Consider the following 56,035-nt stretch of genomic DNA (forward strand, 5'->3'; position numbering starts at 1 on the left):
ACTGAACGCCTTCGACATCACCTTCGACGGCCGACTCTCCGCAGCCCGACAGTAACCCTCAACAACCCGAGTTACACCGTTCTTTTGACAGACCCTCAAATCCTGAGGACACCACCCACAACTCTTGACGATTGCTCGCCGATGGCGGGGGCAGGTGCGACGCTGAGGGGGGCGGAAGCCGGTATGGAGCGGGGCGGTGTCATTCAGCCTCGGACGATTCCGGTCCAGCGCTCCGTCGGGCCCGGTTGCCGAACCAGCCGGAGAGCACTTGGCGGCCGGGGCTTTGAGGCGTCTTGTGAACGGTGGGAGGACAGCCCATGAAATACACATCGGGAAGCAGCGTGACCAAGGCCTCGTCCGTCTTGCTAGTAGCGGGTGCTTTGGTTGGATGCCTGCTGGCACGCACCGGTTCCGGGGCATCGGCAGATGGGGTCGCGCTTGGGCGGGCCCCGGTTGCCCCATGCACGAACACCCAACTCGTCGCGAACAGCGCGCAGCGGATGGAGCCCAGCCAGGTACGGATCACCGTCATCAACCAGGGTCCGGAGCCGTGCGTGCTGAGCGGCTTTCCCACCGTGGCTCTCGCGGGTCAGGGCTCGCCGGACAGGAACAAACCCCTCAATGTCGTCCGGCAGGGCAAGGCGGGGCCAGTGCAACTGGCGGTCGGCGGCCGGGCCTCTACGCAACTCTCCTTTACGCCGGCTCTTGGTGAGGCGGGCGGCTACTGTGTCTCCGGCGCCGCGCCTTCCGTCGCGCCCTCGATCGTGGTGGGTGTCGCGGGCGGGAAGCAGCAGCTGGCGTCGGATGACGGTGGCGACTTCGCGCTCTGCGGCAGCACTGTCCGTGCTACTGCCTTCCGCGCTGCTGGTTTCTGACGGTCAGAAGGTGTCGTATGGGGCACCGCGCTCGGTCCGGAGGTGCCCAGCGCTACTCCGGCAGCCTCGCCACGCCTGTGCCGCAGGCGTTCGACGTGGCCTCCCTACCCGGAGCAGGGAAACGTGCGTGCACTGTCTCCCAGCCCAGTGCGGATGCGCCGCCATCGTCCACACTGTTGGCCGCGCGCAGAGCGGCACGGTCGTCAGGGGCAGCGTGCTCAGTGTCCATGCGGCTCGTGTGTACCACCCACCTCGGACAGCGACTCCACCGCCTGACCAGCTCGCCGGGCCGCCGGTCCCTGGTAGCAGTCGTCGTGATCCGGCTCGTTCATCCCCGGCGCTGCGCCGCCGGCACCCGCGCCTGGCATGCCGACCGGCAGCCGGTTCCCGAACCGGGCTGCCACCGCGGCGCCACAACCCGAACGGAGACAACACCTCATGACCCAAGCAACGGACGGCCTGCTCGTCTACGGCTATGACCTCGGCGGACTCGGCGAATGGAAGATCCAGGAAGGCGGCGAGCAGGACGAGCTCGCGCTGCTGGACCGGTACGACGAAGACGAGGACAGAAACTTCACGAGCGCGGCCGAGAGACGCGTCCTGGCGACCGTCGCAGTGTTCACCGAACTTTGGACGCGTGGAGTCGGATCGGCCGGCTACTTCGAGCGAGGCAAGCCCGCCGAGGCCCGCGTGGTCGTCGAGATCTAAACGCATTGCCCAAACACCGGGCCACAATGCACTCTTGCTGCGCACGTCATCACCGTGGCCAGCGGCCACGTACCAAGGCTTGACATGGCCGAGCTCGCCGAACGGGTGGTCAGCGAGGGTGGGATGCCGAGCTCGCTGTCGCCCTCAGCTGCCTTTGCCTGAGCCCGCTGCAGGACGTCCGATGCTGGCCCCTGCTGTCGTGCGGCTAGTTCTGACTACAGACCTGTTCCGCATTCCGCCCCGGCGTTCACAACACTCCCCGAATCAGGAAGGACAGCACACCGTGATCCGCACCATCGACCTCGCTGCCCTCAACACGGCGACCAAGTATCCGTCAATCCCGACCTACCATGTGCTCGATCCGAAGAACGGCGGCCTCATCGAGGAGGCGACCGCGTTCAACGGCGATGTGTATCTCACCGAGAAGGTCGACGGCACCAACGGCCGGATCGTCAGCTTCCCCGGCGGTGACTACGTCCTCGGTAGCAGAGAGGAACTCCTCTACGCCCGGGGCGATCTGATCGGGAACCCCGCCCTCGGTATCGCCGACGTACTGCGTCCCCTCGCCGACCGCATCAACCCGCCCACCAGCGGCATCCGGGTCCTGTACCTGGAGGTGTACGGCGGCAAGGTCACCGCGGCCAGCCGCGAATACACCAGTAACCGCTCCGTCGACTACCGCATGTTCGATGCGGCCGACGTCCCGCTCGACGTCCTGGAGTGGTCGCGGGCCCAGATCTCCAGCTGGCGTGAGGACGGCGGGCAACGGTTCCTCTCCGAATGCGAACTGACCCAGGCCGCCAAGACCGAAGACATCGAGCTCGTCCCGCGGCTGGCCGTGGTGGACGCGGGCGACCTGCCGACTGGCATTGCTGAGATGCAGACGTTTCTCGCCGATCATCTGCCGACGACCCGCGTGGCCCTGGACGAGGGCGCGGGCGGCCACCCCGAGGGCATCGTGCTCCGCAGCGGCGACCGCTCGGTGATCGCCAAGGCCCGGTTCCAGGACTATCGGCGCACCCTCAAGCGCCGCAACCAGAACACGCGTAGCGGCTGACCTCTTTTCGCGGCCGGGCCCGCGACGCCGCCGACCGGTGGATTGCAGAGGCGGTGGCGCAGGCTCCGGCAGGCCGAGAAGCCCGCCGGAGCCTGACTCATGCGGACGCGGCCGACAGGTCGTCGGTGCCCGAGGTACGGGCGCAGAAGAGCACCGAGCGGCCTGCCCGTACTTGGCCGCCTGACTGTTCACCCAGCCGGAACGCATCGGCAAGGTCATCGGCGTGAGCCCCTGCGCATAGTGGCTCTATCGAGCGCAGTGAGTCACTCATTGATGTGTTTGGGAGGCGCCGAGCGAGAACCCGTGCGCAGCACTCCACTCCTGTCCGGGGGCCCCGAGAACCGCCTCGGGTGCATGGGCGTCGTGGGGAGCTCGGGCACATCCCGCCAGGCCGACCCAGTGCGGAACTCCCACGCGATCCCGTTGGTCACCCGCCGGTCGTCCGACTTCATTCGCCCCCACGAAGACTCAGGCGACAGCGGCCGGGCCGCGTGATGGCTTCGGTGGCCGCCCGGCGCAGGCGCTCCCGGGCTTCTTCGGGGCGCAGCGTGACAGCGGCAGTCTGACCGAGGGCTTGTCTGACCGCGACGGCGACCGCAGAGGGGACGAGATCAAGCAGTTCGGCGCAGGTGGTGTCGTCGCCACTGAGCAGCACGACCGGCACGCCCAAGTGCCCGGCCAGAGCGGCGTTGAGACCTATCTCGCCCATGGGACGTCCGGCCACGCGCACGTCGAGGATGTCGCCGCTCATGGTGCGCGCCAGTACGGCCGGCCCGCCACCGGCGCGGGCGTGGTGGCAAACAAAAATACCAGCGTCACCTGACCGGTGCGACGCCCTCGCATCCACCGGCAACCTGGGGGTCCTTTGCGGTCGCAGCACTGGCCTTCCGCGACGGCCGGGGGCCGAGCCATCCGCCGCAGAGATGAGGCCCGCAGACATCAACTGCCTGAATGCGATCGGCTGAACGTGTTCAATCCTGGGGGCAGATGTGGAAGGTACACGGATCCGTACGCGGTAGTCGGTGCCCGCTGTGGTGACTGTGCTGCCCGCGCTGCGGTCGGGTTGTCCGGCGGGCTCGCTGGGTGCTTCGTCCTGACCGCCCCGCCAGTTGCCTTACCGCTGTTTCTTGCGGCCTGAGCCGCAGCGCTTCGTCTGAGCCTGCGTCATCTTCGGGACCGTATGCCAACCTGGTTGGTGGCGGGGTACGTCTGGGGATGCTCCTGTACATCCCGGCGGCGATGCTGCTGGTAGCTGCTTTTGTGGCCCCCACATTCGACCGGGCCGGTGGCGGGGCCCGGGCGTGTCGGGAGCGCCGCTGGTATTGGGCGTCATGCTTACCGACACGCGTGTCCCGTCGTGACTATGGCGATGTGGCCATGAGGGTGCTTCTGCCGCTGGGGGTCCGATGGTTACGGTTTTGTGTCCGACTCCGGGCCGGTAGGCGGGAGCGGGGGTCTCTACCCCAGGAATGCCGCAGTGGTCGCCACGAACTGGTCGGCGTCGTCGAGCCAGGGGTAGTGGCCCGCTCCCGGCTGCACCACGAGTGTGGCATCGGGGAACAGTGCCGCGAACTCGGCCGCCGACTGAGGGGGGCTGTTCAAGTCGAACTCTCCCGTGAGGAGCAGGACTGGTGCCTCGCAGCCGGCGAGCGCCGCACGAGTGGTCTCCGGGTCGAACGCGCCCTCGGCCGCGAAGAGGGCGACAGCTTCCTTGTTGCTCGGCTGGCTGGCCGCATGGTGCTTCTGTGCCGCGGCGTCCCAACGGCCCCAGAAGAAGGGTGCGATGGCCTCCCAGTCACTGCCCGTGCCCTCGGTGATCGCTTCCAGGGTGGCGAACGCCGTTGGGAACCAGGGCTCATTCCTCCGAAGCTGCGCGTGCTTGCGTCGCATCTCCCCAGTGATCGCTATACCAACAGCTCGGGGACCGGGACCGATCAAGGCGAGCTTGCTGACGTTCTCCGGGTGCCGGGCCACGTATTGCGTCGCAATATTCGTGCCGGCGGAGTGGCCGAGCAGGTCCATCCGGGGGAGTCCGAGGTGCTCACGCAGCGCCTCGACATCGTCGACCAGGCGATCGCAGCGGTAGGAAGAGGTGTCTTCGGGAATCGCGGACCGGCCGGTGCCACGAAGATCCAAGACGATCAGCTGACGGTGCGTGGACAGGCCGCCGAGGTCGCCGAGGTAGAGAGAGTCCGTGGGACCTCCCGGGACGCAGACGACTGGGTCGCCGTCTCCGATCACGCGGTAGGCGAGCTGGGTTCCGTCAGGTGCAGAGAAGGCCGGCATGGCCTGGATCCTGTCAGTCATAACCAGGTTGTACAACCTGGTTATGACTGACAGGGCGCTCGGGTATATAACCGAGCCATGGCAGCCGAAGAGGACACGCACCAGAACCCCGAGGCACTGACGGAGGAACAGGCCGAGCGCATGCTTGCAGGCATGAACGAGGTCATCCGAGCGGGCGAGGAGATGCGGAAGCTGCGCGCCGAAATGATCAAACTCTTCGCTGGTTTCGGCTGGACCCAGGAAAGAATTGCCCAGCTCACCGACATGAGTCAGCCCGCAGTGTCCAAGCAGGTGACGAAGTGCGAGGTGGGCGAGCCACCGTCCTCAATGGGGTTCTCTCTCGACCAGCACGATGTCCCATGGCTCGAAGGGCGTCTTTGGGGTCTTGCCGAGGAAATCTCCGAGACCTTCGACACCGCCCGCTGCACCCGCTACGTCAACGCCATCGCCCGGGGGAAGAAGCGATTCACTCCTCAGAACGTCGACGAGCTGCGGCGCCTCCTCGAAGAGGACCTGATGCTGCACCAGGCTGAAATGCCCGGCAGCTACCGGGACGCGTATGACGAGATCAGCCGTGGTCTCGACATTCCCGCGAAGGTCATCACCACCATCACCGCATCAGCCTCCGTGCGTCGCACCCTTGCTCACCAGATCCAACGCGACCAGCTCAGGAGCGACGCCTGAGAGCCTGTCGGGTGGCCGGTCAAGCGTGAAGCGTGACGGTCGCGATCTGCCCTCCGGGCATGGTGACGGCCCCGGAATGATCACGTGGTGTGTGCCAGCGCGAAAACTCCGAGGCCGCCAGCGGCCCAAGCTATCCGTCCAGCCTGACCGATGAGATGTGGGAGATCATCCAGCCGCTTCGTCCCGTGCGTGACCTGCGAAGAGGCGGCGGCGTGCGCAAGTACGGGGACCGGTTGGTGCTCGACTCGCTTTTCTACGTGCTGCGCTCGGGCTACCAGTGGCGGATGCTCCCGCGCGACCTGATGCCCTGGGATGCGGCACACCGCTGGTGCACCGAGTGGCGGCGGGACGGCGCCTGGGACCGCGTCCACGACGAGCTCCGCCGCCAGGTCCGGATCGGGGCCGGACGCGATCCCGAGCCGTCGGCCGCCGTGATCGACGCTCAGTCGATCAAGACCAGCGAGGGCGGCGAGGCACGTGGGTTCGATGCGGGCAAGCGAACGACAGGGCGGAAGAGACACGTGAGTTGAACGATGGGCCTGCCGCTGGTCGTTGCCGTCACCTCCGCTTCCGTGCAGGACCGGGCCGGAGGCCGCGCCATCCTGGCCCGGCTCGCCGCCGGCTTCCGCACGGTCAGCCTGGTGTGGGCCGACGGCGGGTACGCCAACTGTGTTGATTCCACGCTGCTTTCATGGGCCTGCGGCGCGTTGAACATCATTGTGGTGATCGTGTGTGGCCCGCCCATGTCACCGTCGCTGGGTGGACGCGCACGCCGGGGCGCCTGCGGTGCAGGCGCCCCGGCATAGGTCAGCGGCGGATCTGGTAGGCGCGGGTCACCGTCTGCTCGATGGTGTTGCCATCGGCATCGGTGGCCTGCACGCGCAGCGACACGAAGCCCGCGTTCGCGGGGTTGCCGATCGTGCCGTTGAGGCCGCCGTCGAGACGGACCTGCCGCCAGTTGGTGCCGTCGTCGTACGAGGCCCACAGCTTCGCCCCGGCGAGCTTCAGACCGTTCAGGCCCTTGGGGTAGCGCACACCCAGTCCGATGCGGGTGGTGGAGTGCGGCCGGGCGCTGTTGGCCTGGTCGACGTCGAGTCGGTAGTCGACCGACAGGACGGGGAGCAGGGTCGGTCCTTCCTTCCGCTCGGAGTGGAAGGACCAGTCGGTGTGCACCTTGGTGGAGGTCGTCCAGCCGGGGGCGTCCCGCTGCACGTCGGTGACCACGCGGTATTCGGCGCGCTGTGCCGTCATCGGGAAGGCGACGGGCGCCGAACGGATGCTGCCGAGGAGCTCGCCGTCCCGGTAGACGGTGGACAGCGCCTTGTCGCTGCCGGCTTCGGAGGAGAAGGACTGGTCCGGTGCGGTGTCGAGCAGACCGCTCGACATGACCACACCGACATCGCCCTGCCGGACGGCCGAGTTGGACTGTGCGTCCAGCAGCGCGGTGCGGACCACGGCCTTGTTCCAGTCGCGGTGCACGCGCTGTCCGGCCTTGAGCGTCGAGGTGTTCGTCACCTTCCAGGAGCCGTCCGACGTCCACACGGGACCTGCCTTCACCGCTTCCCAGGTGGGCACGTCCGCGGAGACGTACTCGGTCCGGGAGCGCGGCAGGACCACCCGGTCGAAGCCGAAGTACGCCGTCGGCTGCATCGGCGAGCGCGTCAGCCGGGCGTATCCGCCTTCGGTGGCCGGCGTCGAGGCGTGGAACGAGGAGTCCACGGTGGCCAGTTCCCCATCGCGTACCCGGTAGCGCTGGTCGGCGGGGATGCCGCCCTTGCGGTACTTCAGCAGCTCGTAGGAGTACGGGCTCACCGCCGTACCGGAGATCCTGATCCTGGCGTTGTCCAGGGCCGCCAGCTCCTCGCCCTGGGTGCCGGAGAGGGTCATCGCCGGGATCTTGGTGGCCGTCTTGCCCCAGTTTCCTGCGAGCCAGTTCTCGGGGATGTCGTTGTAGATGAGGATGGCGAGCGCACCGGCGCTCGCGGCGTCGTCGACCTGCTCTCCCACCGTGCGCTCGGCGCTCCGCTTCACCAGGGCGAGCTTGCCCCGGACGTCCTCGCCGGCCTTCGCCACGCGCAGGACGCGGGTGCCGTCGATACGTGCGGAGCCCGTCCAGCCCTCGAGGTAGGCCGCGTCCAGGGTCCGGTTGCCGTGCCCGACGAGGCGGGCGTCGAGTGCGGGTGCGCCGAGCGACCAGCCGGCGCGCGATTCGAAGCGCTCGTTCGCGGTCTGCGACGGGACGGAGTACACGGCCGTCTCGCCGTCCAGCCACGTCTCGCGGTCGTAGACGAGGTCGCTGTCCGCGGCCTGGAAGTTCAGACCGATGCGGGCGCGGTTGGTCTCCGTCGGCCGGGAGGTGGTCATGGTGACCGGGCCGGCCTTGGCGCCGTCCAGGGTGAAGGTCCGATCGGAGTCGATCATCGTGCCCGGCTGGGCGGCGTAGGTGTACTCCTCCAGCCGGCTCCAGTCGGAGGTGTAGTGGAAGATCTCCGAGATGAAGGCGTGCTCGCCGCGCGGTACCCGCACCACGACGGTCCCGTCCGCTGCGACCGGGTACGTCTCGGGCAGTCCGAAGCGGCCCAGCTGCCAGGCGGTGACCGCGGCGATGCCGCTCGTCGGCTTGCCGTCGCGGTCGAGCACCTTCAGCGTGACGTCGAAGCGCTGTACGTCCCGGCCGAAGCCGACCGCCGTCACTGCCGCCGTCCGCCCGTCGGCGGAGACCGCGGTGACGTGCGCGCCGTGGGATCCGGTCGTCACGCCGGCGGTGTTGAGGGTGAGGTCGACCTCGGCGGTGCCGTGCGCCGGCACGGTCACCGAGTCGGCTCCCAGGCTGAGCACTCCGGCCGGCAGTTCCTCGCCCGCGTTCTCGACCTTCAGGGTGAGGGTGACCGGCTGGTCGCCGTCGTTGACGTACTCGATCTTCTTCCCGACCGGGGCGGTGGCGTCCCAGTCCCGCAGGCCGAAGTCGGCCGTGCCGCTGGCCGATACGGTCTGCCGGAGTGCGCGTGCCACGTCCACGCGGCCGGCGCCCTGGGCGTAGACGGAGGTGGCGGCGGTGGTCTTGGCCGTACTGATCAGCTGGCTCTTCAAACGGGCCGCCGTCCAGTCGGGGTGGCGCTGCGCGAGGATCGCGGCGGCGCCGGCCACGTGCGGCGTGGCCATGGAGGTGCCACTCGCGGTGGTGTACGAGCCGTCCACCGGTGTGCCCATCGTCGTGCCTGCGGCCCGGGCGGCGGCGATCCGCGAGCCCGGCGCGGTGATCTCCGGCTTGAGCCCGCCGTTACCGCCTCGCGGGCCCCGGCTGGAGAAGTCGGTGACCGCGTCGGTGGAGTCCACGGCGCCGACCGTCAGGGCCGCGTCGGCGGCTCCGGGTGTGCCGACGGACGTCGCCGCGGGGCCACTGTTGCCCGCCGCGATGGTGAACAGCACGCCGGTTTCTGCCGTCAGTTCGTTGACCGCCATCGACATGGGGTCGGTGCCGTCGGCGCCTTCCCCGCCGCCCAGGCTCATGGAGATGACCTTCGCCCCCGAGTGCGCGGCCCAGTCCATCCCTTCGATGATCGAGGATTCCGGGCCGCTGCCGCCGTCGTCGAGCACCTTGCCCACGATCAGCCCGGCGCCCGGTGCCACGCCCCGGTACTTCCCGCCGGAGGCGGCTCCGCTTCCCACGATGGTGGAGGCGACGTGGGTGCCGTGGCCGTGGCCGTCGCGCACCGTCTCGCCGGGGACGAAGCTGCGGCTTTCCACGATGCGGTCGGCGAGGTCGGGGTGGGTGGTGTCGACACCGGTGTCCAGCACCGCGACCTTCACGCCGGTGCCGTCGAAACCGTCCTTCCACGCCTCCGGGGCGCCGATCTGCGGGACGCTCTTGTCGAGGAGCGCCTTGACCTGCCCGTCCAGCCAGAGGCGCTGGACGCCGCCCGACAGGCGGGCCTTGGGGGTACCTGCGCGGGCGCTGTCGTCGTCGATGGCCTCCCAGAACGTGGCGCCCTTGCGCTTGTCGGCGCTGACGGCGGCTCCGCGTACGCCGGGGAGCTTCCGTGTGAGGCGGGATCCGCCGGGTGCGGTGTCCTTGGCGCCGGACGCGTAGCGCACGATCATCGGGGTCGACGCGTGGTGGGCATCGTCGTACCCCTGGGCGATGAGCTGGGTGACGTTGAACAGCCGGGCGTCCACCTGGCCGTTGTGCACGAGCGCTTCGACGTCGCGCGGGATCACGTACACATCGGTGCCGACGGTGTACGTCCGCAGCTCGGCCGCACTGCGGTGGTACGGGGTGATGTTGACGGCGAGGGTCTTGCCCGCCCTCGTGGCCACCGTCACCTGGTCTCCGGTGACGAGGGTGACCTTCGAGGTGCGGACTTCTGCTTGGGACGGGGTGGTTACCGCGTCCTGCCCGGTCTTCGATGCGGGGGTGGCACCGTACACCAGGCCGCCGCCGGCCATGGTGGTGGCCATGGTGGTCGCCAAGGTGAAGCTGAGCAGTGCGGCTCTTCGCCTGAAACGCATGCTGAACGCTCTCCTTCCGCCGGCAGGGAGGGTTCCGCGACCGGCGGGTCAAGCCTCGGCAGGTAGGGGCACCGACGCTACGGCCGCGCCTGACGAAGAAGTGACATGTCCGCTCGCCGCCACTTTGCGCGTATCGAAGTCGGATGGTCGTCGTGCGTGATAGCGCGGGCATCGTCCCGGTGTGCGGGTGTGGTTAGATCACGCTGTTTCCGGTGGGTGGTACATCGGTTGGGGTGGGTGGGGGCGTCGTGAGAGGCGGACACATGCTGGAGGCCGCGGGGATCGGGGCGGGGGAGGAGCGGGTGTATCGCTTCCTCGTCGGGGTGCGTGAGGCTGATGCCGTGGTGATCGCGGAGCAGCTGGGGCTCGAAGTGGCGCAGGCAAACAGGCTGTTGGCCTCGCTCCACGACAAGGGGCTGGTGGGGCGGGTGGCCGTTTCGCCGACGGGGGGCGCGGTGCGCTATGTGCCGGTGGCGCCCGATGCGGCGCTGCGTCCGCTGCTGCTGCGTGGGCACGAGGCGCTGGAGTCGGCGCGGCGGGGGGTGGAGCAGCTCACCGAGGAGTACCGGGCCGCAGGGCGGCGGCATGACGCGGGGCAGCTTGTCGAGGTGATCACGGGGGCGAGTGTGATCCGGCAGCGGCTGCGTCATATGGCGTACGGGGCCAGTGAGATGCGGTGGCTCTGCAAGGCCGGCCATGTGGCCATGCCTGCGGCGGAGAACGACGAGGAGTGGGAGCTGCTCGCCCGTGGGGTGCGGTACGAGGCTGTCTACGAGCGCGCGCTGCTGGAGGAGCCCGGCATGGTCGACAACGTTGCCCGGAGCATCCGCGCGGGTGAGCAGGCGCGGGCCACCGGGACGCTGCCGGTGCGGATGGTGATCGCGGACAGCTCGATCGCCATCTGCCCGCTGATGCATGGCGGTTCGGGTGGTTCGCTGGGTGAGCCGACGGCCGCGGTGGTACACGGCAGCAGCCTGCTCGACGCGCTGATCGCGCTGTTCGAGAGCCAGTGGGCGGCGGCTTCGCCGCTGCACGTCACGGACTCCGGTGAGCTGGCCGACTTCGGCGGCAGTCCGCGGCCCGGTGCGAACGTCGCCGACGACGAGCGGTATCTGCTGTCCCTGGTCGTCGCCGGGGTAGCGGACAAGGCGATCGCCTCGCAGCTACGGGTCAGCCAGCGCACGGTGCAGCGCCGGATCCAGGTGCTGATGCAGCGCGCCGGCGCCGCGACGCGGACGCAGTTGGTGTGGCAGGCGGCGCGGCGGGGGTGGCTGTCGTGAGAAGGGTGGCTGTCATGAGATACGAGCCGCTGTTCCCGTACCGCAGCGAACGTCGGTGAGTCCGTCAGGTCGGTTGTCGGTTGACCTGACGGACTCACCGGGCCGGCGGCAGGGGGGCCGCTCAGTTCGTGGCGAACGCGCGGCGTACTTCCTGTGTCACCTCGTTGCCCCGGTCGTCCCAGGCGCGTACGCGCAGGGGCACGTAGCCGTCGGTCCGGGAGACGGCCGGGCGGCGGGCCCGTACGTCGTAACTCCCGTTGCCCTCGGGGGTGGTCGTCGCCGGGCTGCAGTGGGCGCCGTCGTCGTAGGAGACGGAGACCTCCATGCCCGCCACCTTCGGGCCGGTGAGGCCGTCCCGGTGGCGTGCCTTCACCCCGACGTCGATGGTGCGGGCGCGTCGCGGTGCGGTGCCGGTGAGGTCGGTGTGGATGTCGTAGTCGAGTTGCAGCCAGGTGCACCCGGTCTCCGGTCACGAGGGTGACGGTGGAGGCCCGGGAGCCGGGGGCCGCCGGGCGGGCGGTGGCGGCAGCCGCGTGGGAGGAGGGGGCCAGGGCGGCGATGAGGGCACCTGCCGCTATGAGCGCGTCGGGGCGGAGCCGTGGGTGCATCGGAGGCCTCTTCGGGAAGGCGCGGGCGTGGAGCGCGCGGTTCGGATCAAGACTCCGGCTTCCGAGGCCCGTGTGTCACCTGTTGCGGGTGCCGTGACTGCGACATGTCGTCTCTACGACACGGGGAGCTGGGCTGGCCTTTGGGGGATCGCGGCCGGAACGGTGCGCATAACTTCTGATTGGTCCCCGGATGGGGCTTGAGTTCTAGTGGTCGGATCAGTGGAGTGGCTGAACTGCCGCTGATCGTCATCGATCTGGTGGCGCTCGGGATCGATGGCCAGGTGGCCTGTGGGTTCCGTAGCGCGATCTGCGAAGTCACCGGAAGTGTGTGCCCCGCACCCGACGGCGGCGAGGTGGTGGCCCGTGACGGGGGAAAGGCCGACGGAGCGGATACCGGCGGTGGTACGGACTTCGGCGGGGCGACCGTGACCGGCGGGAGCGACGCGGGGGCTCGGCGACGACCGGCGGATCGGATGCGGGTGGGCCGGACTCCGGCGGTACGGGCGGTGGGCCGAGCGCTTCCGCTGGGTCCGGCGTGTCAGATGGGTCCGGAGAGGCATCCGCCTCCGGCGGATCCTGCGGCGACGACACCGTCGTCCAGGTCGACGAAGGCGGCGGCGACGTGGACGCCTCCGAGGGGGGCGGACGGCGGCGATCCGGGCGAGGACGAGGGTGGCGACGGCGGCGGGGACGACGACGGCGAGAGCTGCACCCCCGGCTTCGGAGCGTTCCTGTCCTGTGCCGGGCATCAGACGGGCGGCTTCTTCAGGGGGTGTCCGGCGACGGACTGTGGGGCGATGTCACCGGCACCTTCGACACGATCCTGCACCCCATCAAGGCGTGGGAGGGCATCGAGGAGTACGGCCAGGGCCTCGGCGACCAGTGGGTCGCGGACTCGAAGGACGCATCCGACAAGTGGTCCAAGGGCGATTGCCTGGGTGCGGTCTGGGACTGGACCAAGGCGTAAGGCAGCACCGGGCTGACGGTCCTGGACGACGTGTTCATCGGCGACGAAGTCCGCGACATGTGGAAGAACGGCAACGAGGGCCAGTCCATCGGTACCGGCCTGTGGAACAGCGGATCGCTCTTCATCACTGGTTACCGCGCAGACAAGATCATCGGCAAGTTCGGATAGCTGGGCAAGTTCGGGAAACCCGGCAAGATTGGCGAATTCACTCAGAAGGTCATGGAGGCCGCAGGCGAGGACAAGAAGGTTGCCAAGAAGGGAGACGTCGGCGGTGCGCAAGCGGCCGCCGACGAAGCCCAGAAGCACGCGGACGACGCGGCGGACGCGGCAGGGCTCACCGGCTGCACCGTCGGCCTCGGTGCCCACCTGCGCGTCCCGTAAAGGGGAATTTCTGACGTAGAAGACCGCCTCGGCCTCAGCCGTTCTTGGGATCCGGCCCGCCGCGACGCGGACTGTGCGCCGACACAAGCCCCGTGTGCCGCCGAGCAGCACACTGGGCACGTTCTTTCCCGTCCAGCGCGGCTGGATCGCGTCCTACCGCACCTGACGGCCCGTCCGGACCCTGAAGAGCATGGGGGAAACCGAGAACACCACACCCGTCCCGGGCCGCCCCGACGACGCAGCCGCCCTCGAAGGCGCGACCGCCCCACCACCACCCGCCGCACCCGACTGCCCCTTCTGTGATCTCCCACAAGACCGCTACCCCACCCTCCACGAAGGCCACTGGGTCCTCCTTGAACCGAGGATCGTCGTTCCCGCCCACACCGTGCCCCCGCGCCGGCGCTGGATCATTACCTCGGACGGGGCCGCGACGAACCTGTGGGACGCCGAACCACTCCCCGGCGCCCAGTGCCGCATCGCGCACCGCATGGTCTGCCCCTATCTCCCGCGCGAAGACCCCCCGCTGTGGGCCACCGTGCTCCGGCAGGAGAACGAACGCCGGGCACAGCGCCTGTTCAACCTGCCCGACGACTGGGGCCTCCCCGACACGGGCTGACCACGGCCTGACCGGCCCGGTACCGTGTCCACCGGCGGGTTCACCACCCGGTGATCAGTTCTTCACCCCGGCCCCCTGTACCCCGGATCAGCGCTCTGGCCCGGGGTACAGCCGTGTCCTCACGTGGACTTCCGGTGTGGTCCTGCATCCTGTGCCCATGGCCGACACCTTTGACCACGCCCCGCAGGTATGGAACGCCGCACAGCTCCGCGAAGCCATCAAAGACCTGCCCGATGACACACCCATCCACATCGGTGTTGCCGAAGACCCCGGCGACTTCGACGGATACCGCGACTTCGTGCTCGTGAACGCCGAACACGTTGAGAACTGGTGGCCGGCCACCTCCACCTCGCCCGAGCGCGCGGAGACCGAGAAGGCGCTGACCCTGTTTGCCGACTGGAAGGCCGACGAGTACGACGTCCTCGACTGAACCCGCCGCGGTCGCTCCCCGGCCGAGGTGTCTTCCGGCTCCGTGCGTCATTGCCAGGCCGCGGATTCCTGCGGTTCCACTCTTGACGGGTCAGCAGCATCGCCGCGGCGGACGCCGGCGACGGACGGACAGTACGCTCACTCCCACGGGACTGGACATCAGCGTGGTGATCGCCGACTGGTCATGGCTGGGCGAGGCACCTCCCCGGGAGCGGCCGGCACGGCTGAGGGATGCCTGGTACGCCGAGGAGACGGGACTGTGGTGCCGCGAAGAGTCCGCCGTAGAGGGCGAATGGGAGCGGCCGGGAGGACCCGACGGTGCGTACTTCGACATCTACGAGTTCCGTGGCACCTGTGGCTCGTTCAAGGCACACTTCTGGGCGGGGCACCGCTGGGAACGGGTCCGCGACCATGCCGACCCGGAGCTCCGGACGGGGCTGGACACCTTGCTGTGCGGGCTGATCTGGGATGGGGCGGACGGTGAGGCACCGCACACGGATCCGGGCTTCTTCACCGACGACCCCGCCCTCTTCTACGGCGTGCTGCTCGCGCGGTCGCCTGACAGCGTGCGGGAGCCGGCCGCGACCTGGGAACAGATACGGCCCCGGCTCGGCGGGTTGCGCGGGGCCTTCACGGAGCACGCAGCCGTATCCGGTGCGCGGGTCGGGCACTTCGACGCGTTCACCGACCTGCTGGAGGACTGGGGGCGTGTTTTGACCGAGGCCACCCGGAGGGGCTGGGGTGTCGTGGGGCTGAGCGAGTAACGCAAATCCCGCGTCGAGTGCTGCCACCAGCGCGATCCGGAAACCCGCAGCATCAGCGTCCGCGGCGTGTGGGACCGCGCCGTCGACGCCTGGATCGACGGCGACAAACGAGAACTCGAAGCCGTCTGGGACGACATCATGAGCGGCGGCCTCGGCACCGACTGGGACGCGTACGCCCACGTCTCCTCCGTCGGCTGGGCAACCTGATCCCTCACACTCAACGGGCCCGGAGTCACTCGAACTGACTCCGGGCCCGTCCTCACTACCGTATCGATGTTCCGGAAACGATGTCGAACGGCACCGGACGGCGGCGCCGTAGCGGATGTCACGGCGGAACTCCGGGGGTTGCCTTCGTAGAGCGCGGCGATGATGTGTCCTGGCTCGGGCCCCGCGGGTCAACGCCCAGGAGCGGTGCACCGCCTCCCTGGGCGAGAGCCCGTCGAGTCGCGCACGGGCGGGTACACCTCGGGGCGCAACCCGAACATCCAGGCGCCCCTCCCCGGCCTGCCGGGTCGCCGGAGAGTGGGAGTTGGCGGTGCGGACGCCGGGGGCGACACGCTGCCGCTCGGCAAGGACAAGGTGCTGGCGCTGCTGACCAGCCTCGAAGAGCTCTGACAGCTCTGGCCGGAGCAGCCGTCACGCTGCTCCGGCCGCTGGTGGCGGGGAGTGGCACCCTGCCGCGCCGAGAACGCAACTTCGAGAAAGGTCCCTCGCGACGAGCGCGATCCGCAACGCCGAGACCGTCAGCCAGTCCGGCGGTTCAGGCTGAACAGCGTGTTGGTACTGGCGGAACTGACAATGGACGTGAGCCCTGCGGGCGGCCGTCCGCAGGGCGTCGCCTACGGTCGCCTTACCTCGAACTGGAAGCAGCCGTACTCCAGGGCCCGCACGTGCACCAGCGCCACCTCCGGCTCGGCAAACGCTTCCCCGAAGACCCGGTCGAACCCGGCCTCGGCGTTGTCCGGGATCTCGAAGAAGAGGCCCCCGACGATGTGTCCCTCGGCGTTGTAGCGGCGGATGGTGCGCAGCGCCCCCGGTCGCGCGAAGGGGTAGTCCTGGGCTCCCCGTGGCTCTCCGCATTCGTCGGCGTGGATGAATACCGGCCCCGCTTCGTCGTAGGCTCCGGGGTCGGCCCCAGTTGCCGTCGCCCAGCGGCGCAGTGGCGCGTATGAGACGAGGGCGACCCGCTCGCCGGGGTCGATGGCCCGCAGGCAGCAGCGCAGCGGGCTGCCCACGCAATCGAGGGGAACGCCGTCCTCGCGCGCGGTGTACGGCCGCAGTGGCCGCCCGGCGTCATCGATGTCGCGGAGTTCCTTGAGCGCGGCGGGAGGGATGGGAAGAGGCGTGTACGCGGTCATGGGGCCAGTGTCGGCGGCTGGCCCTTGGGGCGCTGGCGGGATTCAGACGCGAAGGTCTGCGGCATTGCTGCGGTGTATTCGGCGGGTCACGAGCGGAGACGGAGCCGGATGGCTGCGACGGTGACGGTGCCGTGGGTTCCTCATGGCTTTGTCAAGCCGTGAGCGTGACGGGCGGCGTTGCTTGGCAGCTACGTTGGTCGCGCAGGAGGGCCCGTAGGACGTTGACGCGTCGTCGTGCCAGAGCCATGACTGCTTGGGTGTGTCGCTTGCCCTCAGCGTGCTTGCGATCTTAAAAGCGGCGAGATTCGTCGGAGTAGCGGATGCTCATCAACGCAGACATGTAGAAGACGCGCTGCAGTCCTCGGTTGTATCGCTGAGGGCGGCGGAGGTTTCCGCTGATCTTGCCGGAGTCGCGGGGCGTGGGCGCGACGCCGCCGAAGCCGGCGAGGCGATCGGGGGTCCCGAATACGGTCATGTCACCGCCCGTGGCTGCGACGAACTCGGCGCAGAGGATGGGGCCCGAGCCGGGCATGCTGACGATCACTTCAGCATGGGGGTGCTCCCGGAACCGGGCCGCAATGAGCTTTTCGATCTCAGTGACCTGGTGGTGGAGGGCAAGCGCCTCGTTCGCCACTCTCTGCTGAGGCGACGCTCCAGGCAAGAAACGGGATGCCTCGCCGCTGCCAAAACATCGTGCAGGGGGATGGCAGCATCTCAAGCTCGTATGCGACGAAGCCCGGGGATGTCACAAGGCTGGTGACCATCGTGCGGCCGATCAGTGCGGCCGCCCAGCTCGCAGAGCGCAATGCCCCGGAGATCTGCCCGACAGGTCTGTCACTGATCAGACGACGTAGTCGGTACACGGCTAGTGGATCGAAGGACTGCAGAGCGACAGGACTGCCGGGCGCCGGCCGATACCGTACTCGGGGGCATCGAAGGCAAGGGATTCCCGCAGATGACGAAGGGACTGGAGACCGGACGTCTCCAGGTCGCAGCTCGCGCAGTCGACGTCGGCCGGGCGGCGTTCGAGGATGCTCTCGCCTACGCGCAGGAGCGCGGGTCCTTCGGCGAGCCGATCCGGAAGCACCAGTCGATCAGCAGCCACCTCGCGGACATGGCCACGTCGCTGACCGCTGCCCGTCAGCTCACCCTCTATGCGGCCCGGGAGGCCGAAGCAGGGCGTCGCGTGGACATGGAGGCTCTTCGCCTCCGAGACCGCCATGCAGGTTGCCCTCAACGCCGTCCGCATCCATGGCGGTTACGGCAACTCCACCGAGTTCGACGTCGAGCGCTACTGCCGCGACGCCCCCTTGCTGATCGTGGGCGAAGATACCAACGAAATCCAGCGCAACGTCATCGCCAGCCAGCTTGTCAAGCGTGGAGGTCTCGACGCATGAACGTCGTTGTCTGTGTGGAAGCCGGACGGTGAAGCCGATCTCCGAGTCCATGGTTGAGCCGTCCGACCGCGGCAACCTGCTCAACCACTTCCTCCGCCCCGGCGTCAACTGCTGACGCCGTGCGCCGCTTCCTGTGGCTCGGTGCCACGTGCCACCGTCGCGCAGACCCCGTGATCAGGCGGCGCAGATGGTCGGGCGAGGTGGGCTGCCGGTGTATCAGGTCGCGCTCCTCGGTGAGCCTCTGCCCGTGTGGTGAGAACAGTCAGTCGCAGGACGGCTGGTGGTCCAGGTGTGGGAGCAGTGCCTTCCACTGCTTCTTCTCGACGCTGAGGGGGTGGATGGTGCACAGCCGGTGGTAGATCCGGTCGGTGTCGAAGTCGATCAGGTAGGTGAGTTCTCTCGAGTACCGTCCTTCCAGATCGCCGTCCGGAACCACGGCCATGAAAGGGCTGCCGTCGGGCAGCAGCCTCAGGTCCTTCACGCCTTCCACGGTGGCCATCGCCGGCGTGCGCCATCTGCCGTCCTTCTCTGCCGCCCAGATGCGGTAGGGGGCGCCCGTCAGGACCCACTTCCCGTCCGGCGACGGCCTGATGTCCGTGAGGGCCCGGTCGAAGCGCATCTCGTCCATCTCCCGGGGCTTGTACGGGTCGCTCACATCCCAGAACTTCACGGTTCCGTCGGTGAGCGTCGTCGCCAGGACGTCTTTCCCGACCGGCTGATACCCGCCGGACGTGGCGGGCAGCAGTGCCGCCTCCCCGGGGTTGCGGATGTCTCGCATGTCCCAGAGCTGGGTCCGCTGGGCGGAAGCGTCGTGCATCAGCAGCCGTGTCGAGGGCACGTAACCTGCCTGCCCCACGGCCGCGTCCTTGAGGAGGCGGCCCTTGACCGGCTCGGCGGGGTCGGTGAGGTCCCAGACGCGCAGGTCCACCGGCCTGCCCCGCCCCGACTCGTCCCGGTCCACGACCGCGAGCCCCCGGTCGCCCAGGAAGAACAGGCTCTCCCACCCCGCGACCGGCACCGCGGGGAGCGTTGCGCGCCGCACCGGGCGGCGGACGTCCCGTATGTCCCACACCTGCACCGTGCCGGTGGCCCAGCTGCCGACGACCAGGAGCCTGCCGTCCGCGGACACCGCCGTGCGCACGTCCGAGGCCTTCACCGGGATCTCTGCTCCCGGCACCGGAGGTCTCTTCGCGTCCCCGCCGAAGTCCCACAGCCGGAACGCGTGGTCCTCCGTGCCCTCCGTCCACCGGTGCGCCATCAGCACCGGACGATCGGTCCCTGGAAGGAAGTAACGGGCCTCCCACGGTTTGGGCAGCGCGAACCGCAGACGCGGATCGGCCCCCTCGGCCGTGTCCGCGCTGCGGAGGTCCCAGACCTGGGTGGTCTCCGTGCCCTTGGCGACCATGAGCGTTCCGTCGCCGCTGATCGGGCTGGTCCCCGGGTCCCCATTGGTCATGGCCCCGAGGAGCCGGGGCGCGGGAGCACGCTGTGGCCAGATGCGTACCCTGCCCTCCATGTCGCCCACGGCGAGTTGGCGTCCGTCGGGGCTGTAGGCGACCGACTGGGCCGGTCCGCCTGCGCGTGCCGTTCCGAGTTCGGCCTGGGAGCCGAGCAGTTGCGCACCGGTCTCGACCGTCTCCCGGAGCCTGGCGCCCCCGTCGGCCCTGTTGTTCGCGGCGGCGAGCCTTTCCCCGTCCGGGCGGAAGCTCAGCGAAGGCAGGTCACCGCCGTCTCCCCATGCGCGGCCCCATTCGTCCTCGGGCTCGACGCCCTTGAGCCGGCGGCCGCCCTCCACCGTCCACCAGGCCATCTTCCCTTCCGCGCCGGTCGCGACCAGCAGATCCCGTGTCGGGTGGGCGGCGACCGCCATCACCGAGGGGGTCGTGGCGGTGTCCAGCAACCGTGCCCGCGCCCGGTCGCGCACGTTCCACAACCGCACTTCCCCCGGCCGTGCCGCCGCGCCGTTCCCGCTGATGCCGTTGCCCGTGACCAGCAGGCCGTCGCGGCGGAACGCCAGCGAGATCAGTGCGGCAGAAGCCACCGCACGGTCCGTCCGCAGCAGCGGCGCCGAGGGCTTCGAAACGTCCCACAGCCGCAGGCGCCCCTCGGCGCTCCCCGCCGCCAGTGTCCGGCCGTCCGGAGCGAACCCCAGGGTGTACGTGATGCCTTCGGGGATGCCCCGTGCGGCGAGCCTCTCGGGCCGCCGGGGGTCGGTGACGTCCCACAGGGCGAGTTCCGTGGCCGTCTGCGCCGCCAGCAGACGGGTGCGCGGGTGGAAGGCGATGGCCGCGCTGCCCTTCAGCTTCAATGTCCCCGCCTTCACGGGCACGTTCCGGCGCGAGATGTCCCACAGCTGGACCCGCCCGCGGCGCTGGCTGGTCGCCAGCACATCTCCGTCCTTGCTGAACGCCAGGTTGAGCACCGGCTCACGGTGCCCTGCCGAGACCTCGACCGGCGTCTCCGTCAGATAGGCCGCGTAGAGGCTCGACCGGGTTGCGGGCGTCCGTGCCGCGCGGTACGCCGCCAGGGTGAGCCGCAGCGCGGTCTGCGGGTCGCGTTCGCGCATGGCGTCCGCCCGCGCTGCCACCTGATCGGCGAGCAGGATGGTCGCACGGCTTTCCGCGTCCCGTTGTGCGCCGCGCGCCAATACGGCGAGCGTCGTTGCGAGCAGGGCCAGCACGGTCACGACGGAGACCGCGGCCCGGCGCAGGTTTCTCGTGCGGTGCTCCGCGCGACCGCTCGCGCGGAGGAAGTCCCGGTCGACGGGCCGCATGGGCAGGGTGCCGCCGCTACCGGCGAGCTGGGTGCGCGCCGATGCCAACTGATCGCCCCGGTACAGGCCGCTCTCCGGACGACCCGCCTCGTGCCAGCCGTCGGCCGTGTCACCGAGCCTTCGGCGTGCGAGCAGTCCGGCCCGGTCGTCCGCGATCCAGTCCCGCAGGTGTGGCCAGGCGTTGAGCAGGGAGTCGTGGCACAGCTGTGCCTCGTCCTGGTCGACGACGACGAGCCGGGCCGCGGCCAGCCGTCCGAGCAGATCGGCGACCCGGTCGAGTTCCCGCACGGGGACGCGGCGGCGCACCGTACGGCCGCCGTCGTCGACCACCAGGACCATGCGCAACAGCAGTTCCCGCAGTCGGGTTCGGTCGTCGGCGCCGAGCGCGTCGTGGACCTCGTCGGCGGTCCGGGCGACGGAGGTGCGGATCCCGCCCGCCGCCTGGTACGCGGCGAAGGTCAGCGTGGTGCCGCGGCGCCCGGCCCAGGTCTGCCGCAGGGCGTGGGCGAGGAAAGGCAGCGCGACCGCGTTGCCTTCGGCGGCCCGCTCCTGGCGCAGTTCGCGCAGGATGTGGTCGGACAGCCCGTCCTCCAGGCGCAGCCCGGCGTGTTCCGCGGGCTGTTCGACGGCCGCGCGCAGTTCGTCGTCGGACATGGCGGAGACGGTGAACTGCCCGGACCTGATGATCCGGGCCAGCCGTGCGTCGTTCAGGCCCTGGTCGTAGAAGTCGGCGCGCAGACCGAGCACGATGCGTGGGCCGTCGGAGCCCGCCCCGGCCAGGGCGCGGACGAACAGTTCACGCTCCTCCACGTCCCGGCACTGGGTGAAGATCTCCTCCAACTGGTCGATCACCAGCACGCCCGGTCCGGCGCCGCCGAACCGTCCAGCGCCGAGCTCGCTCTCCACCTCGGCGAACGGCCGCCCCACCGCCGTTGCCCAGCTCTCCACGAGCGTGCGGAACGGCCTGGTGCCGGGCCCCGGCACCAGCAGCACCCTCTCACCTTCCAGACCGGCCACGAGTCCGGCCCTGAGCAGGGAGGACTTGCCGGCCCCCGATGCGCCCACCAGGACCACCGGCCCCGCGTACGGTTCAGCGGTCACCCGGTTCACCAGGCTGCGCGTCAACTCCTCGCGGCCGAAGAAGAGATGGTGCTGCTCCGACAGGAACGGCCGCATTCCGGGGTAAGGACACGGGCCGCCACCCTGCTCGGGCACCGGTTCCAACGCGGCGTCACGGACGAGCCTGCCGGGGTTGCGGGCGAGGACCAGGTCGGAGGCTCGGCCGACACCGTCCGAGTGCGGGCGTGCGGCACTGCCCTGGAAACGGTGGTCGAGTATGCGGTAGAGATCGAGGAGGGAGAACCAGGCGGGCCCGCCCGGATCGCCTTCCGTCAGCAGCCGCAGCAACTCCCCGCTGAAGAGCGTGTGTTCCGCACCTGCGGGCGCGAACGAGGCTGCGTAGTGCGTCGCCGAGGCCAGCAGAAAGCTGCCCTCGGGGCGGGCCGAGGTGATGACTTCGCGGTACGACTCCTGCGGCGCGGCCTGCGCGAGGCCCGAGAAGCAGCAGTCCAGGACGACCACCGTGCTTGCCGCGGCCTCACCGAGCCGCTTGCCCACCTGGTCGTAGGGGACGGCGTGGACGGTGTCGTCGGCCGAGGAAGTGCCCGATGTGGCGAGGTACAACTGCCGCCCGGGGCCGACCAGACCGTGGCCGATGAAGTAGAAGAGGACGACTCCGCCCTCGGAGGCGTCGATGGCGGCCTGCACGGCGGCGAGCACCTCGGTCGGCCCCTCGGGGTCGGTGATCTCGGTGACCCTGCTGTCCATGCCGCAGTTCTCCTGCAGCATCGCGGCGACGGCCTGAGCCGAGCGTGCGGCGCCGGGCAGATCCGACAGTGCCACACGGCCGCCGCTGCCGTACCGGCCCGTTCCGACCACGATCGCATGGCAGTTGGCGCCGCTTAAGTCACCCCGCTGATTCCCCATGGTCAGTTCTTTTCCGCCGTGTCCGGCTGCCGGTCTTCCGGCCCGTTCGCGGGGGGGCCGGGCTGCGGCGGCTGCTGGAGCGCCTCGGCCACCCGCTGCGCGAGATCGCCGGTCCCCTCGGCCGTCAGCCCGCGCACCCGCTCGGACGTGACCGTGACCTGGGGACCGTCCGGCCGGGTGATCGTCACGGTCTGGTTCCCCCGTCTGCTCTGCAACCAGGCGACGACGGCCGCGGCCATGGCGGCGGTCAGCCCGCCCGGAGTCAGCAGTACGGGTATGAGCTCGGCCACGCCCCCGTTCATGCTGCCTGGGACGGGCGTCCCGGGCGGCGCCTGACCGACGGCGCTCCGCAGACCGGGGTCGTGTCGGAGCCACTGCCGCAGATCGTCCGTCTCGGCGGGGCCGCCGACCTCAAGGGTGATCCTCATGTCCCCTCCGGGACACGGGTGTTCCAGACGAGTCCGCTGAGGATAGCTTGCCCTCGCCGAAGGCGACCAGGCGTTACCGCGTCATTCCCACAGCGTGATCGCGCCGCCGTTCGGCGGGACCAGGGCCTCGTCGGTCAGCGGGCTGCGGCCGTCTCCAACTGCTCCCGGTGTGCCCGGGCTGTGGCCATCAGCCCGTCGAGTGCGTCGGCCGCCCTCGCGACGCCGAAACCGAGGACCTGTCCGGACGACCTTCCACCCCAGGTACGTCGCCGGCGGGCCGATCCGGCTCAGTCAGCGTCCCTCACCTCGGCGTCGAGAACCTGGTGCAGATCGACGGAGGCCCCAGTCGCTGCTCTGCGCCCTGGGGCAGGGATAGGAGACCGGGTTGTCCTGTCGCACCGACCGGCGGGCACCTGGTCCTCCACGTCTTCGCGGTCCTGGCGGAGTCCCTGGTGGGGGCGGCCTCGGAGGAGCACGTACGGCATCAGGCTCTGAGGAACGCCAGCACTGCCAGGACCCGGCGATGCCCGTCCGTGCAGACCGGCAGATCGAGTTTGTTGAAGATGCTGCCGATGTGTTTGTTGATGGCGGCTTCGCTGATGAACAGGTGCGCCGCCAGGTTCGCGTTGGTCCGTCCTTCCGCCATCAGGCTCAGCACCTCCTTCTCGCGGGCGCTGAGCCGCCCCAGAGGATCGGGGTGGAGCTTGACGAGCTGGTGGATCACCTCAGGGTCCACCACGGTCCCGCCGGCGGCGACGCGGTCGAGCGCCGCCATGAAGTCGGCGACCGCACCGACCCGTTCCTTCAGCAGATAGCCCACCGCGGCGCCGTTGCACGAATCGAGCAGCTGCAGGGCGTACGACCGCTCGACGTACTGACTGAGCACGAGCACCGGCAGCCCGGCGTACGTCTCCCGCAGGGCGACGGCCGCACGCAGCCCGTCGTCCGCATTCGAGGGTGGCATCCGTACGTCCGTGATCACCAGGTCCGGCCGGTCCCGGCGAACGGCCTCGACGAGTGCGTCCGCGTCGCCGACCACGGCGAGTGTCTCGTGGCCGAAGCGCTGCAACAGGCCGACCAGCCCTTCGCGCAACAGGACCGCGTCTTCTGCGAGGATCACGCGAAGTGACATGGGATCTCCACGTGGAGAAGAGTCGGACCACCGGTTGGGCTCGACACGCGCATGCGGCCATCCAAGGCGATGAGCCGGTCGGCAAGACCGGTCAGACCGGTTCCGGCGGCCGGATCAGCGCCGCCGTGTCCGTCGTCCGCGATCTCGAGGACCAACATGTCGGAGTGGTAGCGGCCGTGCACTTTTGCGCTCCGGGCGCCGCTGTGTCGCGCGATATTCGTCATGGCCTCGTTGATCAGGTAGTACACGTTGGTTTCCAGCTGCCGGGGAAGTCTTCCCGGCAGCCGGAGATCGACGGTGACCGGGACGGGGAAGCGACTCGCATGGTCCTCGACCGCGGCGACCAGACCGTGGTCCGCCAGCACCGGGGGATTGAGCCCCCGGATCAGACTGCGCAACTCCTGGTGGATGGCGGAGAGTTGGCTCTCGGCCTCGGTGAGCTGGGCGGCGAGCGGGGCCCCCTCGGGGATGTCCAGACGCATCAGACCGAGCGTCATCCCGAGCGAGACCAGCCGTTGCTGCGCGCCGTCGTGCAGGTCGCGCTCGATGCGTACGCGCTCTGCGTCGAAGGAGTCGATGAGCCGCACCCGCGACGCGTGCACCTCCTTCAGCGACTCCCCGAGCTCGCCGTCGCGCGGGGCGAGGAAGGTCCGGGCGAGCGCGGCGCGCGCACCGGCCCACGACGTCACGGTGTACGGCGAGGCCAGCAGGACAATGGCGCCGAAGACCGCCCATGGCCAGGTGGCGCTGTCGACCGCCTGGAAGGTCAGTGCGGGCAGACCGAAGGAGAAGGCGAGCACCAGCAGGTCCAGCCACCACAACGCCGCCGCAGAGATGAGCGTGAAAAGCAGTTCCCGCCAGGTGACCTGTTCGGTCAGGCGGGTCGACAACCAGGCCCGGAAACCGGGCTCCTCCGGCCGTCGGTGCGGGTCCGACATCCCGTCGAGGTCGACGAGACGCAGTCGGAACCGCTCGACTGTCGCCACGGTGATCGAGGACAGGACGACGCCGACGAGGGGGGCCACGCCGACCAGAACCACCAGCAGGATCAGCCCGGCCACGAGCCCGGTCACGAACACCGCCACGGCGGCCGCGCCGACCACGACACCGGTGGCCAAGTACGCCAGTGACCGCCACGGCCAAGTGGAGGTCAAGAAGCTCAGTGGCCGCTGAGTCATCGCCTGCCAAGCCGTTCTGGGACGCATGGGGCAACGGTATGTCAGGCGACTGCTTCACCGCGGTAGAGCTAGCTCTACTTGCGAAGTAGAGCGCAGATCAATGTGATGCACCGGGTCGCTCCGCTGAAATCGACCCCATGACCACTACAAGGCAGGCACCCGCATCGGATGCGGTTCAGTTGCACACCGTCCGGAAGATCTACAGGGCCGGCGACGGCTCGGTCGCCGCGCTGGACGGCGTTTCCATCGGTTTTCCGCGCGGGACGTTCACCGCCATCATGGGGCCGTCCGGCTCCGGGAAATCCACGCTGCTGCAGTGTGCGGCCGGCCTGGACCGGACCACCGAGGGGCGGGTGATGCTGGCCGGCGTCGACATCGGCCAGGAGAGCGAGAAGGAGCGCACCAAGCTGCGGCGCGACCACATCGGCTTCGTGTTCCAGGCCTTCAACCTGGTCGAATCGCTGACCGCGGCGCAGAACGTGGAGCTTCCGTCCCGTTTCGCCGGGCGCCGAGTCAGCCGGGAGCAGGTCGACGCCGGGCTCGCCGCGGTCGGGCTGGCCGAGCGGGCCGGCCATCGGCCCAGTGAGCTGTCCGGTGGTCAGCAGCAGCGCGTTGCGCTCGCCCGCGCCCTGGTGACCCGGCCGGACGTGCTGTTCGCGGACGAGCCCACCGGTGCCTTGGACACCGCCACCTCGCGAGAGGTGCTGCAGATGATGCGCCTGCTGGTCGACAAGGAGGGACAGACCACCCTCATGGTCACACACGACCCGGTGGCCGCTGCGGTCGCCGATGTGGTCGTGTTTCTCAAGGATGGCCGCATCGCGGGCCGGATCAGCCTCAGCCGCGACTCCGACGGCCGCAACGCGGCCTCGATCGCGGCGCAGATGGCGAGCCTGGAGGCGTGATGCTGGTCTTCGCGAACGTCCGTGAACGCTGGGCCGGCTTTCTTGCGGCCCTCGTCGCGATACTGGTCGGTGTGGCGCTCATCACCACCACCTTGATCATCTACGACTCCTCCCGCCCCAAGGTCCAGTCCCGCCTGTCGGCCGCCTCCGCGATCGCCATCCCCGACCAGGCGGTCAACCAGGACAAGACCCCGGAAGACCGGGTGCCGTGGAGCCGCGACGAGGCCCAGCCGCTGATCGACAAGTTGGGCGCGGCGCCGGGCGTGGGCTCCGTGGTGGTGGACCGCTCGTTCTACGCGCAGGCGTTCCTCGGCAGCAGGCCGGTCGAGGACGAAGGAGCCCTGGAGGCGGGACACGGCTGGTCGAGCGCACGGCTCGCGCCGTACAACCTCGTCACGGGACGGGCACCCGCCGGGGCCGACGAGGTCGTGGTGGACCGGGCGCTCGGAGTGGCGGCGGGCACGACGCTCACGGTGAACATCACCGCCGGGCGTACCGAGTTCCGCGTGGTCGGCACCGTGGACGGACCGGGCTACTACTTCACCGACGACTTCGCCACGCGGCAGCAGCCGGGCGTCGGCGCCATCGCGATCCTCGCCGGCAAAGGCGCGTCCGTCAGCGACATCAAGGCAAGGGCCGAGAGAGTGGCCGGCGACAAAGGCACCGTGGTCTCTGGCGACGGCCGGTCCGCGCTCCAGCCGGCGTACGTGGAACACAAGCGGTTCCTCGGCACGCAGCTCATCGGAGCCATGGCGACGCTCGGCCTGTTCACCACCGCCTTCGTGGTCGCGTCCATGCTGGTCCTGGCGACTGGGCTGCGGCGGCGGGAGATCGGCCTGCTGCGGATGATCGGTGCATCCCCGCGCCAGGTGCGCCGGATGATCCTGGGCGAGGCGGGCCTCATCGGCCTGCTGGGCTCGCTGGCAGGCTGCCTGGTGGGCATCGGAGCCGCGCCGCTGCTGCGCGACATCCTGCAGGGGCTCGACGTGACGCCCCCGGAGCTCAAGGTGCGGGTAGCGATGTGGCCGCTGTTCACGGCAACCACGATCGGTGTCGGCGTCAGCGTCCTGGGGGCGTGGTCGGCCGGCCGGATGGCCGCGCGGGTGGCGCCGATCGAGGCACTCCTGGACAGCAGGGCGAATAGCCGGATGATGAGCCGCGCCCGTTGGATCGGCGGCCTGACCGCGCTCGGCCTCGGTGTGGTGCTCGCGATCGTGACCGCCACTGTCGGTGCCGACACCCGGATCAACATGGCGATCTTCGCGACGATGGTGCTCATCGTGGCGGCGGCGCTGCTCGCCCCGGTGTGCGTCGGCCCCGTCGGACGGGCGCTCACCTCGCCCTTCAAGCGTCTCGGCTCGGCCGCCCCGCTTCTCGTGCGGGCGGAGCTGCGCGCCGACTCGCGCCGGGCGGCGTCACTTGCGGCCCCGGTGATCGCGGCTGTCGGTTTCGCCGTCCTGCTCAGCGGCATGATGGAGACGATGCGTGTGGCGTACCCGGCGGGCGACGCGCTCAAGCTCACGGGGCAGCTGATCGTGACGCCGGACAAGACCCCGGGCAACACGGATGAGGTGGTCGCCGCCAACCCGGTGGGCAAGGCCGCGCTGCCGACCCGGGCCTTCGTCCGCGACAAGGACGGCACGCTCACCGTCATCGACGCGCTCGGCTCGCGCGATACGCGCTGGAACAAGCCGGGCCAGGCGGTGCTTGGCAGCAAGATGGCGGACTTCCTCGGTGTGAAGGCCGGTGACGACCACGCGGTGAGGTTCGCCGACGGTGCCACGGTGAAGCTGCGCATCGCCCAGGTCCTGACGGACGACCCCGCCCGAGGTGACTTCGTGATGTCCCGTCAGCTCGTGCGCGCGCACGACCCGGCCGCGCTCACCGACGACATCTTCGTCCCGTTGAAGTCGAATCCCGCCTCGGTCGTTCCCGGCACGGCCGTGCACGACGCGGTGCAGTACGCGCTCGGCGACTACGCCACCGACGCAAAACTGACCGACAGGCTCGCGGTCATGCTGATCGTCATCGCCGTCGGCTACAGCGGGATCGCCGTGGCCAACAGTATGGCCATGACCGCGCACGGCCGGCGCCGCGACTTCGCCGTGATGAAGTCGGCCGGCGGCACGGTACGGCAGCTACTGCTGTTCTCCGCGGCCGAGACCACCCTCGTCGTGGCCGTCGGCGCGGCACTCGGCGTCCTGGTGACCTTGGGCCCGCTGGCCGGCATGGCGTCCGGACTGTCCCAGGCGACCTCCACGGATATCGGCCTGCACCTGAACCTGTCCACCATTGCCGCGGTGATCCTCGGCTCCCTGGTGCCGGCAGTTGCGGCGAGCGTGGTCGTTACCTGGTGGACCATGCAGCGGGAGGCAGCGTAGGACGGCAGCGCGCGACATGTGATCGAAGGGGGTGAACCCATCGACGATAGGCTCACCCTCTTCACGAGGTTCAGTGGAGTATCACCTGTCCTGTCCGTTCCCCTCTTCTGACGGCCGTTGGGGGCGCCGATCGACACCGTCACGATCGAGACGTGCGAGAGCGCGGGTGATGGCCTCGGGACCAGCGGTCCTGAGCCGTCGGTGGGAGGCTTATTGTCGGTGCCTCTCCCGTACGAGGCGCTTCTCAACTCTCTGAACGGAGGGTTGGTCGCGCTCTCTGTCAGAAGTCGGGTTCGTCGTGCCGAAGGCTGCGGAACACCGCGGGGGCCGTCCAGCCACGCAGCGTGGCGAGGATCGTCGATCGGAATGCGGCTTCTGCTGTGGGGGCGCCGAGAGCCCCGGCGAGTTCGAGTGTCACAAGCCCATGCAGGGTCACCCAGAGTGAGACGGCGATCGCCGTCGCTTCGCCGTCGAGGACGGACTCAGTCACGGCGCGATCGATCGCCGCGATGAGCGGCCGGACGGGGTCACCGGCACCGACCGCTCCTGACGGCTTGAAGGATTGCACTCCACCGAACAGCACTGAGTACAGGTGGCTGTGTTCGCGTCCCCACCGTCGGTATGCGGCGGCCAGTGCGTAGATGCCGGCGAGGGGGTCCTCAGAGGTCGGCACCGCCGTCAGGGCCTGGAACAGGCCGGCGACGGCTCTGTCGCGTACCGCTGCGATCAGTCCTTCCTTATCGCCGAACAGGGAGTACACCGCCGCCGTTGACGTCTCGGCGGCCGTGGCCACGGCGCGGACTGTGACCGACTCCTGCGGGCGGGTGGCGAGCAGCTCGGTCGCGCACTCCACGAGTCGCTCCTTGACGGTCGCGTCGTTTGTTCTCGGCCGCGCGCGCGACGCGCACCGCATCCCGACTGAGGACACGGCACAGAACTTCTCCTTCAGCCCCGCCGCCAGCCTCCGCGTCCAGCTGACGATCAAGGACTCACCCTCCATCGCCCCGCGACTGAGGCGCTCCCAGACCCCCGCGATGCTGATGATCGCCGAGTGCTCCTCCCAGGTCCGTCAATGGGCGACGGCCGTCCTTGCCGATGATCCCGCCATCCAGCGCACGCAGTACATGGCTGGAGTCGGACACCACATGTGGAACGGCCTTGACGACAACAACGACCGAGCCGCCGCCATCACCACATTCCTTCAGGACAAGCCCGCCCCCCTGCCGAACTACCCGACCCGCGACGAGATCCCCGCCTTCCTGCGCGACCACAAGTGAAGACCCTGCGGCCCGTCTCGTGCATCGCCGGGCAGACGCTCGAAGCCGCCTGGCCCTGCATCAGGTACGGCCTCAGAGTGTTCACCAAAGGGATGACCTCTTGGTCCGGAAAAGGACGGTCAGAATGATCACGTGGCTGAACGTGTACAGGTCCGGGAGATTGATGACGACGAGGGCAGGCGGTTGCTGCAGATCATTCGCAGAGGCACCGGTTCGGTGGTGACCTGGCGGCGGGCCCGGATGGTGCTGTTATCCGCGCAGAGCATGCCCGCCGCGGAGATCGCCGGGGAAATGTTCACCAGCCCGGACCGGGTCCGGGACGTGATTTACAACAAAGACCGACCGGCAAATGGGGGGCGGCGTCGCGGGGCTGGGCACGCACTCACCAAGGCCTTAAGGGCCAGGGGGACCCCCTCCGGCGTTGTCGTCGGTCGACAACTTCCCCAAGCTCTCGGCTTCGCTCGAGCAGGGGAGACCCCATTCGCGTTGCCTCCCTCCGCCGTCTTGCAGCTGCACGCACCCAGCCCCGCTCCTTCTCCCACCCCCCCATGTGCCGGTCGGTCCAAGCACTGATGGCTTCGACTCGCTCCACCCGAAGTGCAAGGGCGGCCAACCGAGAACCTTCCCCCTCCCGGAACGCCGGGAGATCAAGAAGACCGCCGGGTCGAAGCCGGTCCGTTCCTGGCTCAACCGGATCGAGGCCCAGTCCACCGCCCTGCGCTTACTTCGCTCTCGACGGCACCGGCCACACCAGCCACAGGGAACAGGGAACAGGGAAGCATGATCCGCCGGTACATCATCCGGCGGAACAACCACGCCGCCGACGAACGCCTTCGCGAGGTCGTGAACAGCGAGCGTTGCCTGATGCGGCCCTGGTCTTCCGAGTCAGGAATCTCGACCTGAGTCAGCCGCGCTGGTGCTGGACGAGCGCGGGCGGTGTCCTGCTCATGTACCAACCCTCGACGCGGGGTCCGACGAGGTCGGACGGCCAGCCTGCGGTCTCGACGGCGGCATCGTAGACGGCGTCACCGAACGCCACAATGGCCTGGTGCGGGTCCGCTGTCTCCCTGAGCTCGGCCCACGGCAGACGAACCAGACCAGCGTCGGGATGCCAGGCGGCACCCTCAACACCCCAGGACCGGCCCTCGAGACCGTCCGGCTGGGGCCAGATGTACGCGTACATGCCGACGTTCGGGGCCTTGGCATCCCCGAAGGAGAAACCCACCGACACGTACGCGTCGAGCTGGGCGTTCTGCATGAACGGCGGCTGGTGGGGCGGCGGCACGGTGGGCTGCGCCCGGAAACGAGTGGCGGACAGGTCGAAGCCGCCCCACATCACACCGACCCGGGGGCGGTGTCCCAGGAAGGGGGCCTGCCACGCCTCCAGCCCGTCAGCGGCGAGGTTCAACGCTGTCCAGATCAGCCGGGCCGTGTGGCCATCCCAGGTGCGTTCGACGTGATCGTCCTCGAAGCGCGGCGGGGCATCCGGAATCTCGCAGATCAACGAGCTGCGCGGTCGGTGTATGCCGAGCTCGTCTGCCGCATCGCAGAAGGACGCATAGAACATGGCGACTGATCCCTTGGACAACGGCACCGTCCGCGAGCCATTGTCGGCCTCGATGACCACGTCACCGTCGAGCAGGCTGTAGTGCACCGCGAAGGTCACGCCTCGCTGCCGAAGGGTTGGCGTACTGAGCCCCCGGGGGGTGACATCGAGGACGATGTTTCCCCAGCCGGCTTCGAAGGGCTCGTCGAGGGTGTACTTCCCTGCGACCTGTACCACCCGGTTCACGTAGTCGACCATGGGCGCCAGGTCCTCATAGACCAGCGGCGGCCACGCATTGAGGCGTTCGCTCACAGAGAGCCTCCCAGCGTGTCGATGGGGTCAGCGGGATATCAGGTGCCGTGCCCGCTCCCCACGCAGCGACGGGCGGGTCTCGGACACCGAACTGCGATCCAGTACTCAATTCTCACACGCAGGTCAGGGTCCTGCCCGCTCGGTGGCGCCGGGCGTCCGACGCGCTGGGCCAGCAGCCAGGATGCGGCGGGTGACCGAAAATCCCGCCTTCTTCGTCTGAGGGTGGCGCCCCGCGCGGTCGACTTCAAGTGGCGAGCCCCCGCGCGGGCGGGCGGTACGTGGCCGGGATGCCACGATGTGGATGTGGGTGACACCGTCTCCGACGACGTACGCACCGAACACGGCAACCGCGACGACGGGCGGCGTCACCGTCACCGCCACGGCGAAAGTCACCACGATCCGGTGGGACATGGGCGACGGCACCACGGTCACCTGCCACAGCCCCGGCACCCCGTACGACGCGTTCCGGGGCAAGAGCCCCTCGCCGACCTGCGGCCACCTCTACCAGAAAACCTCGCACGGGCACCCGGACGAGCGCTACCAGGGCACCGTGACCGCGACCTTGACCGTGACATGGAGCCCTTGGTGGTGGTGCTCGGTCTGGAATGTCTTGATGGCGGCTGCGGCGTGGTTGCCCAAGGCGCCGTCAGCGGCCAGGGAGTGATCCCGGTCGGTGAGCAGTTGCTGGACGGCGACGACCGCGTGCCCCTGGCTGCCGGCGCGTACTCCGCTGATCGAGGTGACCTTCGATATCGACGCCGACAGCGCGCTGCATGTGAGGGGCCCGTACTGGGCGCAGCAGGCGCTCCGGCAGGGCCTGGCGGCTCTCGCCCAGTGAGTGGAGCTCGAAGGTGCGGACAGGCCGGTGCCGTGCAAGCACACTGAGCAGATCACGGCCGACGGCGGGACGGGACTCAGGGAACAGCAGGGGGCCCTGGAGTCCCTCCCGTCTCCGAGGTGTGTTTGGCGACTGTGTCGGCGCAGGGATCGCTCGGCCCTACTCGATCGCCCGGAGCAGGGTGCGCAGGGCGTGGTCGAGGGTTTCGCGTTCGTCGGGGGTGAGGGCGGAGAGGAGGCGGGATTCGTTGGCGGCGTGGTCGGTGACCGCAGCGTCGACGACTCTGTGGCCACGGCCGGTGAGCGCGACATGGAAGCTGCGGCGGTCGGTGGGATCGAGGCGGCGTTCCACCAGGCCGTCCGCCTCCAGGCGGTCCAGGCGGTTGGTCATGCCGGCACGGGAGAGCATCAGGGTCTTCGCGAGGGCGGACGGGATCAGGGTGTACGGGGGCCCGGAGCGGCGCAGCGCGGCCAGGACGTCGAACTCGCCGCGGCGCAGGCCGTGTCGGGCGAAGACTCCTTCGAGGGCGGGGGTGAGGAGGAGCGAGAGCTGACCCAGCCGTCCGAAGACCCCCATCGCCGACAGGTCCAGATCCGGCCGTTCCTTGTGCCACTGGTCGAGGATCTGGTCGACCGCGTCTCTGGGGTTCCGGCACGTCTCGGCGGTCGCACTCTGTTCGTCTCCCTTGGCCACGCCGCCATCCTATTCGACGGCTGATAGTTAGCTGTCGTACTATTCGACGCAGAATCACTTCTATCGATCTCGATCCCGGCTCGCGTCCGGGGCGGGATGCGGTTCTACGAATGGAGGGGCGTATGTCCTTGATCACTCCCAATGTCCAGGGCGGAATTCTGGTCCGGGATGCCGAGGCCGAGGTGCTGGGCAGCGCTGCCAGTACCGTGCGGCTCTTTGCCGACGCCAGCACCACCGGCGGGGCCCTGAGCGCCCAACGGGTGACCCTGACCGCGGGCGCCGACGGAGCCTCACCGCACCAACACACCGGATCCGCCGAGCTCTTCTTCGTGCTCGGCGGCCGGCTCCAGGCGCTGGCCGGGGACAGTGTGATCACCGCGGACGAAGGGGACTTCCTCCTCGTGCCGCCAGGACTTCCGCACGCTTTCGCCGCCGAACCCGATGCGGACGCCGACGTACTGATCGTCATCGCCCCGGGCGTCGAGCGCTTCGACTACTTCCGGCTGCTGGACCGTGTCCGCAAGGGCACGGCCGATCCACAGGAAGTCCTGGATTCGCAAGAGCGCTTCGACAACTTCTTCGTGGAGAGTGCCGCGTGGCGGCGGGCCCGTCAGCGTTACTGATCGCCCGATCGTCTCGGTTCGAGAGGCACGTCGTTCGTCGAGCGCGACGATGGCGCCCGGTCCGGCGAGTTCTTCGCAGAGGCCCGCATTTCATGGTGCAGGGCGGCGATCACGGTGGCCGCGGCGCCGAGGTGGCCCTGGAGCTGAGTCCACTCGCGTTTCAGGTCCACGCAATCCATGGTGTCCGCAGTGTCCGTGGCCCAGTACAGCGTCATCCGCTTCCGGTCGCGCGCGACGTCTGAACCGGCGTAGCGGTGGGCGAAGGGCGGGAGTGAGCCCAGTCCCGCACCTTCGCTGACAGCGGTGAGGTCCTCTTCGAGGCATGCATCCTCGGCGACCGCCCGTATTGCAGACCGGCCGTTGTCTTCCTCTCAGCGTCCCGGACCACTCTGCACGTGTCGCCCACCGAGATGAAGGAGTTCTCGCGTCGCGCTTTGCCGACCGAAGACATCGAGATACGGCAGATCCGCGGTCGGACGAGGTCGGACTCGCGGACCATCCCTCCCTTCTGGCAGATCGCCGAGTGCCACGACGGGAGGGCTGACTTCGTGATCGCCTGCGCCCCTCAGTACACGCGCTGTCTCACCGTGGCCTTTGGGACAGAAGGCCCGGAACTGGGCACCAGAGTGGCCGACTGAATCCCTCAGTCATCGGGCGGACCAGAGGAAGATGCCTGCTGGGAACCAGGTGGTTCATCCGGGGCGTTCACCCGGTCCTGCCTGATCAGTGTGCCGCCCGCAGCAGCGGCCCCGCCCCTTTGCTCTCCGAGCTGGTCGGAGATCTGGCCCCGGCTGCGAGGCTGGCGCCGCCACCTCCGGCTGACCGGTACCCGGCACTTCTCGTACACGGACTACGAGACGTTCATGCCACAGGCCGCCGCGCGGCTCGGAGCGACCGACGAACAGCTGGCCGAGTTCATAGGCCCGCTCGACGGGACACGCGGCATCGACGTCCAGCGGCGCTTCCTGCTCGCCTACTTCGACCTTCACCTGCGCGGCCGTCACGCCCCGGTCCTCGAAGGGCCGTCGCCCCGGTACCCGGAGGTGCGCTTCATCGGCGGTGCCGAATGAGGCCGTACGCCCCAGGCGTTGCTGGGCAATGAGCCCTTTCCGACCCGCTGTATGGATCGGTTCGCTGTTCGAGACGCCGAAACTCCTGGCCGATGCGCTGTCGAGAGATCGAGGTCAACCGTGTCGGCCAGGAGCGTTGAGGGCCTGTCTACCGATCCGCCTCGATCTGTTCAACGCCTCGGTACGGGCAACTCATCCGTGAGTGGCAACGCAGGAACGCCGGGTCGGAACATGCAGAAACGATCTGTGTCAGATCGCGGGGCGCGTTCCGAAGAGCCGGCTCACTCGTGGTTCGCGATGCCCTCCGCAAGGGGAGCGAACAAGGTTTCCCAGTTGCCCGGCAGATGCTGCACTGCGGCGCTGAGGTGGAAGCGGGCTACCGTCCACTCGTCAGGCCGGGCCCGAGACCCGTGAAGCTTCCGCTGTCCCTCCATCTCGGCATCCTGCGCGGCGGGCAGGCCCAGACCGTCGCGGGTACGGGCACCGAGTTCTTGGATGCGTAGCGGTGTTCGGCATCACAGGCACATGCGTCAGGTCGTCCCGCGCGGAGCGGGCGGCCCTGACACCGGACCGAGCGTGTCGAGCGGCTGCGAGCCCAGCTCGCAGGGAACCCAGTCCCCGCAGCGGACGCCGCTCCGGAGGTCATCCGGGACGAGCTCGACCTTGCGGGCGGCGGGTGACGTCGGCGGGGCGGATGACGACGGCGGCGTAGCTCACTTCTCGCGCGGAAGCGGACAGTCGCCGTACCTGTGCCGCAGAACAGCCACCGCGTACCGGAGAGCCCCGGCGGACGCCGGACCGAGACGCCGCTGCACGCGATCCAGGCGCCGTGACACCCCTTTCGCGCAGTGTCCTGAACAGTCCCGAACACCTCTTGCCGTTGTCATCGACCGCAGCCCGGCGAAGACTCTGTGCTGCCCCGGCCGACCCGGACACCTGGCCGGCCGGCCGGTGGGGCACATCCCGCACCGCAGGGAGGACCGCCACGTGCGGTCCGGTGCCCTGGCGCAATCGCCAGAGAAGACCCGATGGAAGGGACATCACACCATGAAGACCGTACGTGGGTTGGCCGACCGCATGCTGGAACGCCTGGTGCCGCAGGAGACGGTGAGCGCGTGCACCGGCTACTGGATTCCCCGGTGTATCACCGGCTCGTGCGCCAACTACAGCAGGTACACGCAGCGCGTCTGGTCCTGCGACCTCAATAGGCGCGAGTTCCTGTTCTGCGGCTGTTCGTAAACCGGGGCCTGCCCCGACTCCGTGAACCCCTGCGGAGGCACAGGGCAGTCCCCCCTCCCCTCGGCGTCCTGGCGCCGTCACCTGCCGCCACCGCCGAGGGGACCGCTCCACCTCGGGCACCGTGCACACACGTCTCGTGGCCCGGCCCGCGCCAGGGCCGGGCCACGGATCTCTCCCCGGGAGACCCAGTGGAATTCGTCTCGGCGTTGAGCCAGGCCTCGCTCGTCCTCGTCTTCGCAGCAGCTGTCCTCGGCAAGTTCAGGAACGCGGCGTCGTTCCTCGCGTTCAAGCACGCCGTGGCGACACTGGGCCGGGTACCCGCCGCACGGGCGGGTGTCCTCGCGGCGGGAGTCGTCTTCGCGGAAGCGACGACCGTGCTGCTCCTGGGCGTTCCGTGGCCGCACGGCGACCGGCTGCCAGCGGTGATCGGTCTCCTGACGGCGATCGGCCTGCTGGCCTCGTTCACCTACGCCGTCGCCCGCGCCCTGCGCGCCGGAACACGCGTGGCCTGCCGGTGCTTCGGCACCTCGACCGGCCCCGTCGGCCCGCCCCAACTCGTACGCAACGCCGTGCTCCTCGTGGTCGCGGTGGTGGCCGTCCCCGGAGTGGCGGAGAGCGGACACCTCTCCTGGCAGGCCCGGTTCGCCGCCTGGCTGTGCGGGGCGGCGGCCGCTCTCGTCCTGGTGGTCGGAGACGAACTGGTGGCGCTGCTGCGGCCCGTCCCCACCGCCCCGACCCGTACGAGCATTTGATCCCTCTACCGAGAAGAGGCCGACCATGGTCTACCTGGCCATAGCCCTCGTGGTTGTCGCCGCGCTCTGCGCACTGGACCTGATGCTGACGCTCGCGGTCCTCCGCCGGCTCCGGGACCGGCCCTCCGCCGTCCCGGTCCTCACCGAGGAGGGCGGCATCTCCGTAGGCGCGGTCGTGGAACCCTTCAGCACCTTGTGCTCCGAGGGCGTGCGGCTCACGGAACGCGATCTCACCGACGGCGCCGTGGTGTCGTTCTTCACGCCGGGCTGCCAACCGTGCCGGGACAAGCTGCCCCGCTTCGTCGAGAAGGCCACCGCACTCCAGGGCCGCCGCCAGGTGATCGCCGTCGTGGTGTCGGGCAGCGGCGAGCAGCAGCCCGAGGAAGAGGCCCGGGAGATGACCGAGCAACTTGCGTCCGTGGCGCGGGTTGTACGGGAGGAACCCGACGGCTCCTGCACGACCGCGTTCGGAGTCAGCGCCTTCCCCTCCCAGTTCGCCGTCTCGGTTCCGGACGGGGAACCGCCCACGGTGGCCGCCGTCGGGGACTCGGTCCTCACCGCCGTACCGGCTGGGCGGGCATGAGCCCCGCCCCGGGGACCGCCGCACCGCCCCGTACGGCGCCGCTCCACCGCGCCGTGATGTCGGCCCTCGGTCTTGCCGTCCGTGCCACTCCCGTCATGATGGCCGGATATCTGGCAGTGACCCTGGTCGCCGCCGCAGCACCCGTGGTGGTCACCTGGCTGGTCAAGGACATCCTGGACGGGCTCGCGGCAGGCACCGGCGTACGAGAGGTCTTCGCCCCTGCCTTCTCACTGGCTGTCGCCGGCGCGGTGATGGCCTGCGCCCCCCAGCTCACCGGCTACCTTCAGGCCAGGATGACGCGCGCGATCAGCCTTCTCGTCCAGGAACGACTGCATGCCTCCGTCGACGGCTTCGTGGGACTGCGCCGCTTCGAGAACCCGGAGTTCCTGGACCAACTCAGGCTGGCGCAGCACGCCGGCGGGCTCGCCCCCTTCCAGGTGGTCCAGGGGGTGGCGGGCATCGTCCGCAGCTCCGTCCTCCTCGTCGGTTTCGTCGGTTCCCTCGCGGTCCTGCATCCGCTGCTCGCCGTCGTCGTGTCGCTGTCCGGTGCCCCCGTGCTCTGGGCGGAGGTCATGCTCAGCCGCCGGCGTGCCGCCACCTTCTGGGAGATCAGCCCCACCGAGCGCCGGGAGCTCTTCTACGCGGCGCTGTTGTCGAGCGTGGAGGCCGCGAAGGAGATCCGGCTCTACGCCGCGGGGCGCTTCCTGCGGGAGCGTTTGCTGGCCGAGCGCCGCAAGGCCGACGCTCTTCGGGAGCTGATGGACCGCAGAGAGCTGCGCGTGCAGTCGTCCTTACAGGTCGCCGCCTCCGTCCTGGCGGGGGCTGCGCTGCTGTGGGCGGTCGAGTCCGCCGCACGAGGAACCATGACGGTCGGCGACGTCTCCCTGCTGCTGGCCGCCATCCCCGCCGTCCAGAGCGGCATCGGCGGACTGGCCAGTGAGACCGGGCAGGCGCACCACTCCCTGATGATGTTCGATCACTACGTCACCGTGGTGGGGCTCGGCCCCGACCTCCCCACCCCCCGTCGCCCCACCCCGGTTCTGCCTCTGCGTGACGCCATCGAACTGCGGGACGTGTGGTTCCGCTACGAGGAGGGGATGCCCTGGGTGCTGCGCGGCGTCGACCTGCGGATCGAGGCTGGGAAGGCCCTGGCGCTCGTGGGGGTCAACGGCTCGGGGAAGTCGACGTTGGTGAAGCTGGTGTGCCGGTTCTACGATCCCACCCGCGGCTCCATCCTCTGGGACGGCACCGACCTTCGCGACATGGAGCCGTCGGAGCTGCGGCGACGCATCGCGGCCACCTTCCAGGACCCGATGCGTTACGAACTCACCGTCCGGGAGAACATCGGCATCGGCGACCTGAGCGCCCTCGACGCAACTGGCCGGTGCGAGAAGGCGGCACGACTGGCGGGCCTGCACGAGGACATCGCACGGCTGCCGCACGGATACTCCACCCTTCTCAGCCGCACGTTCTGGGCCGAGGACGACAAAGCATCCGGCGTGCAGCTGTCCGGGGGGCAGTGGCAACGGATGGGCCTCGCACGGTCGTTCCTGCGCGCGGACGCGGACCTGCTGATCCTCGATGAACCCAGTTCCGGCCTGGACCCGGCCGCCGAGTACGAGATCCACACCCGGCTGCGGGCCCGCCGGGCCGGACACACCAGCATACTGATCTCCCACCGGCTCGGCGCGGTCAAGGACGCCGATACCATCGCGGTCCTGGAAGGCGGGCAGATCACCGAACTCGGCGACCACGCGCAGCTCCTGGGCCGCGGCGGCACCTATCACCGGCTGTTCACGCTCCAGTCCCGTGGCTACCGCGAGCGGACGCACGACACCGCAGGTGAGGAGGCGGACGTGGCGCACCCCCTTTCCCTGCCCGGCCCGGGCTCATGAGGCGGTCGGTGAAGGGACGCTCCGTGTGCGCGGCGGCGGTGACCGTCACCGCGCTCGCGGCCCTGGTACCGGCGGCGGCGTTCCTGCTCCGCCGTCGCTGCACCCTGCTCGACGTCAGCGGCCCCAGCATGCTCCCCACCTACCGCGACGGGGACCGGCTCCTGGCGCTCAGGGTGCCGGCACGCCTGGTACGCCGGGGAGCGGTCGTCGCGATCCGGATGCGAGCGGCGGCCGACCCGGCCGGCGCGGACAAGGAGGACATCACCCCCGGAGACCCCCTACCCACCTCCATGATCAAACGCGTCGTCGCCCTTCCCGGAGACCGGATGCCGGGGCCGCCCTCCTCAACGGACGTCGTCCCGGCCCGGCATGTGTTCGTTGTGGGCGACAACCACGAGGCCAGTTACGACTCCCGCCATACCGGGCCGGTGCCGGTCGACCTGCTCACCGCGGTGGTCCTCTGCCGGATCCGCCGCGGCGCCACCACGCGGATCGCGGACCACAGTGCGAGGTGAGGCCGACGGCCGCCACCCGCCGCTCGGGGAGGGATCACGGGCCCGAGCCGCCCTGGGCCGTCCGCGCCGCCGCCGCCGCGTCGCGAGCCTGAGCCGCGGCCACATGGTCACCCGCCAGCGCATGGGCCTTCGCCAGGGTTTCGAGGCCGGTGGCCAGCCACGCCCGGGCGCCGATGTGCTGCCACAGCCCGACGGCGGCCTCGGCACGTCGACGGGCCTGCTCCGGACGGCCGACCGACAGCTGTGCCTCCGCCAGCGCGTACAGCGTGGACGCCTCACCCCACAGGTTGCCGAATTCGCGATACGTCCACAGGCTCCGGGCCAGCAGCCGACGGCCCTCGCGAGGGCTGCCCTGGCGCACCAGGACGTCCCCGAGCCAGCAGGTCGCGTGGGTGGCGCCGAGCCGGTCGCCGAGGTCCTCACTGATTGCGGCGGCCAGCCGGAAGGAGTCGGCGGCAGGGGCGTAGGCGCCGAGGGCGCGATGGCTCTGCCCCAGACACCGCAGAGCCTGTGCCTCGCCGGGCCGATAGCCCTCGCTCCGGCTCACCCGCAGACACTCCGTGAAGCGCTCCATGGCCGCCTCGACACGGCCATGCTCGAGGTCGATGACGCCGATGCCGTTGGTCGCGTACACGAGACAGTTGACGTTGCCGGCTGCCCGGGCCAGCTCGGCGGCCTCTGCGAACCGCAGCACAGCCGCGGCGTACTGGCCGAGGAGCCGGTGCACGTACGCGAGCCCGGCCGTGGCACTGGCCCGGTACGACGGCCCCAGCCCCTCGGCCAGAAGCAGGGCCTGCTCGAAGTGGGCCAGCGCCTCCGGATAGCGGTCGAGGATGGTGGTGAGTTCGCCGAGGCAGCGGTGGAGCTGAGAGGCGCTGCGCTTGTCGCCGACGTGCAGCGCCGCCTTCAACGACCGCTCCTGCAGCCGCTCCCAGTCGTCGAAGTGACTGCCGACCTGGAAGAGCGTCGTCAACGCTGTGGCCAGCCCGGCCGCCGGTGCGACGTCAGATCTGTCCAGCGCCTGGTCCGCCACGCTGATGAGGAACTGGCGCTCCTCGGTGAACCAGGCCAGGGGAGTGACAAGGAGCTGCTCCGTGTCCGTGGGGGAGAGCCGCCAGGAGACCAGATCGGTCTGGGAGACACCTTGGAAGTCGACGCTCAGCGTGTCCGCGGCGAGGTCGGCGAGGTGGAGGCTTGTGCCGAGGAGCTGGGTGAGGGCCGCGGCGCGCTCCTGCCGTCCGACCTCGCTCCGGGCCCGCTCGCGGCCGAGCACCCGCACCAGGTCGTGCAGTTGATAGCGGAACCCCGTCGCACCGACGGCCCGCACCCCGACGAGATGTACCTCCACCAGGTCATCGAGCACGTTCTCCGCTTCGGACAGGCCCACGCCCAGTAAGGCGGCCAGGGCCCAGGCACCGAAGTCGGCCATGGGCAGCATCGAGAGCAGGCGCAGCGCGTGCTGTGTCGTCGGGGCCATTCCCCGGTAGGTCAGTTCGAGGCTCGCCCTTACCGCGATGTGCCCGACGGCCAGCTCGTCGAGCTTGCGCTGCTCGTCGGCGAGCGCCCGGGCGACCTTTTCCAGGGGCCAGTGCGGCCGCGCGGCCAGGCGGGCCCCGGCGACCCATACCGCGAGGGGAAGCCCGCCGCAGGTTTCGACGATGGAGCGCGCCGAGCCGGACTCCGCGGCGGTCCGGTCGGGGCCCAGCATCTGGCGCAGCAGGGCCAGCCCCGTCGCGGAGTCGAGTACGCCGAGGGGAAGCCGGTGCCCGCTCATGTCGGCCAGCGTGGTCCGGCTGGTGACGACGGAGGCGCAGCGTGCGCCGTTGGGAAGGAGGTCGCTCACCTGCCGGGCATCGGCCGCGTTGTCCAGGACGATCAGCGTCTGCCGCTGGGCCAGCAGGGTGCGGTAGAGATGGATGCGGCTGGTCATTTCAGGGGGCACGGCGCCTCCGCGTACGCCGAGCGCGCGCAGGAACGCCCCCAGGACCGTGAACGGCTCGGCCGGTTCGTCATCGAACCCCCGCAGGTCCACGTACAGCTGGCCGTCCGGGAAGCGTGAGGCCAGCAGGTGCCCCGCTCGTACGGCGAAGGCCGTCTTGCCGACACCGGCAGGGCCGGTGACCAACAGGATCACCGGCCCCGGTCCCTCCCGGTCCAGCATCCGACATGCCGTGCTCAACTCGTCTTGCCTACCCACGAACAGCGACTGGTCCGCCGGGAGCAGGCAGGGCACGAGTTGCCGGCCGGTCCCCCTGCCCTCGTCCTCGGCACCGCGCCCGGCGGCGAGGCCCGGCAGCGCCTGGGACGACCAGGGCACGTCCTCCGCTCGTGCGGAGCTCTCCCGCTGGGCCAGCGCCGCATGCACCTCGACCCATTCCTTCACCGTCGCCGGGTCACCGCCGCACGCCCGGACCAGTGCCGCCACCACGTCCTTTCTCGGTAGCGATCCCCGGCTGAGCGCGCTCGCCAGGGTGCTCACCGGCAAGTGGTCGCCGACCTTTCGAGCCTTGCGCTCCAAGGCCCGGTAAGAGAGGCCGGACCGGCCTTTCGTGGTACGCAGCAGGGCGACGAACTCGGCGGCAGTCCCGGCGATACTGGGCATGGGTAACGGCGTAGTCACAAAGGGGCATGCTACCCATTCCGGTGAACGCCCGACCAGCCTGCGATATCGGCCAGACCCGCTTCCCGCACGCCACTCGTGCCGCGACTCCTCGCAGGTTGCGAGCGCGTGGAATGCGCGGCGGATTGCCCGGTGGGCGCTCTGCGCGGCGGGTTCGTGAGGTGCGTGAACGCGACAGAGGCAATGCGTACACGCGCGGTATCGGCCATTCCCTGAGCGCAATTTCCCTGAGAGGCTCGCGCCTTCACCGAGCTGCCGCCGGAATTCTTCCGTGTTGCTTTCTTCGATGCTGAGAGTCGCCGTACGGCCGAGGACGGTCACGAGGTGGTGGCGACGGTCGGTGACGGCCCTGCCCTGGTCGAGGCGGTGCTCGCACACCGCCCGGACGTGTCGGTCGTTGATGTGCGGATGCCGCCGACGCATACGGACGATGGCCTGCGGGCGGCGATCATCGCCCGCAGACAACTGCCCGGCGCCCCCACGCTGGTGCTCAGCCAGTACGTGGAGGTGTCCTACGCCACCGACCTGCTCGCGGACGGCCGGCCGCCACAATCGTGGCGGCCGGGGCTATCACCGCGTGGCATCGGGAAAAGTCGCTGACCATCACCTTGAGGGCAGGCGGAGTTCGGTCACCGGTGTGCGAGTAGTCAGCCAGGCGCTGCCTGACTTGATCGAGCGTACCGGCGAGTTCTCCGTGGGACGCGTGGATCGGCAGCATCGACAGCAGTGAGGAGAAAGGCGCTATCGCACCCTGGATGTTGGCCATTACCGTCGCCAACGAGAACAGCGCGAGCGCCGTGACGATAATCCAGGCCGGCGCGAGAGCGGCCCTGCTTCCCGTCCCGAGCCCGCCGGCCGCAGAAATGCCTTCCAGAGAAGAACGCCGAGCGCAATGAGCACGATCAGCAAGATCGCAGTGATCACGGCCCTGGCCACGTGGTAACCGCAGACGACCAGCGGTGGCCCCGCGCCGCTTTCCGATGGCGTACTGGCGGCTGTGCTCGCGCACTCCTGCCGCACTCGAAGACCAGGCCGACGCGGTGGCCGCCGCTACGGAGCCATGCCCCCGGCCGCTCGTGGAACGAGGACCACAGTCCTGTGCGCAATGCGAACCGGATGCGGCCGAGAGAGAATAGATGTGTGGCTATAACACTGAATCCCCCAGGGGAGACACCACCTGCCGAGGGCTCCATCAGTGAAGCCCACCAGGAACGCGCGGACGGAGGCATTTGGGAACACCCCGCCCTATGGGCAGGACTCGTTTTGCTGGGATCGGTCATCTTTGCCGCATTCTTCATCGCGCGGATCTTCGGCTACGGATGACCATCCCCAGCGATGCCGGTGACCTGGGCATCCGCCTGGACCTCCCCGAGGACGGGTGGATGGTTCCAGGTCGGCTGCGGCCCAGGGCGCGTGGCGGCCTGTTTCATCAGGAGTATCGGGACGAGAGTCCAACGCTTGTATCGTGCACCGGAATCCTGCCGGTCTGAACGCACGCGGAGAGCCGGTCCCGGCAGCAGTTCGCGGGCGGGGCCGGTGCGGGTTTCTCAGGGCCCGCACCGGCCGGATACGGAGCGGACCGGTGTCCACGGGCGTGGCCGGGTCAGCCGACGGCGGGCGTGGTGCCGAGGAAGCCGGCGAGGGCCTCCAGCAGGCGGTCGATGTCCTCGTCGTTGCTGTAGGGGGCCAGGCCGATCCGCAGTCCGCCTTCGTCGCCGAGTCCGAGCCGGCGGGATGCCTCCAGTGCGTAGAAGGACCCGGCCGGGGCGTCGACGCCCCGCTCCGCCAAGTACCGCGAGGCGGCGGTGGTGCTACGGCCGGCCAAGGTCAGCAGCAGGGTGGGGGTGCGGTGTGTGGCCCGGGAATGCACGGTGATGCCTCCGAGGCCGGCCAGTCCCTGTTCGATACGGGCCCGAAGGGCGTCCTCATGGGCCTCGATCGCCATGAAGGCGGCAAGCAGCCGTTCCCGCCGGGTGCCGTCGGCCCCGGGCGCCAGTGAGGCGAGGAAGTCCACTGCCGCTCCGGCTCCGGCCAGGAGTTCGTACGGCAGAGTGCCCAGTTCGAAGCGCTCGGGAACGGCGTCGGTGGAGGGCAGCAACTTGTCCGGCCGCAGCGTCTCCAGCAATTCGGGACGGCTCGCCAGCACGCCCAGATGCGGACCGAGGAATTTGTACGGCGAACAGACCAGGAAGTCGGCGCCGAGCCCGGGCAGGTCGACGGCGGCATGCGAGGCGTAGTGCACCGCGTCGACATGCAGCAGGGCCCCTGCCCGGTGCACCAGGTCGGCGAAGGCAGGAATGTCGGGGCGGGTACCGATGAGGTTGGACGCCGCGGTGACGGCGACCAGACGGGTGCGCGCGGAGAGCACGGCGGCGATGTCATCGGGCGTCAGCTCACCCGTGGCCGGGTCGAACTCCGCCCATCGGACCGTGGCGCCCACGGCCTCGGCCGCGTGGATCCAGGGCCGGATGTTGGAGTCGTGGTCGAGGCGACTGACGACCACCTCGTCGCCCGGGCCCCAGCTCTTCGCCACGGTGCGGGACAGGTCGTAGGCGAGCTGGGTGGAGCTGCGGCCGAACACGATGCCCCGCGGATCGGCGCCCAGCAGGTCGGCCAGCGCTCGGCGGGCGCCGGTCACGACCGCCTCGGCGTTGCGCTCACCCTCGGTGGTGAGCCCCCGGTTCGCGAGCGGGTTGGCCAGCGCGTCCGCGATGGCGTCGATCACCGGTTGCGGTGTCTGGGTGCCGCCGGGGGCGTCAAAGCGGGCGGAGCCGGCCTTGAGGGCGGGGATCCTGGCACGGACGGCGTTGACGTCGAAGGTCATGCGTACTCCTGGAGGCGAGAGGACGACGTGGGCGCCACAGTACGGAGACCGGGAGCCCTGCCGAGCGCGGGGCTGCCGTATGCGGGCGCGACCGGCTCGCTGCCGCCGAAGCACGCGCCGGATCCGGGCACGGCGGGTCGTCGTGCTCTGGTGCTGCTTCCAGCCGTGCTCGGCCGGAGAGTCAGCCCCTTGCAGATGGCCGAGAAGCCTCTTCTCCGGGTACTCGATGATGTCCTCGGGCAGTTTGTGCGTGCTGAACCGCTCCAGGCCGAGGCACTTCTCCGGTTTCCTGTTGACAGGTTCCCCACTCCTTTCGGTGGCCTCGAAGAAGAACGGACCAGGGGGCACACCTGGACCTGTGCCTGATGGTTCTCTTCCCCACCCTTCAGCAGGGCCCTGCGGGACGTTTGCGCTACGGGAAGAACACTCGGGAGAAGGAGAACCGCGCTTGCCTCTCCGGCCGCTGCGCATCGGTGCTGTCGGCAGAAGGTGAAACGGCCTTGGGTGCACCGCGCAACCGATCAGAAGCATGGAGGAGTGCGGCGCCGAACCGGTCGGAGGCGCACTCGTCTGGCTGTTTGTCAGGAGGTGTTGAGCCCGGTGAGCGCGCTCGTGAGTCGGAGAAGCCCCTGGCCGGGTTCGCCGGCCAGGGGCTTGCGGCATCCGCGCGGCACTCTGAATGCCTGCGGGGCGCGCCGGCGCGTCCTGCCTGTCCGACACCGGTCAGCGGTTCTCCATGGTGAAAGGGCCGCCGCCGAAGGCGAGGTGGGCGAAGCGTTCGCCGATGCGTTGGTGGGTGGTGGGGTCCGGGTGCAGATCGTCGGGCAGCGGCAGTTCGGCGTGGTCGGCCTCGCCGTAGAGGTCGAGGCCGTGGAGGTAGTGGAGGTTCGGGTCGGTGGTGGCACGCTGCTGGACGATGCGGGCCAGCTCGTCGCGGATGACGGTGAGGGTCAGTTTCCCGGCAGCTGTTTGCGCGGGGTCGCCGGTGGCCACGAAACGCAGCCGCCCCTCGCTCATCGCGCCGAGGTCCGGGGCGCTGGGTCCGGGTGTGTTCTCGTGGATGGCGCAGTGGATGGGCGAGACGACCAGCAGTGGGGTGATGGGGTGGCCGTCGCGGATGGTGTCGAGGAAACCGTGGACGGCCGGGCCGAACGCGCGCAGCCGCATGAGGTCGGTGTTGACGATGTTGATGCCGATCTTGATGCTGATCAGGTCGGCGGGGGTGTCGCGCATGGCGCGGGCGGTGAACGGGTCGAGCAGGGCGCTGCCGCCGAATCCCATGTTGACCAGCTCCACGTTACCCAGAGCGGCGGCCAGGGCGGGCCAGGTCCCGGTTGGGGTGGCGGCGTTGGAGCCGTGGCTGATCGAACTGCCGTGGTGCAGCCAGACCTTGCGGCCGCTGGGCGGTGGTGTGTGGACGGGGGCGTTGGTGCGCAGGGCGGCCAGCTGGGTGGTCTCGTCGTGCGGCAGCCAGATCTCGACGTTCTTCTCGTCGTGCGGCAGGTCGGTGAAGCGCAGGGTCTCCACCGGCCCGGAACGGGTTTGTGCGGTCCCGGAGGCCAGGTCGATGGTGAGCGTGTCGCCCTCGGTCGCGCTGGCCTGGCCCGCGAGCTGCCCGTCGACGAGGAGCTCGTACACCCCGTCGGGGCGTGGTGGCGCTCCGACGTAGACCCGTTTGGTGGCCACGACGTCGAGCTCGACGGCGGTGGCCCGGGTGCGGAAGGCCAGCCGCACTCCTGAGGGCTGTGACTCCGCCATGGCCAGCTGGCCGTCGGGGATCTGCTGCCGGGCGCGCTCGGGCAACCGGTGGGGCAGTACGCCGCGTTCGGTGCGCTCCAGGTCGAGGGCGCCGCGCAGGAGGGCGGCGGTGATGGGGGTGGTGGTCCAGTCGTGCTCGGTGTTCATTTGGTCGGTCTCTTCGATCAGGAGGGTCGGTTGGCGGAGGCGGTCGGAAGGGTTGGTCAGGAGGTGGTGGGCCAGGTGCGCAGCAGGGTGTCGAGCGCGTTGAGGATTTCGGTCCAGCTCTCCTGCGAGTCGGGGGTGCTGTGGCTGAAGCCGCCCGCGGTCTCCAGGCCGACGTAGCCGCTGAAGACGCTGCCCAGCAGTCGCACCGCGTGTGTCTGGTGTGGCTCGGCCAGGTTGTATCCGCGCAGGATCGCCCGCGTCATCTGGGCGTGCCGGACGCCGGCGCTGGCGGCCGCCGTCTGCGGGTCGAGCCGGAACTGGGCTGCGGCGAAGCGCCCCGGGTGCTTGAGGGCGTAGTCACGGTAGACGTTCGCGAAAGCGGTCAGGGCGTCTTTGCCGGCCCGTCCGGCCACCGCGGCGGAGACCTGGTCGGCGAGTTCCTCCAGGGCGAGCAGAGCGATCTTGGTCTTGAGGTCGTGGGCGTTCTTCACGTGCGAGTACAGGCTCGCGGTCTTGACACCGAACCGCCGGGCGAGTTCCGCGGGGGTCGCCTGCTCGAAGCCGATCTCGTCGGCCAGCTCTGCCCCCGCCCGGACCAGGCGCTCCGTGGTCAGTCCTACCCGTTCGGCACGTGCCATGTTCATCCTCCGAATCGCTTCTCATTCCTGACATCGACGATTATGCATTTGCCTAATCGAATTAGGCAAATTAGCCTGCTGCTCATGAAACCGCTGACCGAGCGAGAGATTCGTTCCGCGTTTGTGAACTGCACCAAGGGTGAGGCCAAGCGCCTGAGCGTCCCCCGAGACCTGGCCGAGCAGTGCTGGGACGACCTGGACTTCCTGGGCTGGCGAGATCCCCAGGCCCCCGACCGGGCCTACCTCGTGACCGAGCTGGACGGCCGCCCGGTCGGCGTCCAGCTGCGCTCCTCCGGCGCCGGCTCCTGGCAGATGCGGCGCAGCATGTGCTCGGTGTGCGTGACCACCCACACCGGGGGCGTCTCCCTGATGGTCGCGCCGAGGTCCGGGAAGGCCGGGCAGCAGGGCAATTCGGTCGGCATCTACATGTGCAGCGACCTGGCCTGCTCCCTGTATGTACGCGGGAAGAAGGACGCGGGCATCGGCGCACGCCTCCACGAGTCCCTCACCCTGGAGGAGAAGGTCCAGCGGACCGTCGCGAACCTCGCCGCGTTCATCGCCAAAGTGACGGCGTGAGCCGGGACCGCCTCCCGGTCTCACCCCCGTATCGCCGCCGCTGCCCGGCCCTGAAGCGGCTGACCAGGGCAACGGCTCGCAAGCTGGCCACTGCCCTGGCCGGCCCCTGGCCTTCGTTCAGCCCTCATCCGCCCCGTTGTCGTCATCGTCGAGGCCAGGGGCATCCGGGTTGCGCAGCGGACGCGGGCTCTGTACCGCGTGGTCCACAGCACCACGACGTTCAGCATCAGGCCGAGCGAGCCGAGCTGGTCGTAGTCGACGCCGTCGACCGGCCGTGCATGCTTCGGGGCACGCACCCGCACTCGGTACTCCGCCGCCTCCACACTGCCGTCCTCGCGATCTCGGTGCGACGGCACGCCTACCAGGTCATCGGGACGTGGCTGGGTCGAGCCCGCCATGCGCCCGTCAGCCAGAATCGGCACATGGCTGCACGACACCGACCGCGCCTGCGGAATTCCCCCGGCGCGACCGCGTCCAGCAGGAGTCCGGTCCCGGGCGAAGCCCCGGGCAACGCCAGTGCTGCGGCGGAGAAGAACAGAAGAGTGACCAATGACCGCCTCGGGCCGATGAGGTCCACGATCCGTCCGCCCGCTGGGGTCCTCGCGCGACGGGGTCCTGCGCCCGGGCCGCCGTCAGCACGGCGCTGACGACCAGCGGGGGACGTCGGCGGGGGAGAGGCCGGGGCGGGCACCCGGTACCCGTCACGTATTCGAAGGCTGCGGTATTCATGGAGCTGCCCTCGGCTGGTTCTGGGAGCAGACGGCGGGGCCGCCCCGGCGTCGGGTCAGTGGGTGGCGAGGAGTTCGAGCGTGTCGATCACGCGGTTCGAGAAGCCCCACTCGTTGTCGTACCAGGCGACCACCTTGATGTGGCGGCCGTTGACGCGGGTGAGGGCCGAGTCGAAGATCGACGAGGCGGGATTGCCCGTGATGTCGGAGGACACGAGCGGGTCGTCCGAGTACTCGAGGATGCCGGCGAGCGGCCCCTCCGCCGCGGCGCGGTACGCCGCCAGTACGTCGTCGCGCGTCACGTCGCGGGCGACGGTCGTGTTGAGTTCGACGATCGAGCCCACCGGAACCGGTACGCGGATCGAGTCGCCCGCCAGCTTGCCATCGAGGTTCGGCAGCACGAGGCCGATCGCCTTGGCAGCGCCCGTCGTGGTCGGCACGATGTTGACAGCGGCGGCGCGGGCGCGGCGGGCGTCGCGGTGCGGGCCGTCCTGCAGGTTCTGCTCCTGCGTGTAGGCGTGCACCGTCGTCATGAAGCCGTGCTCGATGCCGGCGAGCTCGTCGAGGACCGCGGCCAGCGGCGCAAGCGCGTTGGTCGTGCACGAGGCATTCGAGATGATCGTGTGCTCGGCCGCGTCGTACGCGTCGGTGTTGACCCCGAACGCGAGCGTGACATCGGCGCCGTCCGACGGCGCACTGACGAGCACCTTCTTCGCGCCTGCGTCGAGGTGGGCGCGGGCGGCCGTAGCCGACGTGAAGCGGCCGGTCGCCTCGAGCACGATATCGACGCCGATCTCGGCCCACGACAGCTGCGCCGGTTCGCGCTCGGCGAGCACCGTGATGCGACGGCCGTCGACGACGAGGGCGTCCCCGTCGACGGTCACCGGGCGGTTGAGCCGGCCGGCCGTCGTGTCGTAGGCGAGCAGCCGCGCGAGGGTGGCGGGCTCCGTGAGGTCGTTGGCGGCGACGACCTCGAGGTCGCTGTCGCGTTCGAGCAGCGCGCGCAGCACATTGCGTCCGATGCGGCCGAATCCGTTGATGGCGATGCGAGTCATGAGTGGTGTCCCTTCGGTTCGCCATCAGGTTCGCTTGCAGCATCCGTCCGTGACAGTGGCGTGAGTGCCACGGCTCGAAAGGATCGCGCCACGGCGGCGGGCTATTCGCCCTGGGTGAAGGTGCGCCGATACTCGCTCGGCGTGGTGCCGAGGATGCGCTGGAAGTGCAGCCGCAGATTGGCGCCGGTGCCGATACCGACGTCGGCGGCGATCTGCTCGACGCTCCGCTCCGAACGCTCGAGCAGCTCACGGGCCACGTCGATGCGGGCACGCATGACCCACTGCATCGGCGTGTACCCCGTGTCTTCGACGAAGCGCCGCGAGAACGTGCGAGGCGACACCGCCGCGTGCCTGGCGAGCACCTCGAGGGTGAGGGGCTCGCCCAGCCGGTGCAACGCCCACTCGCGGGTGGCGGCGAACCGCGCGCCGAGCGGCTCGGGCACGCTGCGTGGCACATACTGCGCCTGACCGCCGCTGCGGTAGGGGGCCGCGACCAGGCGCCGGGCCGCGTGGTTCGACGCGGCCACCCCGAGGTCGCCGCGCAGAATGTGCAGGCACAGGTCGATGCCCGACGCGGCGCCGGCCGACGTCAGCACGCTGCCCTCGTCGACGAACAGAACGTTCTCGTCGACCTGGACGCGCGGATGCCTCGCCGCAAGCGCGCGTGTGTAATGCCAGTGCGTCGTGGCGCGCTTGCCGTCGAGCAGGCCCGTGGCGGCGAGCGCGAAGGCGCCCGTCGAGATGGCGGCGAGCCGCGCGCCCCGATCGTGGGCCGCGATCAGCGCGTCAACGACGGCCTGCGGCGGGTCGTCGCGGTCCGGGAGCCGGTAGCCGGGGATGAAGACGATGTCGGCCCACGCAAGGGCGTCGAGGCCGTGGGCGACGTAGTACGACAGGCCGTCGCCGCCGGTCACGAGACCGGGTGCGGCGCCGCACACCCGCACCTCGTACGGCATGCTCGCGCGGGTCGTGAACACCTGCGCAGGAATGCCGACATCGAGCGGCTTCGCACCCTCGAGCACAAGGACGGCGACGCGATGCAGGCGGGAGGCTGGCACGGGAAAAGAGTACGGGGTGTGGGGCTGGCCTGTTCGTCCTTACTGATGGCGCTGGGCACCGTCGTGTCCCGGGCCCTGCCGGGCCGGGGCTGGTGCATCACTCGGACGCGGGCAGTCCGGGCAGTACGTCTTTCGCGTTCACCGCCCACCTCGGCCGGGAGCGACGCGTCGATCGGAACCGTCGGCGACGCACTGGGCAACGCACTCATGGAGTCCCATATCGGCCTCTACGAAAAGGAATTGATCAAGCATCGCCGCCCCTGACGCGGCCTCGCCGATATCGAACTGGCGGCTGCGGACTGGGTCGGCTGGTTCAACAACCAACCCCTCCACACCACAATCGGGACCATCCCACCCCCACGAACACGAGGCCAACTACTGCGCTCAACACCGGCCTCAACCGGTGGCTGCCGCCAACGCATAGAGCCTCCACTGATCTCGGGGCGCTTCAGTCCCCGTCCGCGACCCGGGTGCTGGACCAGCGCGGCCAGCGTCCACCGCAGATGCCAGGTCTCGATCCAGCCTCGGTTCAGCGCTGCGCAGGGCGCGCCGTGCCAGCGGTGGTGTCCGGCCGGCAGTGTCAGGTCCACCGGCGCCTCCACCGCCCGTCCGCGCACAGCAGCGCGTCAGCAAGCTCGAACAACTCGTCGCATCGTGCGGTCGGACAGGCGCAGAAGTCGCCCGGAAAGGCGACGCTTGCACGACCGATTCCTGCTCGGCGACCCGGTGCAGCGCACTCACAGAGACAGCCTTCGTCATGGTCCGGTACGTTCCTTGGTCGGAGCGCAGGATCAGATGAAGACCTCCCCCACGCCCGGGGAACTCCCTTGCGAGTGACCAGGTTCGCTGCTGTTCGATCCCCAACGCGAGCCGCAGCTCCCCAGGACCCGAGAGGGGCGTCAGACCACCCAGTCACCGTTTCGCATCACGTGGCGCCCTGCCAGTTCATGCTCACCGTGCCATGCCTGTATTGCATGAGGGCGCACTCTGAAGTACGCGTAGGAGTGATGGTCTTGCCGAGGGTCCCAGCCCCGGCGCTTCGCGAAGGCGTCCGCCGTCGCCCCCGGTACGTCCTGTGCGGTGAAGGCGTCCGCTCTCCCGTCGATAAGGACGACGTCCTCCGTATCACCGAGCGCCAGGCGGGCGCGCCCGTTGTCGCGCAGGTTCCGCCCCGTTGGGTTGGTAACCCGCGTCGATACCCATATAGCCTCCCCGTCCCACAAGAACCACAGCGGCACCAGGCAAGGCGTCCCGTCGGTGCCGGACGACGCCACCCAGATGTCCGTCTCATGCTCCAACCTCGCCAACACTCCACGTCTGCGCTGCTCCGCGCTGCGGGGCACTTCGGCGATCTTCATCACGAAGCACGCTACCGGCGCAGGCACTGAGCACCTCCGCCGTCGGCCCCAGGACCGACGGCGGAGGCAACACCAGCCGGAGTTCGGAGAACAAGATCAGACGTTGTCCCGTGACCCGAGAAGAGGTAGCCCAGTTGCCTCCGGGTTCTGGGTGGCGGGGCTGTGTCAGAGGTGGTCGGGAGTCTGGCTGAGTACGAGGGAGACGAAGCCGAAGGTGTCCCGGTAGATGCGCAGCCATTCGGTTCGGCGGGTGGTCGCCGTGGTGAGCGCTTCGGGGCTGTCCGGATCGACCGGGTGGTCGAGCGCCCAGGAGGCGAGCGACCCCCAGCAGGCCCATTCGTAGTCGTCCAGCTCGTGACGTGTGCTGATGTGCCCGTGGATCGGTGTCCATCCGTCGGCGACGACGCGGTCCACGGTGGTCGCCAGGTCGGTGAGGTCCCCGAACATGTCGATGGCCTCGTGGGACGGGGTGCGGTCCCAGAATCCTTCACCGATCAGGACGCGGCCGCCGGGAGCCAGGTGCTTGCGGGCCGCGGCGAGGGTGGGCAGCAGACCGCCGAAAGCGTGCGTGGCCCCGACGCTGATCACCAGGTGGAACGGTTGTGCGGGTACGAAGTCTTCGGCTTTCTGGTGGTGCAGGACGAGGCGGTCCTCCACGCCGCGGTCACGCGCCGCCTGCCGGGCCTGGGCCAGGGCGTCGACGGAGATGTCCACGCCCTCGGCGTGCAGGTGGGGTCGTGCGGCCAGGGCGCGCAGGAGCCATTCCCCGCTGCCGCAGCCGAGGTCGAGCACCCGCTCGTCGCCTCGGGGCAGCCCGTGTTCCAGGAGTCGACGCACGGAGGCATCGTCGAGCGGAGACTTGATCGGGTGATCGGCGTGGGCGATACGGGACATCTGTTCGCGGTTCACGTGCGAGCCTTTCCACGACGGAGCGCACCTCGTTCCGCTTCGGGGCGGAGTCCTGCGAGGTGCCCGTCGATCCTTGAGGTTCTGACGAAAGGGTTGGGTTGCGTCAGCGGGCCGGTACCGAATGGCGCGCGGACGGTTCTCGCTGACGCTGTGTCTGGTCCTTGGCCGACTGGTGCGGCGAGAGTTCGAGCTTGTAATGGATGGCCCGATGGGTCGGCGTGTAGCCGAGCGCGTCGTTGATCGCTCGCATCGGGAGGCTGCCGTCGGCGGTGTCGGTGCGCAGGCCCTCGAGGTTGGGGTGACGGTCGCCGGCCTGGATGATGGCGGACGCCTTCATCCACCGGCCGAGGCCGTATCCGCGGTGCTTGGGCAGGACGCCGGTGCCGTAGTGCTGGCCGTCGCCGGTGCCGCCGCCGGGGACGACCAGCTCGGTGAATCCGGCGATCGAGCCGTCGGCCTCTGCAGCACATCGCCGTGCTGGGCGACGGCCGCGGCCCGGACGCGATCCACGTCCCAGTCCACCGTGCCGTAGTCGCTGCCGCCCATCGGCATGTCGTCCATAGTGCGGCGGGAAAGCGCGAACGTGTCGGCGAGATCGTCCGGGACGGTGCCGTCCCATGAGGACAGTTGATAGCCGGGATGGTGCCGATCGACGATCGCCGTGAGCGCCGGCAGGTTCGCGTCGGCCAGGTTCAGTCGGGTGAACGTGACGGTCACGGCTTCGTTGAAGCCTCTGGCCTGCAGGAAACGTGCACCGGGGGACCCGGGTCCGGCCTGCTCCGCGAGTGAGCGGCGGCCGTCCGCTCGGGCGGCGTGCGCGGCGGCGCTCAGCAGCAGCGTTCCCGTGCCGTGTCTGCGTTCGGACGCGTGGACGTGCAGGTCCGTCTCGGCATAGTGCATCTGCCCGGGCGTGGTGAACAGCCGCAGAAACACCGACCCGACAGGGGGCCTCTCGGCATCGGACGCCGGCCACGCAAGGCGGTGGCTGCACGGCCTGTGCTCAGGATCGATCAGTGAGGTGATGTGAATGGACAGGGTGGCTCCAGAGTGAGGTGGCGAACGTCGAAACTGGGTTCGGCAGCTCAACATTCGTGCGCATCTGCTGCACACCTCCTCCTCGCCAATGGGCCCGCCGTGTCGCGGCCGCCTGACCGTAACGACCCGGGGTACGCGAGCGCAAACCATTTTTCTCCGACCGCGGTCTGCATGTGATTGCCGCCCCGACCACACGCCTCCGACCCGAAGCCTTGGCCACCGGCCGCAGCAAGGGCGCTGACTTCGACGTGCTGCACGCCCTGGCGGAGGTGGTAACCCTCCCCGATGACGTGGCCGGTGGGGCTGAGGGTGACGCAGCCGACCGGAGGGTTGGGGCCGGCGGTGCCGAGGGCGCTCGCCGGGATGGCGATCGCCCTGCGTATCGCGTCCCGCTCGGCGGCCATGGCCAAGGGGGACAAAGTCCGGCACCGGGGCCGGTGGCGGACGTTTGGGCGGTCGACCGCGAGGTGAAGGCGGCCCGCCGCCGAGTCGGCCACCCACTCATGGCTCGGGAAGAGTGTTGTTGCTGCACGCCGGAGGGCGTAGCCCTTCCACGATGATTGATGCCACCTGCGCGCCGATGCCCTCAGTGGCGGGTCGAGTGTCGCCCTACTGGCCGCAGATAGGCCGGAGGGGTGCGGCGAGCGCTCCCATCAGTCAGTGGCGCAGGAACCTCGGAAGCGCGGCGACGAACTCCATGTTCGGGCGGACCTCGCTGCGGCAGCTGAAGAAGTTCTCGCCCGTACTCGTAGGCGGCGCGCCACCGCTTCGCCGGGCGGCACCACGGACGACGGAGGCAGGAAGATCTACTCCCCGCCAAGCTCAACGTGTAGCGCGCCGGGGGCCTTGCAGCAAGACCCAGGTGGTGCCGCAACCGCAGGTGAGGAGGCGGACGTGGACATGGCGCACCCCCTTTCCCCGGCTCCTGGATCGTCAGTCGCCGTGGAGCGTCGATGGCCAGTTCAGATTTCTCGCCGGCTGCGACTTGCCGGGGCAGTATCTGGCCGCGAATGTCGCGGTGCGTGACCGGTAGCCGGGTCTCTACCGAGCCCGCTTGTTCAGATGGTCCGCCTGGCAGGTATTGAGCTGTGCCCAGCGACATCAGCGCCGCCGTCGTGTCCGCCCTGCTGCCGTCAACTGCCCTCCGGCGCCACGGAGGAAGCCCAAAAAGGGCAACCACCGGCACCGAGACGAGCCCGGCTGGCCTCTCGCCGGCCCGGCTCCGGATTTCCGTTGACCACCCCCGGGGATCCGCCCCCGTGAAGCCATTTGCTGGCGATGTGA

At 69.6% G+C, this 56,035-nt stretch carries 50 protein-coding genes and 8 pseudogenes; 34 read left to right on the plus strand and 24 right to left on the minus strand.

From position 1 onward, the window contains the following. Positions 1-317 precede the first annotated feature (317 nt). The 3 genes from ACIPEK_RS33815 (at position 318) to ACIPEK_RS33825 (ending at position 2,640) form a co-directional block, all read left to right on the plus strand. Positions 318-875, plus strand: a complete 558-nt coding sequence (locus ACIPEK_RS33815; RefSeq protein WP_402004100.1) for a DUF4232 domain-containing protein — start codon at positions 318-320, stop codon at positions 873-875. 438 nt (positions 876-1,313) lie between these two features. After that, positions 1,314-1,583: a hypothetical protein gene (locus tag ACIPEK_RS33820; RefSeq protein ID WP_402004102.1), complete on the plus strand. Its 270-nt coding sequence runs from the start codon at positions 1,314-1,316 to the stop codon at positions 1,581-1,583. A 283-nt stretch (positions 1,584-1,866) separates the two neighbouring features. Then, on the plus strand, positions 1,867-2,640 hold the full coding sequence (locus tag ACIPEK_RS33825) for an RNA ligase family protein (protein WP_402004105.1): 774 nt from the start codon (positions 1,867-1,869) through the stop codon (positions 2,638-2,640). A gap of 487 nt (positions 2,641-3,127) precedes the next feature. On the opposite strand, the pseudogene ACIPEK_RS33830 reads toward ACIPEK_RS33825, so the two are convergent. After that, positions 3,128-3,457, minus strand: a pseudogene (locus tag ACIPEK_RS33830) (M55 family metallopeptidase); the annotation flags it as partial. Positions 3,458-4,098: 641 nt separating this feature from the next. Next, complete coding sequence (locus tag ACIPEK_RS33835) at positions 4,099-4,926, minus strand: alpha/beta fold hydrolase (protein ID WP_402004268.1); 828 nt, start codon at positions 4,924-4,926, stop codon at positions 4,099-4,101. A gap of 78 nt (positions 4,927-5,004) precedes the next feature. Here ACIPEK_RS33835 and ACIPEK_RS33840 point away from each other — a divergent pair, with 78 nt between their 5' ends. The 3 genes from ACIPEK_RS33840 (at position 5,005) to ACIPEK_RS33850 (ending at position 6,416) form a co-directional block, all read left to right on the plus strand. Further along, positions 5,005-5,610 (plus strand): sigma-70 family RNA polymerase sigma factor, encoded by a 606-nt coding sequence (locus ACIPEK_RS33840; RefSeq protein WP_402004108.1) that lies wholly within the window; start codon positions 5,005-5,007, stop codon positions 5,608-5,610. 89 nt (positions 5,611-5,699) lie between these two features. Then, positions 5,700-6,140 carry a transposase gene (locus ACIPEK_RS33845; RefSeq protein ID WP_402004111.1) on the plus strand — a complete coding sequence of 147 codons (441 nt, stop codon included), beginning with the start codon at positions 5,700-5,702 and terminating at the stop codon, positions 6,138-6,140. A gap of 3 nt (positions 6,141-6,143) precedes the next feature. Further along, complete coding sequence (locus ACIPEK_RS33850) at positions 6,144-6,416, plus strand: hypothetical protein (protein WP_402004114.1); 273 nt, start codon at positions 6,144-6,146, stop codon at positions 6,414-6,416. Between the two features lies 1 nt (position 6,417). Here ACIPEK_RS33850 and ACIPEK_RS33855 read toward each other — a convergent pair whose 3' ends face one another. Next, positions 6,418-10,119, minus strand: coding sequence for a S8 family serine peptidase (locus ACIPEK_RS33855; protein WP_402004117.1), 3,702 nt, complete (start codon positions 10,117-10,119; stop codon positions 6,418-6,420). A 263-nt stretch (positions 10,120-10,382) separates the two neighbouring features. Between ACIPEK_RS33855 and ACIPEK_RS33860 the strand changes: the two genes are divergently transcribed. Further along, on the plus strand, positions 10,383-11,399 hold the full coding sequence (locus tag ACIPEK_RS33860) for a helix-turn-helix domain-containing protein (protein ID WP_402004121.1): 1,017 nt from the start codon (positions 10,383-10,385) through the stop codon (positions 11,397-11,399). Positions 11,400-11,520: 121 nt separating this feature from the next. Here the strand turns inward: ACIPEK_RS33860 and ACIPEK_RS33865 are convergent, their stop codons facing one another. Continuing rightward, on the minus strand, positions 11,521-11,772 hold the full coding sequence (locus tag ACIPEK_RS33865) for a hypothetical protein (RefSeq protein ID WP_402004124.1): 252 nt from the start codon (positions 11,770-11,772) through the stop codon (positions 11,521-11,523). Between the two features lie 1,007 nt (positions 11,773-12,779). Here ACIPEK_RS33865 and ACIPEK_RS33870 point away from each other — a divergent pair. From ACIPEK_RS33870 to ACIPEK_RS33905, 8 genes are all read left to right on the plus strand, one after another. Then, the gene (locus ACIPEK_RS33870; RefSeq protein ID WP_402004127.1) at positions 12,780-12,974 is read left to right on the plus strand and encodes a hypothetical protein; all 195 of its coding nucleotides are present in this window, start codon (positions 12,780-12,782) and stop codon (positions 12,972-12,974) included. Between the two features lie 30 nt (positions 12,975-13,004). After that, positions 13,005-13,142, plus strand: a complete 138-nt coding sequence (locus ACIPEK_RS33875; protein WP_402004129.1) for a hypothetical protein — start codon at positions 13,005-13,007, stop codon at positions 13,140-13,142. A 51-nt stretch (positions 13,143-13,193) separates the two neighbouring features. Further along, complete coding sequence (locus tag ACIPEK_RS33880; protein ID WP_402004132.1) at positions 13,194-13,355, plus strand: hypothetical protein; 162 nt, start codon at positions 13,194-13,196, stop codon at positions 13,353-13,355. A gap of 190 nt (positions 13,356-13,545) precedes the next feature. Beyond that, the gene (locus tag ACIPEK_RS33885) at positions 13,546-13,971 is read left to right on the plus strand and encodes a DUF6083 domain-containing protein (protein ID WP_402004135.1); all 426 of its coding nucleotides are present in this window, start codon (positions 13,546-13,548) and stop codon (positions 13,969-13,971) included. Positions 13,972-14,128: 157 nt separating this feature from the next. Next, complete coding sequence (locus ACIPEK_RS33890; RefSeq protein WP_327277578.1) at positions 14,129-14,401, plus strand: DUF6225 family protein; 273 nt, start codon at positions 14,129-14,131, stop codon at positions 14,399-14,401. A 163-nt stretch (positions 14,402-14,564) separates the two neighbouring features. Continuing rightward, positions 14,565-15,164, plus strand: a complete 600-nt coding sequence (locus ACIPEK_RS33895) for a hypothetical protein (protein ID WP_402004138.1) — start codon at positions 14,565-14,567, stop codon at positions 15,162-15,164. Positions 15,165-15,230: 66 nt separating this feature from the next. Continuing rightward, a complete protein-coding gene (locus ACIPEK_RS33900; RefSeq protein ID WP_402004141.1) occupies positions 15,231-15,371 on the plus strand; it encodes a hypothetical protein in 141 nt (46 codons plus the stop codon). Between the two features lie 204 nt (positions 15,372-15,575). Then, the gene (locus tag ACIPEK_RS33905; RefSeq protein ID WP_402004144.1) at positions 15,576-15,779 is read left to right on the plus strand and encodes a hypothetical protein; all 204 of its coding nucleotides are present in this window, start codon (positions 15,576-15,578) and stop codon (positions 15,777-15,779) included. 224 nt (positions 15,780-16,003) lie between these two features. Here the strand turns inward: ACIPEK_RS33905 and ACIPEK_RS33910 are convergent, their stop codons facing one another. Continuing rightward, entirely contained in the window at positions 16,004-16,522 is a 519-nt protein-coding gene (locus ACIPEK_RS33910) for a DUF1203 domain-containing protein (protein WP_402004146.1), read from the minus strand. A 151-nt stretch (positions 16,523-16,673) separates the two neighbouring features. Beyond that, positions 16,674-17,159: pseudogene (locus ACIPEK_RS33915) on the minus strand (transposase); the annotation flags it as partial. A 318-nt stretch (positions 17,160-17,477) separates the two neighbouring features. Between ACIPEK_RS33915 and ACIPEK_RS33920 the strand changes: the two are divergent. Next, positions 17,478-17,919 (plus strand): annotated as a pseudogene (locus tag ACIPEK_RS33920) (acyl-CoA dehydrogenase family protein). Between the two features lie 262 nt (positions 17,920-18,181). Here ACIPEK_RS33920 and ACIPEK_RS33925 read toward each other — a convergent pair. The 4 genes from ACIPEK_RS33925 to ACIPEK_RS33940 form a co-directional block, all read right to left on the minus strand. Beyond that, positions 18,182-22,678 carry a caspase family protein gene (locus ACIPEK_RS33925; RefSeq protein ID WP_402004149.1) on the minus strand — a complete coding sequence of 1,499 codons (4,497 nt, stop codon included), beginning with the start codon at positions 22,676-22,678 and terminating at the stop codon, positions 18,182-18,184. 2 nt (positions 22,679-22,680) lie between these two features. Further along, the gene (locus ACIPEK_RS33930) at positions 22,681-23,106 is read right to left on the minus strand and encodes a hypothetical protein (RefSeq protein ID WP_402004152.1); all 426 of its coding nucleotides are present in this window, start codon (positions 23,104-23,106) and stop codon (positions 22,681-22,683) included. A 484-nt stretch (positions 23,107-23,590) separates the two neighbouring features. Continuing rightward, positions 23,591-24,238, minus strand: a complete 648-nt coding sequence (locus ACIPEK_RS33935; protein ID WP_383077497.1) for a response regulator — start codon at positions 24,236-24,238, stop codon at positions 23,591-23,593. Further along, positions 24,223-25,443, minus strand: coding sequence for a sensor histidine kinase (locus tag ACIPEK_RS33940; protein ID WP_402004156.1), 1,221 nt, complete (start codon positions 25,441-25,443; stop codon positions 24,223-24,225). Before ACIPEK_RS33940 ends, ACIPEK_RS33935 begins: the two co-directional genes overlap by 16 nt. Before the next feature lie 110 nt (positions 25,444-25,553). On the opposite strand from ACIPEK_RS33940, the gene ACIPEK_RS33945 reads away from it, so the two are divergent. Together ACIPEK_RS33945 and ACIPEK_RS33950 are read left to right on the plus strand one after the other, a co-directional pair. After that, positions 25,554-26,321, plus strand: a complete 768-nt coding sequence (locus tag ACIPEK_RS33945; RefSeq protein ID WP_402004159.1) for an ABC transporter ATP-binding protein — start codon at positions 25,554-25,556, stop codon at positions 26,319-26,321. Then, positions 26,321-28,702: an FtsX-like permease family protein gene (locus ACIPEK_RS33950; RefSeq protein ID WP_402004162.1), complete on the plus strand. Its 2,382-nt coding sequence runs from the start codon at positions 26,321-26,323 to the stop codon at positions 28,700-28,702. Before ACIPEK_RS33945 ends, ACIPEK_RS33950 begins: the two co-directional genes overlap by 1 nt. 280 nt (positions 28,703-28,982) lie before the next feature. On the opposite strand, the gene ACIPEK_RS33955 is transcribed toward ACIPEK_RS33950, so the two are convergent. After that, positions 28,983-29,615 (minus strand): TetR-like C-terminal domain-containing protein, encoded by a 633-nt coding sequence (locus ACIPEK_RS33955; protein ID WP_402004271.1) that lies wholly within the window; start codon positions 29,613-29,615, stop codon positions 28,983-28,985. On the opposite strand from ACIPEK_RS33955, the gene ACIPEK_RS33960 reads away from it, so the two are divergent. From ACIPEK_RS33960 to ACIPEK_RS33975, 4 genes and pseudogenes are all read left to right on the plus strand, one after another. Beyond that, entirely contained in the window at positions 29,566-29,979 is a 414-nt protein-coding gene (locus ACIPEK_RS33960) for a hypothetical protein (protein ID WP_402004273.1), read from the plus strand. The genes ACIPEK_RS33955 and ACIPEK_RS33960 overlap by 50 nt on opposite strands. Before the next feature lie 132 nt (positions 29,980-30,111). Next, positions 30,112-30,312 (plus strand): annotated as a pseudogene (locus tag ACIPEK_RS33965) (IS630 family transposase); the annotation flags it as partial. A gap of 232 nt (positions 30,313-30,544) precedes the next feature. Continuing rightward, positions 30,545-30,667, plus strand: a pseudogene (locus ACIPEK_RS33970) (helix-turn-helix domain-containing protein); the annotation flags it as partial. After that, a pseudogene (locus tag ACIPEK_RS33975) lies at positions 30,659-30,882 on the plus strand (hypothetical protein); the annotation flags it as partial. The pseudogenes ACIPEK_RS33970 and ACIPEK_RS33975, both read left to right, overlap by 9 nt. A gap of 1 nt (position 30,883) precedes the next feature. On the opposite strand, the gene ACIPEK_RS33980 reads toward ACIPEK_RS33975, so the two are convergent. Next, the gene (locus tag ACIPEK_RS33980) at positions 30,884-31,837 is read right to left on the minus strand and encodes a DUF5996 family protein (protein ID WP_402004165.1); all 954 of its coding nucleotides are present in this window, start codon (positions 31,835-31,837) and stop codon (positions 30,884-30,886) included. Between the two features lie 307 nt (positions 31,838-32,144). On the opposite strand from ACIPEK_RS33980, the gene ACIPEK_RS33985 reads away from it, so the two are divergent. Together ACIPEK_RS33985 and ACIPEK_RS33990 are read left to right on the plus strand one after the other, a co-directional pair. Further along, positions 32,145-32,501, plus strand: a complete 357-nt coding sequence (locus ACIPEK_RS33985) for a hypothetical protein (RefSeq protein WP_402004168.1) — start codon at positions 32,145-32,147, stop codon at positions 32,499-32,501. A gap of 9 nt (positions 32,502-32,510) precedes the next feature. Beyond that, the gene (locus tag ACIPEK_RS33990; RefSeq protein WP_402004171.1) at positions 32,511-32,675 is read left to right on the plus strand and encodes a hypothetical protein; all 165 of its coding nucleotides are present in this window, start codon (positions 32,511-32,513) and stop codon (positions 32,673-32,675) included. 159 nt (positions 32,676-32,834) lie between these two features. On the opposite strand, the gene ACIPEK_RS33995 is transcribed toward ACIPEK_RS33990, so the two are convergent. Beyond that, positions 32,835-33,368 (minus strand): MarR family winged helix-turn-helix transcriptional regulator, encoded by a 534-nt coding sequence (locus tag ACIPEK_RS33995; protein ID WP_402004174.1) that lies wholly within the window; start codon positions 33,366-33,368, stop codon positions 32,835-32,837. A gap of 122 nt (positions 33,369-33,490) precedes the next feature. Here ACIPEK_RS33995 and ACIPEK_RS34000 point away from each other — a divergent pair, with 122 nt between their 5' ends. From ACIPEK_RS34000 to ACIPEK_RS34030, 7 genes are all read left to right on the plus strand, one after another. Continuing rightward, the gene (locus ACIPEK_RS34000; RefSeq protein WP_402004177.1) at positions 33,491-33,991 is read left to right on the plus strand and encodes a cupin domain-containing protein; all 501 of its coding nucleotides are present in this window, start codon (positions 33,491-33,493) and stop codon (positions 33,989-33,991) included. A 728-nt stretch (positions 33,992-34,719) separates the two neighbouring features. Further along, the gene (locus tag ACIPEK_RS34005; protein WP_402004180.1) at positions 34,720-35,061 is read left to right on the plus strand and encodes a hypothetical protein; all 342 of its coding nucleotides are present in this window, start codon (positions 34,720-34,722) and stop codon (positions 35,059-35,061) included. A 1,047-nt stretch (positions 35,062-36,108) separates the two neighbouring features. Then, positions 36,109-36,300 carry a hypothetical protein gene (locus ACIPEK_RS34010; protein ID WP_383079824.1) on the plus strand — a complete coding sequence of 64 codons (192 nt, stop codon included), beginning with the start codon at positions 36,109-36,111 and terminating at the stop codon, positions 36,298-36,300. Between the two features lie 188 nt (positions 36,301-36,488). Beyond that, positions 36,489-37,052 carry a MauE/DoxX family redox-associated membrane protein gene (locus tag ACIPEK_RS34015; protein ID WP_402004183.1) on the plus strand — a complete coding sequence of 188 codons (564 nt, stop codon included), beginning with the start codon at positions 36,489-36,491 and terminating at the stop codon, positions 37,050-37,052. A 25-nt stretch (positions 37,053-37,077) separates the two neighbouring features. Further along, the gene (locus ACIPEK_RS34020) at positions 37,078-37,635 is read left to right on the plus strand and encodes a hypothetical protein (protein WP_402004185.1); all 558 of its coding nucleotides are present in this window, start codon (positions 37,078-37,080) and stop codon (positions 37,633-37,635) included. Continuing rightward, a complete protein-coding gene (locus ACIPEK_RS34025) occupies positions 37,632-39,530 on the plus strand; it encodes an ABC transporter ATP-binding protein (protein ID WP_402004188.1) in 1,899 nt (632 codons plus the stop codon). The genes ACIPEK_RS34020 and ACIPEK_RS34025 overlap by 4 nt, the downstream gene beginning before the upstream one ends. An 8-nt stretch (positions 39,531-39,538) precedes the next feature. Continuing rightward, positions 39,539-40,045: a S26 family signal peptidase gene (locus ACIPEK_RS34030; RefSeq protein ID WP_402004190.1), complete on the plus strand. Its 507-nt coding sequence runs from the start codon at positions 39,539-39,541 to the stop codon at positions 40,043-40,045. Between the two features lie 34 nt (positions 40,046-40,079). On the opposite strand, the gene ACIPEK_RS34035 is transcribed toward ACIPEK_RS34030, so the two are convergent. Beyond that, the gene (locus ACIPEK_RS34035; protein WP_402004193.1) at positions 40,080-42,647 is read right to left on the minus strand and encodes an ATP-binding protein; all 2,568 of its coding nucleotides are present in this window, start codon (positions 42,645-42,647) and stop codon (positions 40,080-40,082) included. A 342-nt stretch (positions 42,648-42,989) separates the two neighbouring features. Between ACIPEK_RS34035 and ACIPEK_RS34040 the strand changes: the two genes are divergently transcribed. Together ACIPEK_RS34040 and ACIPEK_RS34045 are read left to right on the plus strand one after the other, a co-directional pair. Further along, on the plus strand, positions 42,990-43,265 hold the full coding sequence (locus tag ACIPEK_RS34040) for a hypothetical protein (RefSeq protein WP_402004196.1): 276 nt from the start codon (positions 42,990-42,992) through the stop codon (positions 43,263-43,265). Positions 43,266-43,805: 540 nt separating this feature from the next. After that, complete coding sequence (locus tag ACIPEK_RS34045; RefSeq protein ID WP_093896711.1) at positions 43,806-43,988, plus strand: DUF6480 family protein; 183 nt, start codon at positions 43,806-43,808, stop codon at positions 43,986-43,988. Positions 43,989-44,268: 280 nt separating this feature from the next. On the opposite strand, the gene ACIPEK_RS34050 is transcribed toward ACIPEK_RS34045, so the two are convergent. From ACIPEK_RS34050 to ACIPEK_RS34060, 3 genes are all read right to left on the minus strand, one after another. After that, positions 44,269-45,489 carry a cysteine desulfurase-like protein gene (locus ACIPEK_RS34050; RefSeq protein ID WP_402004199.1) on the minus strand — a complete coding sequence of 407 codons (1,221 nt, stop codon included), beginning with the start codon at positions 45,487-45,489 and terminating at the stop codon, positions 44,269-44,271. 723 nt (positions 45,490-46,212) lie between these two features. Next, a complete protein-coding gene (locus tag ACIPEK_RS34055) occupies positions 46,213-47,394 on the minus strand; it encodes a GDSL-type esterase/lipase family protein (protein ID WP_402004202.1) in 1,182 nt (393 codons plus the stop codon). 56 nt (positions 47,395-47,450) lie between these two features. Further along, a complete protein-coding gene (locus ACIPEK_RS34060) occupies positions 47,451-48,032 on the minus strand; it encodes a TetR/AcrR family transcriptional regulator (protein ID WP_402004205.1) in 582 nt (193 codons plus the stop codon). An 84-nt stretch (positions 48,033-48,116) separates the two neighbouring features. On the opposite strand from ACIPEK_RS34060, the gene ACIPEK_RS34065 reads away from it, so the two are divergent. Next, complete coding sequence (locus tag ACIPEK_RS34065) at positions 48,117-48,608, plus strand: FBP domain-containing protein (RefSeq protein ID WP_383079834.1); 492 nt, start codon at positions 48,117-48,119, stop codon at positions 48,606-48,608. Between the two features lie 784 nt (positions 48,609-49,392). Here the strand turns inward: ACIPEK_RS34065 and gap are convergent. From gap to ACIPEK_RS34100, 7 genes and pseudogenes are all read right to left on the minus strand, one after another. Then, on the minus strand, positions 49,393-50,391 hold the full coding sequence (gene gap / locus ACIPEK_RS34070; protein WP_402004208.1) for a type I glyceraldehyde-3-phosphate dehydrogenase: 999 nt from the start codon (positions 50,389-50,391) through the stop codon (positions 49,393-49,395). A gap of 101 nt (positions 50,392-50,492) precedes the next feature. After that, complete coding sequence (locus ACIPEK_RS34075) at positions 50,493-51,449, minus strand: GlxA family transcriptional regulator (RefSeq protein ID WP_402004210.1); 957 nt, start codon at positions 51,447-51,449, stop codon at positions 50,493-50,495. Positions 51,450-52,348: 899 nt separating this feature from the next. Beyond that, positions 52,349-52,807 (minus strand): pyridoxamine 5'-phosphate oxidase family protein, encoded by a 459-nt coding sequence (locus ACIPEK_RS34080; RefSeq protein ID WP_402004212.1) that lies wholly within the window; start codon positions 52,805-52,807, stop codon positions 52,349-52,351. Positions 52,808-52,972: 165 nt separating this feature from the next. Beyond that, positions 52,973-53,716 carry an SAM-dependent methyltransferase gene (locus tag ACIPEK_RS34085; RefSeq protein ID WP_402004214.1) on the minus strand — a complete coding sequence of 248 codons (744 nt, stop codon included), beginning with the start codon at positions 53,714-53,716 and terminating at the stop codon, positions 52,973-52,975. A 103-nt stretch (positions 53,717-53,819) separates the two neighbouring features. Continuing rightward, positions 53,820-54,053, minus strand: coding sequence for a hypothetical protein (locus ACIPEK_RS34090; protein ID WP_402004276.1), 234 nt, complete (start codon positions 54,051-54,053; stop codon positions 53,820-53,822). Positions 54,054-54,059: 6 nt separating this feature from the next. Then, positions 54,060-54,335 (minus strand): annotated as a pseudogene (locus ACIPEK_RS34095) (hypothetical protein); the annotation flags it as partial. Between the two features lie 167 nt (positions 54,336-54,502). Then, a pseudogene (locus tag ACIPEK_RS34100) lies at positions 54,503-54,901 on the minus strand (GNAT family N-acetyltransferase); the annotation flags it as partial. Positions 54,902-56,035 lie beyond the last annotated feature (1,134 nt).

The sequence above is a fragment of the Streptomyces sp. NPDC088246 genome (assembly GCF_044741025.1).
Lineage (GTDB): Bacteria > Actinomycetota > Actinomycetes > Streptomycetales > Streptomycetaceae > Streptomyces.

What these genes read in the sequence shown, in the direction of transcription:
- ACIPEK_RS34090 (WP_402004276.1), bottom strand. Translation starts at nt 54,053, where the DNA reads ATGAAGGCGTCCGCCATCATCCAGGCCGGCGACCGTCACCCCAACCTC.
- ACIPEK_RS34080 (WP_402004212.1), bottom strand. Translation starts at nt 52,807, where the DNA reads ATGAAGATCGCCGAAGTGCCCCGCAGCGCGGAGCAGCGCAGACGTGGA.
- ACIPEK_RS33925 (WP_402004149.1), bottom strand. Translation starts at nt 22,678, where the DNA reads ATGGGGAATCAGCGGGGTGACTTAAGCGGCGCCAACTGCCATGCGATC.
- ACIPEK_RS33910 (WP_402004146.1), bottom strand. Translation starts at nt 16,522, where the DNA reads ATGACCGCGTACACGCCTCTTCCCATCCCTCCCGCCGCGCTCAAGGAA.
- ACIPEK_RS33890 (WP_327277578.1), top strand. Translation starts at nt 14,129, where the DNA reads ATGGCCGACACCTTTGACCACGCCCCGCAGGTATGGAACGCCGCACAG.
- ACIPEK_RS33880 (WP_402004132.1), top strand. Translation starts at nt 13,194, where the DNA reads ATGGAGGCCGCAGGCGAGGACAAGAAGGTTGCCAAGAAGGGAGACGTC.
- ACIPEK_RS33935 (WP_383077497.1), bottom strand. Translation starts at nt 24,238, where the DNA reads ATGTCACTTCGCGTGATCCTCGCAGAAGACGCGGTCCTGTTGCGCGAA.
- ACIPEK_RS34000 (WP_402004177.1), top strand. Translation starts at nt 33,491, where the DNA reads ATGTCCTTGATCACTCCCAATGTCCAGGGCGGAATTCTGGTCCGGGAT.
- ACIPEK_RS34020 (WP_402004185.1), top strand. Translation starts at nt 37,078, where the DNA reads ATGGTCTACCTGGCCATAGCCCTCGTGGTTGTCGCCGCGCTCTGCGCA.
- ACIPEK_RS33840 (WP_402004108.1), top strand. Translation starts at nt 5,005, where the DNA reads ATGGCAGCCGAAGAGGACACGCACCAGAACCCCGAGGCACTGACGGAG.
- ACIPEK_RS33855 (WP_402004117.1), bottom strand. Translation starts at nt 10,119, where the DNA reads ATGCGTTTCAGGCGAAGAGCCGCACTGCTCAGCTTCACCTTGGCGACC.
- gap (WP_402004208.1), bottom strand. Translation starts at nt 50,391, where the DNA reads ATGACTCGCATCGCCATCAACGGATTCGGCCGCATCGGACGCAATGTG.
- ACIPEK_RS33930 (WP_402004152.1), bottom strand. Translation starts at nt 23,106, where the DNA reads ATGAGGATCACCCTTGAGGTCGGCGGCCCCGCCGAGACGGACGATCTG.
- ACIPEK_RS33955 (WP_402004271.1), bottom strand. Translation starts at nt 29,615, where the DNA reads ATGCGGTGCGCGTCGCGCGCGCGGCCGAGAACAAACGACGCGACCGTC.
- ACIPEK_RS34035 (WP_402004193.1), bottom strand. Translation starts at nt 42,647, where the DNA reads ATGCCCAGTATCGCCGGGACTGCCGCCGAGTTCGTCGCCCTGCTGCGT.
- ACIPEK_RS33940 (WP_402004156.1), bottom strand. Translation starts at nt 25,443, where the DNA reads ATGCGTCCCAGAACGGCTTGGCAGGCGATGACTCAGCGGCCACTGAGC.
- ACIPEK_RS33945 (WP_402004159.1), top strand. Translation starts at nt 25,554, where the DNA reads ATGACCACTACAAGGCAGGCACCCGCATCGGATGCGGTTCAGTTGCAC.
- ACIPEK_RS33860 (WP_402004121.1), top strand. Translation starts at nt 10,383, where the DNA reads ATGCTGGAGGCCGCGGGGATCGGGGCGGGGGAGGAGCGGGTGTATCGC.
- ACIPEK_RS34025 (WP_402004188.1), top strand. Translation starts at nt 37,632, where the DNA reads ATGAGCCCCGCCCCGGGGACCGCCGCACCGCCCCGTACGGCGCCGCTC.
- ACIPEK_RS33885 (WP_402004135.1), top strand. Translation starts at nt 13,546, where the DNA reads ATGGGGGAAACCGAGAACACCACACCCGTCCCGGGCCGCCCCGACGAC.
- ACIPEK_RS34050 (WP_402004199.1), bottom strand. Translation starts at nt 45,489, where the DNA reads ATGACCTTCGACGTCAACGCCGTCCGTGCCAGGATCCCCGCCCTCAAG.
- ACIPEK_RS33850 (WP_402004114.1), top strand. Translation starts at nt 6,144, where the DNA reads ATGGGCCTGCCGCTGGTCGTTGCCGTCACCTCCGCTTCCGTGCAGGAC.
- ACIPEK_RS34010 (WP_383079824.1), top strand. Translation starts at nt 36,109, where the DNA reads ATGAAGACCGTACGTGGGTTGGCCGACCGCATGCTGGAACGCCTGGTG.
- ACIPEK_RS33835 (WP_402004268.1), bottom strand. Translation starts at nt 4,926, where the DNA reads ATGCCGGCCTTCTCTGCACCTGACGGAACCCAGCTCGCCTACCGCGTG.
- ACIPEK_RS34060 (WP_402004205.1), bottom strand. Translation starts at nt 48,032, where the DNA reads ATGGCACGTGCCGAACGGGTAGGACTGACCACGGAGCGCCTGGTCCGG.
- ACIPEK_RS34055 (WP_402004202.1), bottom strand. Translation starts at nt 47,394, where the DNA reads ATGAACACCGAGCACGACTGGACCACCACCCCCATCACCGCCGCCCTC.
- ACIPEK_RS33950 (WP_402004162.1), top strand. Translation starts at nt 26,321, where the DNA reads ATGCTGGTCTTCGCGAACGTCCGTGAACGCTGGGCCGGCTTTCTTGCG.
- ACIPEK_RS33815 (WP_402004100.1), top strand. Translation starts at nt 318, where the DNA reads ATGAAATACACATCGGGAAGCAGCGTGACCAAGGCCTCGTCCGTCTTG.
- ACIPEK_RS34065 (WP_383079834.1), top strand. Translation starts at nt 48,117, where the DNA reads ATGAAACCGCTGACCGAGCGAGAGATTCGTTCCGCGTTTGTGAACTGC.
- ACIPEK_RS33820 (WP_402004102.1), top strand. Translation starts at nt 1,314, where the DNA reads ATGACCCAAGCAACGGACGGCCTGCTCGTCTACGGCTATGACCTCGGC.